The sequence below is a fragment of the Paludibacterium purpuratum genome, assembly GCF_004363805.1.
GTDB classification, from domain to species: Bacteria; Pseudomonadota; Gammaproteobacteria; order Burkholderiales; family Chromobacteriaceae; genus Paludibacterium; species Paludibacterium purpuratum.
On the sequence record NZ_SNZP01000002.1, the window covers coordinates 228,876 to 286,546 of the forward strand.

The 57,671-nt window shown below is 60.8% G+C and carries 48 protein-coding genes (2 of these 48 cut by a window edge); 15 read left to right on the forward strand and 33 right to left on the reverse strand.

The genetic code is table 11. The features are described 5' to 3' along the window. From DFP86_RS03025 to DFP86_RS03085, 12 genes are all read right to left on the reverse strand, one after another. Positions 1-48, reverse strand: partial view of a phosphoribosylanthranilate isomerase gene (locus tag DFP86_RS03025; protein ID WP_133678531.1) — the 5' end (the start) only. 570 nt of this gene lie to the left of the window's left edge; 48 of the gene's 618 nt are visible here — the first part of the coding sequence; the start codon lies at positions 46-48; the stop codon falls past the left edge of the window. A 4-nt stretch (positions 49-52) separates the two neighbouring features. Continuing rightward, complete coding sequence (gene truA, locus DFP86_RS03030; RefSeq protein ID WP_133678532.1) at positions 53-841, reverse strand: tRNA pseudouridine(38-40) synthase TruA; 789 nt, start codon at positions 839-841, stop codon at positions 53-55. Positions 842-1,039: 198 nt separating this feature from the next. Next, positions 1,040-2,887, reverse strand: a complete 1,848-nt coding sequence (locus DFP86_RS03035) for a FimV/HubP-related protein (protein WP_133678533.1) — start codon at positions 2,885-2,887, stop codon at positions 1,040-1,042. Between the two features lie 79 nt (positions 2,888-2,966). Beyond that, entirely contained in the window at positions 2,967-5,135 is a 2,169-nt protein-coding gene (locus DFP86_RS03040) for a motility hub landmark protein FimV (protein WP_133678534.1), read from the reverse strand. 251 nt (positions 5,136-5,386) lie between these two features. Beyond that, positions 5,387-6,400, reverse strand: a complete 1,014-nt coding sequence (locus tag DFP86_RS03045; protein WP_133678535.1) for an aspartate-semialdehyde dehydrogenase — start codon at positions 6,398-6,400, stop codon at positions 5,387-5,389. Between the two features lie 139 nt (positions 6,401-6,539). Further along, entirely contained in the window at positions 6,540-7,652 is a 1,113-nt protein-coding gene (gene asd, locus DFP86_RS03050; RefSeq protein ID WP_133678536.1) for an aspartate-semialdehyde dehydrogenase, read from the reverse strand. Between the two features lie 39 nt (positions 7,653-7,691). Then, positions 7,692-8,756 carry a 3-isopropylmalate dehydrogenase gene (gene leuB / locus DFP86_RS03055; RefSeq protein ID WP_133678537.1) on the reverse strand — a complete coding sequence of 355 codons (1,065 nt, stop codon included), beginning with the start codon at positions 8,754-8,756 and terminating at the stop codon, positions 7,692-7,694. An 11-nt stretch (positions 8,757-8,767) separates the two neighbouring features. Next, a complete protein-coding gene (leuD, locus tag DFP86_RS03060; protein WP_133678538.1) occupies positions 8,768-9,403 on the reverse strand; it encodes a 3-isopropylmalate dehydratase small subunit in 636 nt (211 codons plus the stop codon). Positions 9,404-9,412: 9 nt separating this feature from the next. Next, on the reverse strand, positions 9,413-10,819 hold the full coding sequence (leuC, locus tag DFP86_RS03065; RefSeq protein ID WP_133678539.1) for a 3-isopropylmalate dehydratase large subunit: 1,407 nt from the start codon (positions 10,817-10,819) through the stop codon (positions 9,413-9,415). A gap of 219 nt (positions 10,820-11,038) precedes the next feature. After that, complete coding sequence (locus tag DFP86_RS03075) at positions 11,039-12,196, reverse strand: MFS transporter (RefSeq protein ID WP_133678541.1); 1,158 nt, start codon at positions 12,194-12,196, stop codon at positions 11,039-11,041. After that, positions 12,193-12,609 (reverse strand): RNA-binding S4 domain-containing protein, encoded by a 417-nt coding sequence (locus tag DFP86_RS03080; RefSeq protein WP_133678542.1) that lies wholly within the window; start codon positions 12,607-12,609, stop codon positions 12,193-12,195. Before DFP86_RS03080 ends, DFP86_RS03075 begins: the two co-directional genes overlap by 4 nt. Next, the gene (locus DFP86_RS03085) at positions 12,606-13,259 is read right to left on the reverse strand and encodes a fumarylacetoacetate hydrolase family protein (RefSeq protein WP_133678543.1); all 654 of its coding nucleotides are present in this window, start codon (positions 13,257-13,259) and stop codon (positions 12,606-12,608) included. The genes DFP86_RS03080 and DFP86_RS03085 overlap by 4 nt, the downstream gene beginning before the upstream one ends. A 228-nt stretch (positions 13,260-13,487) precedes the next feature. Here DFP86_RS03085 and DFP86_RS03090 point away from each other — a divergent pair, with 228 nt between their 5' ends. The 5 genes from DFP86_RS03090 to DFP86_RS03110 all read left to right on the forward strand — a co-directional run bounded on the left by DFP86_RS03090 (position 13,488) and on the right by DFP86_RS03110 (position 18,019). After that, positions 13,488-15,236 (forward strand): PHA/PHB synthase family protein, encoded by a 1,749-nt coding sequence (locus DFP86_RS03090; RefSeq protein WP_133678544.1) that lies wholly within the window; start codon positions 13,488-13,490, stop codon positions 15,234-15,236. 54 nt (positions 15,237-15,290) lie between these two features. After that, complete coding sequence (locus tag DFP86_RS03095; RefSeq protein WP_133678545.1) at positions 15,291-16,469, forward strand: acetyl-CoA C-acetyltransferase; 1,179 nt, start codon at positions 15,291-15,293, stop codon at positions 16,467-16,469. Between the two features lie 52 nt (positions 16,470-16,521). Continuing rightward, the gene (locus DFP86_RS03100; protein WP_133678546.1) at positions 16,522-17,322 is read left to right on the forward strand and encodes a type 2 periplasmic-binding domain-containing protein; all 801 of its coding nucleotides are present in this window, start codon (positions 16,522-16,524) and stop codon (positions 17,320-17,322) included. A 101-nt stretch (positions 17,323-17,423) separates the two neighbouring features. Further along, positions 17,424-17,696: a type II toxin-antitoxin system Phd/YefM family antitoxin gene (locus DFP86_RS03105; RefSeq protein WP_133678547.1), complete on the forward strand. Its 273-nt coding sequence runs from the start codon at positions 17,424-17,426 to the stop codon at positions 17,694-17,696. Next, positions 17,693-18,019, forward strand: coding sequence for a type II toxin-antitoxin system RelE/ParE family toxin (locus DFP86_RS03110; protein WP_133678548.1), 327 nt, complete (start codon positions 17,693-17,695; stop codon positions 18,017-18,019). Before DFP86_RS03105 ends, DFP86_RS03110 begins: the two co-directional genes overlap by 4 nt. Before the next feature lie 79 nt (positions 18,020-18,098). Here the strand turns inward: DFP86_RS03110 and argS are convergent, their stop codons facing one another. From argS to DFP86_RS03150, 8 genes are all read right to left on the reverse strand, one after another. Then, positions 18,099-19,817 carry an arginine--tRNA ligase gene (gene argS, locus DFP86_RS03115; RefSeq protein WP_133678549.1) on the reverse strand — a complete coding sequence of 573 codons (1,719 nt, stop codon included), beginning with the start codon at positions 19,815-19,817 and terminating at the stop codon, positions 18,099-18,101. A gap of 201 nt (positions 19,818-20,018) precedes the next feature. Further along, a complete protein-coding gene (locus DFP86_RS03120) occupies positions 20,019-20,864 on the reverse strand; it encodes an ABC transporter permease subunit (RefSeq protein ID WP_133678550.1) in 846 nt (281 codons plus the stop codon). Between the two features lies 1 nt (position 20,865). Further along, positions 20,866-21,777: an ABC transporter permease subunit gene (locus DFP86_RS03125; RefSeq protein WP_133678551.1), complete on the reverse strand. Its 912-nt coding sequence runs from the start codon at positions 21,775-21,777 to the stop codon at positions 20,866-20,868. Further along, positions 21,774-22,913 (reverse strand): ABC transporter ATP-binding protein, encoded by a 1,140-nt coding sequence (locus tag DFP86_RS03130; RefSeq protein ID WP_424991619.1) that lies wholly within the window; start codon positions 22,911-22,913, stop codon positions 21,774-21,776. Before DFP86_RS03130 ends, DFP86_RS03125 begins: the two co-directional genes overlap by 4 nt. 73 nt (positions 22,914-22,986) lie before the next feature. Then, complete coding sequence (locus DFP86_RS03135; RefSeq protein ID WP_243729290.1) at positions 22,987-24,087, reverse strand: polyamine ABC transporter substrate-binding protein; 1,101 nt, start codon at positions 24,085-24,087, stop codon at positions 22,987-22,989. A 762-nt stretch (positions 24,088-24,849) separates the two neighbouring features. After that, positions 24,850-26,193, reverse strand: a complete 1,344-nt coding sequence (trhP, locus tag DFP86_RS03140; protein ID WP_133678552.1) for a prephenate-dependent tRNA uridine(34) hydroxylase TrhP — start codon at positions 26,191-26,193, stop codon at positions 24,850-24,852. Positions 26,194-26,315: 122 nt separating this feature from the next. Next, positions 26,316-29,063, reverse strand: coding sequence for a M16 family metallopeptidase (locus tag DFP86_RS03145; RefSeq protein WP_133678553.1), 2,748 nt, complete (start codon positions 29,061-29,063; stop codon positions 26,316-26,318). A 105-nt stretch (positions 29,064-29,168) separates the two neighbouring features. Continuing rightward, complete coding sequence (locus DFP86_RS03150; RefSeq protein ID WP_166642126.1) at positions 29,169-30,548, reverse strand: TolC family protein; 1,380 nt, start codon at positions 30,546-30,548, stop codon at positions 29,169-29,171. 156 nt (positions 30,549-30,704) lie between these two features. Here DFP86_RS03150 and DFP86_RS03155 point away from each other — a divergent pair, with 156 nt between their 5' ends. After that, entirely contained in the window at positions 30,705-31,271 is a 567-nt protein-coding gene (locus DFP86_RS03155) for a transglutaminase-like cysteine peptidase (RefSeq protein WP_166642127.1), read from the forward strand. A 20-nt stretch (positions 31,272-31,291) separates the two neighbouring features. On the opposite strand, the gene DFP86_RS03160 is transcribed toward DFP86_RS03155, so the two are convergent. From DFP86_RS03160 to selD, 8 genes are all read right to left on the reverse strand, one after another. Further along, positions 31,292-33,886: a VWA domain-containing protein gene (locus DFP86_RS03160; protein ID WP_133678556.1), complete on the reverse strand. Its 2,595-nt coding sequence runs from the start codon at positions 33,884-33,886 to the stop codon at positions 31,292-31,294. A 163-nt stretch (positions 33,887-34,049) separates the two neighbouring features. Then, positions 34,050-34,814 carry a hypothetical protein gene (locus tag DFP86_RS03165; RefSeq protein WP_133678557.1) on the reverse strand — a complete coding sequence of 255 codons (765 nt, stop codon included), beginning with the start codon at positions 34,812-34,814 and terminating at the stop codon, positions 34,050-34,052. A gap of 162 nt (positions 34,815-34,976) precedes the next feature. Then, positions 34,977-35,654: a hypothetical protein gene (locus tag DFP86_RS03170; protein WP_133678558.1), complete on the reverse strand. Its 678-nt coding sequence runs from the start codon at positions 35,652-35,654 to the stop codon at positions 34,977-34,979. A gap of 35 nt (positions 35,655-35,689) precedes the next feature. Next, positions 35,690-37,099: an HlyD family type I secretion periplasmic adaptor subunit gene (locus tag DFP86_RS03175; protein ID WP_133678559.1), complete on the reverse strand. Its 1,410-nt coding sequence runs from the start codon at positions 37,097-37,099 to the stop codon at positions 35,690-35,692. Beyond that, on the reverse strand, positions 37,096-39,261 hold the full coding sequence (locus DFP86_RS03180; RefSeq protein WP_243729291.1) for a type I secretion system permease/ATPase: 2,166 nt from the start codon (positions 39,259-39,261) through the stop codon (positions 37,096-37,098). The genes DFP86_RS03175 and DFP86_RS03180 overlap by 4 nt, the downstream gene beginning before the upstream one ends. A 188-nt stretch (positions 39,262-39,449) precedes the next feature. Continuing rightward, positions 39,450-42,029, reverse strand: coding sequence for an ATP-dependent chaperone ClpB (clpB, locus tag DFP86_RS03185; RefSeq protein ID WP_133678560.1), 2,580 nt, complete (start codon positions 42,027-42,029; stop codon positions 39,450-39,452). A 91-nt stretch (positions 42,030-42,120) separates the two neighbouring features. After that, complete coding sequence (locus DFP86_RS03190; RefSeq protein WP_133678561.1) at positions 42,121-43,773, reverse strand: methyl-accepting chemotaxis protein; 1,653 nt, start codon at positions 43,771-43,773, stop codon at positions 42,121-42,123. Between the two features lie 84 nt (positions 43,774-43,857). Beyond that, positions 43,858-44,898, reverse strand: a complete 1,041-nt coding sequence (gene selD / locus DFP86_RS03195) for a selenide, water dikinase SelD (protein ID WP_133678562.1) — start codon at positions 44,896-44,898, stop codon at positions 43,858-43,860. On the opposite strand from selD, the gene mnmH reads away from it, so the two are divergent. The 3 genes from mnmH (at position 44,897) to DFP86_RS03210 (ending at position 48,745) form a co-directional block, all read left to right on the forward strand. After that, positions 44,897-45,949 carry a tRNA 2-selenouridine(34) synthase MnmH gene (mnmH, locus tag DFP86_RS03200; RefSeq protein ID WP_243729292.1) on the forward strand — a complete coding sequence of 351 codons (1,053 nt, stop codon included), beginning with the start codon at positions 44,897-44,899 and terminating at the stop codon, positions 45,947-45,949. The genes selD and mnmH overlap by 2 nt on opposite strands. A 46-nt stretch (positions 45,950-45,995) precedes the next feature. Then, on the forward strand, positions 45,996-47,993 hold the full coding sequence (mnmC, locus tag DFP86_RS03205; protein ID WP_133678563.1) for a bifunctional tRNA (5-methylaminomethyl-2-thiouridine)(34)-methyltransferase MnmC2/FAD-dependent 5-carboxymethylaminomethyl-2-thiouridine(34) oxidoreductase MnmC1: 1,998 nt from the start codon (positions 45,996-45,998) through the stop codon (positions 47,991-47,993). Positions 47,994-48,094: 101 nt separating this feature from the next. Beyond that, positions 48,095-48,745: an FMN-binding negative transcriptional regulator gene (locus DFP86_RS03210; protein WP_133678564.1), complete on the forward strand. Its 651-nt coding sequence runs from the start codon at positions 48,095-48,097 to the stop codon at positions 48,743-48,745. A 36-nt stretch (positions 48,746-48,781) separates the two neighbouring features. Here the strand turns inward: DFP86_RS03210 and DFP86_RS03215 are convergent, their stop codons facing one another. From DFP86_RS03215 to DFP86_RS03225, 3 genes are all read right to left on the reverse strand, one after another. Next, entirely contained in the window at positions 48,782-50,641 is a 1,860-nt protein-coding gene (locus tag DFP86_RS03215; protein ID WP_133678565.1) for an ABC transporter ATP-binding protein, read from the reverse strand. A gap of 116 nt (positions 50,642-50,757) precedes the next feature. Next, positions 50,758-51,204, reverse strand: coding sequence for an acyl-CoA thioesterase (locus tag DFP86_RS03220; protein ID WP_133678566.1), 447 nt, complete (start codon positions 51,202-51,204; stop codon positions 50,758-50,760). Positions 51,205-51,631: 427 nt separating this feature from the next. Then, positions 51,632-52,027, reverse strand: a complete 396-nt coding sequence (locus DFP86_RS03225; RefSeq protein WP_133678567.1) for a hypothetical protein — start codon at positions 52,025-52,027, stop codon at positions 51,632-51,634. Between the two features lie 208 nt (positions 52,028-52,235). Between DFP86_RS03225 and DFP86_RS19415 the strand changes: the two genes are divergently transcribed. Then, entirely contained in the window at positions 52,236-52,607 is a 372-nt protein-coding gene (locus DFP86_RS19415) for a helix-turn-helix domain-containing protein (RefSeq protein WP_208108217.1), read from the forward strand. A gap of 129 nt (positions 52,608-52,736) precedes the next feature. Further along, positions 52,737-53,063 carry a hypothetical protein gene (locus DFP86_RS03235; protein ID WP_133678568.1) on the forward strand — a complete coding sequence of 109 codons (327 nt, stop codon included), beginning with the start codon at positions 52,737-52,739 and terminating at the stop codon, positions 53,061-53,063. A gap of 93 nt (positions 53,064-53,156) precedes the next feature. Here the strand turns inward: DFP86_RS03235 and DFP86_RS03240 are convergent, their stop codons facing one another. Both DFP86_RS03240 and DFP86_RS03245 read right to left on the reverse strand, forming a co-directional pair. Continuing rightward, positions 53,157-53,351: a hypothetical protein gene (locus DFP86_RS03240; RefSeq protein WP_133678569.1), complete on the reverse strand. Its 195-nt coding sequence runs from the start codon at positions 53,349-53,351 to the stop codon at positions 53,157-53,159. Between the two features lie 101 nt (positions 53,352-53,452). Further along, entirely contained in the window at positions 53,453-53,992 is a 540-nt protein-coding gene (locus DFP86_RS03245; protein WP_133678570.1) for a phospholipase D family nuclease, read from the reverse strand. A gap of 180 nt (positions 53,993-54,172) precedes the next feature. Between DFP86_RS03245 and DFP86_RS03250 the strand changes: the two genes are divergently transcribed. From DFP86_RS03250 to DFP86_RS03265, 4 genes are all read left to right on the forward strand, one after another. Then, entirely contained in the window at positions 54,173-54,376 is a 204-nt protein-coding gene (locus tag DFP86_RS03250) for a hypothetical protein (protein ID WP_133678571.1), read from the forward strand. A 91-nt stretch (positions 54,377-54,467) separates the two neighbouring features. Further along, entirely contained in the window at positions 54,468-55,841 is a 1,374-nt protein-coding gene (locus DFP86_RS03255) for a tyrosine phenol-lyase (RefSeq protein WP_133678572.1), read from the forward strand. 403 nt (positions 55,842-56,244) lie between these two features. Beyond that, positions 56,245-56,985 (forward strand): helix-turn-helix transcriptional regulator, encoded by a 741-nt coding sequence (locus DFP86_RS03260; RefSeq protein WP_166642128.1) that lies wholly within the window; start codon positions 56,245-56,247, stop codon positions 56,983-56,985. 1 nt (position 56,986) lies between these two features. Next, positions 56,987-57,671, forward strand: the 5' portion of a protein-coding gene (locus DFP86_RS03265) for a DMT family transporter (RefSeq protein ID WP_133678574.1). 209 nt of this gene lie beyond the right edge of the window; the window shows 685 of its 894 coding nt (coding positions 1-685); the start codon lies at positions 56,987-56,989; its stop codon lies off the right edge, out of view.

Here is a 57,671-nt window from a genome sequence, read left to right on the forward strand (position 1 = left end):
CTCGGCACCGTCCGCGGGGCGCGTGATGCCGCAAATTTTCACCCGCATCGTCTCATCTCCACAATGTCAGCCGCGCCATGTCGGCCACGGCGGGCAAATTGAATTCTTCCGGATAACCGACACCGGTCAGGTACAAGCCATCGGGCATGAAGGTCGGCGGTGCTTCGGTACGATCGCGCGCAGCTAGCAGACGCTGCATATCCGCCGTCGTCATGGCCCCCTTGCCGACATACACCAGTGCGCCGACGATATTGCGCACCATGTGGTGCAAAAAAGCATCCGCGCGCAGATCGAAACGGATCAAGCCCTGGTACGCGCTCAGTTCGAGCTGCTGCAGATCCTTGACCGGGCTTTTCGCTTGGCATTCGGACGCGCGAAAACTAGAAAAATCGTGGCGTCCGAGCAGACTGGCCGCCGCATCCCGCATCGCCTCGACGTCCAATGGCTGGTGAAACCAGCCGACCTTGCCGGCCAACAGAGATGGACGAACAGGATACGACAACAGGTAATAACTGTAACTACGACAAAAGGCCGAGAAGCGGGCGTGAAAATCGTCGCCGACCCGCCGCGCCCACAGAACCGACACCGAGGGCGGCAGATGGCTGTTCACGCCGCGGACCCAAGCGCTGTCCGGCCGCGACACCTCGCAATCGAAATGCACCACCTGCTGCGATGCGTGCACACCGGCATCGGTGCGCCCGGCGGCCACCGTGCTCACCGCCCGGCCTGCAATCGCCGCCAGCGCTCGGTTGAGTTCATCCTGTACCGTATTGCCGTGTGGTTGCGTCTGCCAGCCCGCGAACGCCCGACCGTCATACTCCACGCCGAGCGCGATTCTCATCGATTCACCATCCTAAATCCAACCGCCATATCCATACCTAAACCCCCACTCTACCTCATGCCACCGTTCTCTGGCCACGGGATGCCTTCCAAATGCCGCATAGGAGCCGCGAGAAAGAGGACGGGGGATGATGCTTTTTTTGGGGAGGGTATCGCGGTTCAAGCCGCTACGGGCGCGCTTACGGCGTTCGTTCGAGTTTCAGGCGCCCGGATGATGTCGCAGATTCTGCGCCGACTGGCGGTCGCCCATCTCCATGAACAATTGGGCCAATGCCTGCTGATCGATCTGCTCAGGCAGTTCAGGCGCCGCCTCGGTGGGGTCGGCCTGCGTATCGCGGAAGGCCACCTGTTCGGCGGCCAGGTCGTCCAACCCGCCAAGCTCCAGCAACGGGCGCTCCGGCATCGCCTCCGGCATTGGCGCATTTCTGGGCTCGGGCTCAGCGGGCCGTCCCTCCCAATCATGCTCCGGCGCCAATTCGCGTCCCATCCTCAACACGCCCTGCCACATCTCGCTATCCGGTTCGAAGCGTTCGCGTGCCGCCTCCGCCTGGTCGATGAATCCCGCCAGGTCGTTTTGGCTCGCCAGCAGCAACAATAGCCGATAACGTAGATCGTCGCGCGTCGGGTCATAGCGCAACCACTGCCGCAAACCCTCGACGGTCGGCGTGCCCGTTGCCGCGCCATCCGACGAAGCACCCGGCACCCGCAGGCGACGCCGACGCAGGGCCAACGCGGTCACGGCCGCGGCCACCAATGCCGCACCACCGCCCGCCATCGCCAATGTTGGCGGCAGCCTGGCCTCGCCAGCAGCCGGCGCTGGCTGGACAGGGGCGGGCACAGGGGTATGGTGGCGCTTGAGATCGGCCAACTTCTGTTCCAGCGCCTGTGAAACCTCGTGGGCACTGGACAGTAACCGCTCCTGCTGCGCGAGCTTGCCGCGCAACGCCGAGAGCCGCACGGCCTCGGCGTCGCCGCTCGCCGGCGTCGCGGCAACCGGCGGCGCAAGCGGCGCCGAAGCCGGCGCCCACTGCGCCGGATAACGCAGCAAAGCGCCGGCCAACAGCAGATCCATATCGCCATCGATGAAGGCACGCGGATTTTCCCGATACAGCCGTCGCATCGCCTCGCCGGGCGAAACCCCCTCATGCCGCAGCCGGCGCACCACGGCGGACAGCGTATCGCCGGGCAGCACGCGCACAACACGGAAGGCGGCCTTGGGCGAGATCGCACCGAACTCCGCCACGTGAACCGTCTGCCCGCGCAACGTCAGGCGATAACGACGCGCAGCGCGCGCGTCCCCCAGGCTGACATCCAATCGGAAATCCAATTGCGGTAGATCCAGCGGCAGTTGGGAGTGCAATTGCAGCAAGCGACCGCCATCCGGCCCCGGCGCCAAGGCATATTTCAGCGAGGACAACAGTGCAAGCATCTCGGGCGACGGTGTGCCTGCGCCGGCGGGCGACACCCGGACGCGCAAACGCGCAGGATCGATCGGTGCGCGGCCAAGCCAAGCGGCTTCGGCCACCAGCGGTGCGCCCGGCGCCGAATGCACCTTGAGCGCCCCGAGCGCGATATTGTCGACGCCGCCATGGGCGGCCGGCGAGATCTGCGGCTTCTTATCGTCGTCGCGCACCGGCGCGGGCGACTTATGCGCTGCGCGGCGTGCATCGAGTTGATACTCGCGTACCGCGCCGCCCGCATCCCACTGGACCGCCACGGCGAAATCCAGCTCATTCTCGGGCAGGCGTGCCGGTCCGGCCACCAGCACGCCAGTGGGTTTGCCGTCGGCCGCGCGCTGCAGCGTGAAATGCAACCGGTCGGCCGATGCGCTGAACGGCGACAGCATGGGATAGCGATGACGGTCGGCCAACGCGACGGTCGTATCGCCAGTCGGCATATCGTCGACAAAGGGAATGATGGCCGAGAAGGCCTCACCAGGCGCGGACAGCACCTCGATCCGACCGAGTCCCGCCAAGGCGCAATGCGGCCAAACGAACAGCCCGGACACTGCGGCGGCCAGCAGATGGCGCCGGAGAGGACAGGTCACAACGCGACTCCAGCGGCGCGATGCCAGCCCATCGCGCGAGAAGAACGAGAAAGCCTCCGGATCCGTTTCATGCGATGGCTCACCCCATGACCTGCGCCAGCATGTCTTCGGCCTGCTTCTTCAGTTTGCCCTTGGCCTCGCGGATCAGTTCTTGCAACACCTCGCGCGCGCCTTCGTTATCGCCCATATCGAGATAGACTCGGGCGAGATCCAGCTTGGTGGCCAACGCCTCGTCATCCTGCGCGAACGGCGAGTCCACATCCTCCACCGTCACCTCGGCCTCCGGCATAGCCTCGGGCTCGGCGGCCGCCTCGGACGCGAGCGCCAGCGCCTCCTCGAACGGATCGGGCGCCGACACGTCACCGGATGCCGACTGAGGCGCCGGTTCGGCGGCACGCTCGACGGCGGGCTCGGTCGGCATGTCGGGCCAATCCAGATTGTCGGCCGGCATGGCCTGCGGCGCCGGAGCGGCCAGGGCCGGATCGTCGAGCATCGATAGATCGGGTTCGCCGAGCAACGCCGCCTCGGCCGCGGGCGACTGAATCTTGTTTTCCAGCGAGAAATCGAAATCCAGCAAACTGTGGTCGTCGGCCTTGTTCTCGGCCGGCGGCACAATCGCCGGTTCGTCCATCGAGAAGTCCAACGCGCCATCGGGCAGCGACAGCGCAGCCTGCTCTGTCTCCGCGGCCGGCGTCTCCAATGCCGAAAAATCCATCATCGGCGTTGCGGCGGCAGGCATCGCAACCTCCTCGGGGCGATACAGCGGATTTTCCGGATCGATGCTCGAGCCCATCGCCCGCGCGCGCTCCCAGTGCGCACCGCGACCGTCATAGGCGTCATGCACCTCGCGCGCCAGTACTTCGAACTTGGCTGGATCGGGCCGCGCAGCATAGATTTCGAGCAATTTGGCACGCACATCCTGGCGGCCAGGATGCAGATCGAGCGCCTTTCTCAATATCTCCTCCGCCTGCTCGTCATGTCCATAGGCCAAATACACCTCGGCCTCGGCCAGCGCATCGCCCTTGCCGCCGGCTTCTGCCGCGGTCGGATCGGGCTGGGCCACGCCAGTGCTGGCCAGAGGATTCTTCTTGCTGGGCTTGGGCACTTTCTTCCTACCGTTGCCCGGGCCGCCGCGACGCCCCAGGAAGAAGAACAGTAAAGCGATCGCCAGTACGGAAACGCCGCCGATGGTCAGTACGCGCGGGCTCTTATAGTTGATGCCGTTGGCGACCAGCTTGGCAACAGCCGCTTCCGAGGCTTGCAGGGACTGAATGCGTCGATTGAGATCCGAAATGTGCTGATTGGCTTTTTGCAAATCCTGGGCGCGCGTCTTCACTTGCTGCGACAGCGTGTCGATTTGTGCTCGCGCCGCCGCGTCCGACGCGGCGTAGGCGGCGATCTGCGATGCAGCCAGTGGCGGAGGGGGCGGGGGCACTGCCGGTGCACTCTTGGCAGACTCCGGTGTCTTGGCGGGGGCAACTGCGGCAGCCGCCGCCGGCGGCGTCGCCTGCGGAGCGGAAGCGGACAATGGCGCCAGACGTGCGACGGCGGGATGCAAGATCGTTTGGGCTCGCGCTTCGCTCAACGCGCTCATCGTGGCACGGCTGGGAATACTCAGCTTTGCGCCGGCGCGCGGCTGCGGCGGATCGCCGGCACTGAACTTAGCGCGATTGGCCAGATACAGCGCGGCCATTGCCTGACTTGGACGGATACCCGCCGGGCGAATCTTGGCCGCCAGCGAGGCGAGTGTGTCCTGCTTGCCGACCGACAACGTGTTACCGGCAGACTTGGCGCCCGCCGGCGAGGAATGCACGGCGCGCGGCGTCGGCACGGCCGCTTCGGGCGGCACATCGATCACATCGCCCTCGCCGCGCGTCTCCAGCTGCACCTCAAACCCCTTCACCCAACGTGTGCCCGAAGAGCGCAACTGCAGCACGAACTGCAGATAGGGGGTACGGATCGGCTTTTGCGAACGGATCGACACCATCGGACCATTGGGGCCGGCGTGCAGAGAGAAGCGCAGTTCGGACAGCTCCGGGGCGTAGACGAAATTGAGGTCGTCGAAAGCAGCCCGATCGGCTAGGCCAATCCGCCAGTGGGAAGTATCCAGCGACTCGGTATCGTTAAGCGCCACCTCGGCGCGCAACGGTTCGCCAAGGCGCGAATAAACTCGGATGGGTCCGAAATCGGCCCAGGCACAGACGGAAAACAGAGCGATCGCCAATGCGGCAGTGAATCGTCTCAACACATCGTCTCCTCCCGCCACGGTTTGTCATCCGCGACGTCGATCAGGACACAACATATGGCGAATAAACGCCAAATCTCGCTAAATACTGCAATATTAGGATGTGCTGACAGAATTAGCCAGCAGATACGCCCGGCGCGTCCCTTATTTGGCTCGACTTTGACCAAAAAGGGGCCGAATGTCGGCCAGCAGACACGACCGCTCCTGCGGCCGTCGTCAATCATGGCCATCCGACGGGGCGCGCTCCGCCATCGTCAGCGCAGTTTGCCGGCCGCGAGCAGCGCCTCGGCTACCTCGACGCAATTGAGCGCCGCGCCGACGCGTACGTTATCGGCGGTCAGCCAAAACGCCAGGCCGGCCTCGGTCGCGCGCACCCGGCTGACCCAGATGCGGTCGGACCCGGCCACCTCCATCGGCGTGGCATAGCCATCCTCGCGCTGCGAGTCGTCCACCACATGGATGCCGTTGGCGGCCAAGAGCTTGCGCGCGCGCTCGACCTCGAGCGGCTGCGACAGCGCCACATTCACCGACCAGGCGTGGCCGAAGAACACCGGCACCCGCACACAAGTCACCTCGACCGGCAGCGCCGGCTGGCCGAGCAGGCGACGCACTTCGTCGATCACCGACTGCTCTTCGCTGGTGCCGCCGTCGCCCTGTACCTCGCCGATACGCGGCAGCAGGTTGAAGGCAATGCGCTTGGGGTAAACCGTGGTTTCGACCTCGCGCTGGCCGAACAATGCCGTGGTTTGATCCGCCAGCACCTCCAGCGCCTCCTGTCCGGTGCCCGAAACCGACTGATAGGTCGATACGGTGACCCGGGAGAGGCCGTTTGCGGCCAGTGCATTGAGTGCCACCGCCAGCGGCGTGACGGTGCAGTTCGGCACCGACACCAACGACACGTCCTCTTGTGCAAGCAGGCCCGCGCCATTGATGCGCGGCACTACGAACGGCACCTGCTCATCGAGACGGAACGCCGAACTGAAGTCGATCACCGTGGCGCCGGCCGCCCGCGCTTGCGGTGCCAACTGGCGCGACACCTCGCTACCGGCGACGAAAAAGGCCAGGTCGATGTTATCGAACGACACCTCGTCGAGCGGCTGCACATCGAGCTCCAGATTGCCGTAAGCCACGACCTCGCCTTCATGCTCCGTCCCATCGACGGCGCACACCCGCTTCGCAGGAAACTGGCGTTCGGCCAAAAGATCGAGAATGGCGCGGCCGATCAGGCCGGTGGCGCCGACAACGGCAACTTGCAGAGCTTGCGACATGGTGGAAGTCCTTTTGGAGCCAAAGCAACAGGGGCGCTCGCGCGCCCCTTGGGGATGGCGCAATGCGGCACCGCACGCCGCGATTGCACCCTACGAAACGGGCGCTATTCTACCGCCCTATCCGCTACGTTTACAGCATTTACCTTTCGAGCAGGATACGCAGCATGCGGCGCAACGGTTCGGCCGCGCCCCACAGCAGCTGGTCGCCAACGGTAAAGGCCGACAGATAGTCGCCGCCCATGCCCAGTTTGCGCAAACGGCCCACCGGCGTGCGCAGCGTACCGCTGACCGCCGCCGGGCTCAATTCGCGCATCGAAGCCTCGCGCTCGTTCGGCACCACCTGCGCCCAGGCATGCGCCGAGGCCAGCATGTCGTCGATTTCATCCAGCGGTACGTCATGCTTGAGCTTCACGGTCAGTGCCTGGCTGTGACAACGCATGGCACCGATACGCACGCACAGACCGTCGACCACGATCGGCGCATCGCCGCGGCCGAGAATCTTATTGGCCTCGGCCTGCCCCTTCCACTCTTCCTTCGACTGGCCGTTCCCCAGGTCCTTGTCGATCCACGGAATCAGGCTACCGGCCAACGGCACGCCGAACTGCTTGGTCGGAAAGGCGTCGTCGCGCAAGGTGGCGGTCACCGCGCGATCGATATCGAGAATCGCGCTGCCCGGATCGGCCAATTGCGGAGCCACCGCGGCATGGAGCGCCCCCATGCCGGACAAGAGCTCGCGCATATGCTGCGCGCCGCCGCCCGAAGCCGCCTGGTAGGTCATGGCACTCACCCACTCCACCAGATCGCGCTGAAACAGCCCGGATAGCGCCATCAACATCAGCGATACCGTGCAATTGCCGCCGATGTAGTTCTTGACGCCGCCGGCGAGCGCCCGGTCGATCACCTGACGGTTGACCGGATCGAGCACGATAATGGCGTCGTCGACCATGCGCAAACTCGATGCGGCATCGATCCAATAGCCCTTCCAGCCTGCTGCCCGCAGTTTCGGATACACCTCGTTGGTGTAGTCGCCGCCTTGGCAAGTGACCACCACGTCCATGGACGACAATGCATCGACCGAATAGGCATCCTTGAGCGGCGGCACATCGCGGCCGATCTCCGGCGCCTTGCCGCCGACATTGGAAGTGGTGAAAAACACCGGCTCGTCGATATGGACAAAGTCCCGTTCTTCGTTCATGCGCTGCATCAGCACCGAGCCGACCATGCCGCGCCAACCTACAAATCCCACTCGCATCTGTCTATTTCCTTTCAACGTCTATTCTGTTCGCGCAGCTTACAGCGCGGCCACGACGGCATCGCCCATCGCGGCGCAGCCGACCTTTTCGCAACCCGGTTGATAAATGTCGGCCGTACGCAAGCCGGCGGCCAGCACCTTCTTGACCGCGCCTTCCACGCGCAGGGCGGCATCGTCGCGATTGAAGGTGTAGCGCAGCATCATCGCCAACGACAAGATGGTCGCCAGCGGATTGGCCAGATCGCGCCCGGCGATGTCCGGCGCCGAGCCGTGGCTCGGCTCGTACAAGCCCTTGTTGTTCTCGTCGAGCGAGGCCGAGGGCAACATGCCGATCGAGCCGGTCAGCATCGACGCTTCATCGCTCAGGATGTCGCCGAAGATATTGCCGGTCACCATGACGTCGAACTGCTTGGGGTTGCGTACCAGTTGCATCGCCGCGTTATCGACATACATATGGCTGAGTTCGACCTCGGGGTATTCGCGCCCGACATCGATCATGATTTCCTTCCAGAACTCGGTGGTCTCCAGCACATTGGCCTTGTCCACCGAGCACAACCGGCGCGAACGTTTCATGGCGATGTCGAACGCCACATGGGCAATGCGGCGCACCTCGCTCTCGCTGTAGCGCATGGTGTTATAGGCCTCGCGCTCGCCCAGTTCATTGATCGAAATGCCGCGCGGCTGGCCGAAATAGATATCGCCGGTCAGCTCGCGCACGATCATGATGTCGAGCCCGGCAACCACCTCGGGTTTGAGCGTCGAGGCAGAGGCCAGCTCGGGATAGAGCAACGCCGGGCGTAGATTGGCGAACAGTCCCAGGTCTTTGCGGATCGCCAACAGGCCGCGCTCGGGCCGCAACGGTCGTTCGAGCTTGTCGTACTGCGGCCCGCCGACCGCGCCAAGCAGCACCGCGTCGGCGGCGTGCACCAGTTGGCGCGTCGCTTCCGGGTAGGGATCGCCATGGCGGTCGTAGGCGGCGCCGCCCAACACGCCCATCTCGGTCTCCACCGGCAGGCCGTCGGTTTTGAGTACGTCGAGCACGCGGCAGGCCTGGGTCACGATTTCCGGGCCAATCCCGTCGCCGGGCAAAACGGCAATTTTCATATAACGCTCCTTTACAGCAACCAGGGCTTGTCGGCGGCAATATGCGCCTCGAAGGCGCGAATCTTGTCGGCGTGGCGCAAAGTCAGGCCGATTTCGTCCAGACCGTTGAGCAGACAATGCTTGCGATGCTCGGTAATGTCGAAACGGTAGCTGCGTCCGGACGGCGTATCTACCGTCTGGCGTGCCAGGTCGATCGACAGCCGATAGCCGGGATGCGTCGCGCACTCGACGAACAGTCGGTCGACCGCATCGGCCGACAACACGATCGGCAACACGCCGTTCTTGTAGCAGTTATTGAAAAAGATGTCGGCGAAACTCGGCGCGATAATGGCGCGGAAACCATAATCCTCCAATGCCCACGGCGCATGCTCGCGGCTGGAACCGCATCCGAAATTCTCGCGCGCGAGCAGGATTTCCGCCCCCTGGAAGCGCGGCATGTTGAGCACGAAATCGCCGTTCAGCGGGCGCCGGCTATTGTCCATGCCCGGTTCGCCATGATCCAGGTAGCGCCATTCGTCGAACAGATTGGGGCCGAAGCCGGCGCGCTTGATCGACTTGAGAAACTGCTTGGGGATGATCGCATCGGTATCGACATTGGCGCGATCGAGCGGGCACACCAGCCCATCGAGTGTGGTAAAGGCTCTCATGGCGCCTCCTCAAAAGGTTCGAATGTCGACGAAATGACCGGTCACCGCTGCGGCGGCGGCCATGGCCGGGCTCACCAGGTGCGTGCGCCCGCCCTGCCCCTGCCGTCCCTCGAAGTTGCGGTTCGAGGTTGCGGCGCAACGCTCGCCGGGCTCCAGTCGGTCGGCGTTCATCGCCAGGCACATCGAGCAGCCCGGCTCGCGCCATTCGAAACCGGCATCGAGAAACACCTGGTGCAGGCCCTCGGCCTCGGCCTGCGCCTTGACCAGCCCCGACCCCGGCACCACCAGAACCTGGCGCACCGACTCGGCCTTCTTGCGGCCGCGCACCACGGCGGCGGCGGCGCGTAGATCCTCGATGCGCGAGTTGGTACAGGAACCGATGAACACTTTATCCAGTTTGATATCGCAAATCGGGGTATACGGTGCCAACCCCATGTAGTGCAACGCGCGCATCAAGCCCTCGCGTCGAATCGGATCGTGCTCGTTCGCGGGATCCGGCACTTGGCCATCGACGCCGCAGACCATTTCCGGCGAAGTCCCCCAGGTCACCTGGGGCACCATCTCGGCGGCATCCAGTTCGACCGTGGCGTCGAAGGCGGCATCCGGATCCGACGTCAGCGTGCGCCAATCTTCGACTGCGCGCTCCCAGTCGGCCGCAGCGGGCGCCAGCGGGCGGCCGCGCAAAAAGTCGATCGTCGTCTGATCCACCGCCACCAGCCCCGAACGGGCGCCGGCCTCGATGGCCATATTGCAGAGCGTCATACGCCCTTCCATCGACAACGCACGCACCGCCGAGCCGCCGAACTCGATGGCGTAGCCGGTGCCGCCGGCGGTGCCGATATGGCCGATGATCGCCAGCGCCATGTCCTTGGCGGTAACGCCGACAGGCAGTTCGCCGTCGACGCGCACCAGCATGTTCTTGGATTTCTTGGCCACCAGACACTGGGTCGCCAGCACATGCTCGACTTCGGAAGTGCCGATGCCGTGCGCCAGCGCACCGAAGGCGCCGTGGGTCGAAGTATGGCTGTCGCCGCAAACCACGGTCATGCCCGGCAACGTCGCGCCCTGCTCCGGCCCGATGACGTGCACGATGCCTTGGCGACTGTCGCGGAACGGGAAATAGGCCCGGGCGCCGAATTCCTGGATATTGGCATCCAGCGTCTCGACCTGCAGCCGGGAAATCGGATCCTGGATACCCAGTTCCCAATGGTCGGTCGGGGTATTGTGGTCGGCGGTGGCAACCACCGAGCCGATACGCCAGGGCGTGCGGCCGGCGAGTTTCAACCCCTCGAATGCCTGCGGACTGGTCACTTCGTGCACCAAGTGACGGTCGATGTACAGCAACACCGTCCCGTCAGCCTCCTCGTGCACGACATGACGTGCCCACAGCTTGTCATACAATGTTTGTCCGCTCATCTGTGATTTCTCTTTTGTCCAAAATACGAATACGGCATTGCCTCCGTGTCGATCGCTACTCGCCGTACTGCGAGAAAGTCGCCGACAGGTTTAGTTTTGACCATTCTTGCATAGCAACATCGCCGCGGACAAGCAGCAAAAAGCCCGGTTTTTGTCGAAAAAACCGGGCGTTGGACAAGGTGTCGGATAGATTGGACATTTCGTCCGGAAAACGATTTTTTAGCTCGTGGCCAAGACCTGCCGCGACGGTCGCAAACAGCGCCAGCACACCCCGACGCCAATCAGTGCCGCGCAGGCGGAGAGGCTGAACACCAGCGGCACGCCGCCATGGGTCCACAGTACGCCGGACAGCAGGCCGCCCAGGCTACCGCCGATGCCGAACGAGAAGATGATGTACAAACCCTGGCCCTTGGCATGGTGCTGCTCGGCGAAATGGCGATGGATCAAGCCGATGGATGCGGCGTGGTGGATGGCGAAGGTCGGCGCATGCAGCGCTTGCGACAACACCGCCAAGAGCGGATTGCCGATCGCCAGCGCCATCAGCGAGAAGCGCAGCACCGCCGCCACCAGCGACAACAGCATTAGCCGTTCCAGCGCAATGGCGCCCATGATGCGCGGCATGAACCAGAACACACCGATTTCCGCCATGACGCCCACCGCCCATAGCCAGCCGATGGCGCTCTTGTCGAAGCCGGCCTGCCTCAGGCCGATGGAATAAAAGGTGTAATACGGCCCGAAGGCGAAGGCCATCAGGAAGCAGCATGCGAACAGTGCCGCCACCGGCGGTTGGCGCAGCGTCCCCCAGAGCGAGGTCTGGCCGCGCGCGCGCGCCGGCGCCGCCACTTCGGGCAGCCGCCAGGCCGACCACAACACGGCGCACAGCAAGCCAAAGGCCAGCCACGGCAGGCTGGACAAGTGCAGCCAGTCGAGGGCATAGCCGCCCGCCACCGCCAAAATCAGATAACCGATCGAGCCCCATACCCGTACCCGGCTATAGCGCCCGGGCTCGCTACGCGTCAGGTGTGCCGTACTGGCCTCCACCAGAGGCAGCGACGCCGCCCAGAAGAAATGCACCAGTGCCAGGCAGAAAAACACCCAGACGAAGGTTTTGGCGTGCAGGCAGATCAACAAGAAGCCCAGCGCGGCCATCAACGAAGTGGCGACCACGATCGGCCGGCGCTGACGCCGTCGATCTGCCAGCCAGCCCCAGAAGCCCGGCGCGACGATACGCGCCATGGTCGACAAGGCGATCAAGAGCGAGATCTGCCAGGGGCTAAAGGACAGCGACTCGAGATACAAGCCCCAAAAGGGGTTGAACAGACCGTTGTAGGCGAAATAGCAAAAGTAGTAGGTGGCAAACGGTAGCAGCGAGATCACTGGAAGGTATCCTTGAAACGCAGCATGTCGCGCCGTGCACGCTTGGTGGGCCGCCCCTCGCCATGCGGGAAGCTGGCGCGCTCGGCACGGATGAGCGCCGCGCGCTCCTCGCGCGCCGCCTGGGACTCGGCGCTTTCGCTATACAACGACTGGGCGTCTTTGGCCGACTTGCGCTGCGTCGACAGGCCGATCACGGTCACATGGTATTCCAACTGGTTGATGCGCAGATGCAGCGTGTCGCCGACATTGACCGTGCGCGACGGTTTGACGCGCTCGCTACCGACCAGGACGCGCCCCAGCTCGATGGCTTCGTGCGCCAGTTGCCTGGTTTTGAAAAAGCGCGCGGCCCACAGCCACTTGTCGAGCCGTATCTTGCCGTCCTCGTCCTCGCCGACCTGGGGCTTACGGCTCATCGCACCACATCCCACTGCGCCGAGACCAGACCGTCGAGCTCGGCCACCAAATGCGCGCCGGCATGAATCGGCCCCACCCCCTCCGGCGTGCCGGTATAGATCAAGTCGCCGGCTTGCAAGCCATATTCGGCGGACAACCAAGACACCAGTTCGGCCACACCGTGCAGCATCATGGCGCTATCGCCCCGCTGGCGCACATCGTCGCCCACGGAGAGCGAGAAACGCAGTCGCGCGGGATCCGGCACCCGACTGGCGGCGACGAAATCCGATACGCAGGCCGAGCCGCGAAACCCCTTGGCACGCGTCCAGGGATGGCCCTTGGCCTTGAGTTCGCCTTGGATGTCGCGCGCGGTCAAATCCAGGCCGACGCCATACCCCGCCACGGCATCGAGAGCCTGCTCCACCGGCAGGTGGTCGGCATCGCGACCGATCAACAGTACGAGTTCGCACTCATGATGCACATCGTGCGAATACTTCGGCAGGGTCAAACGACCGCCTGGCCCGAGTAGCGCGCTTTGCGGCTTGAGAAACACCAGCGGCAAGTCGTCGCGCACATTGTTGAGTTCGGCGATATGCGCGGCATAGTTACGGCCCACGCAGAAAATCGTGGCGACCGCGACCGGGCGGCCCTCGAGTTTCACCTGCTTCATGACATCTCCTTAAATTCCCTGTGCCCTATTATCCCACCAGCCACCCACCTTTCAACATTAAGAAAATGGTGCAATGCGCAACACCCCCGCCCGATTGACCAAGATTTTTGCGTAAATGCACGAAGGGCCGAGTGTAAACGTCATAAATTCTTGTTACAGTCGGAACAAGCCCGGCCCTCTACCCGCCGCAGAGGTCCAAGACCGAACACCTTGCTTGAGGAGTGGATTTTGAGTCAGGACACGACCGTTTCTCTGGATCAGTTCTTCGAGAATCTTTCCGCCGCCAACCAACAATGGCTGCAGCAGTTCACCGCATCGCTCTCCGGTGCGGACGACGCTTCCCCCTTCACGGCCTGGCAACAGGCAATCGGCAGCGCTAATCCGTTTTTCGCGCTGCAGAACAATCTGTACCAGCAGCAGATGAATCTGTGGTTGCAGTTCCTCGGCCAGGGACAAGCGGCACCCGATAGCCCGCCCGCCAAGGATCGCCGCTTCGCCGCGCCGGAATGGAACGAACACCCGTTCTACAACTACATCAAGCAGAGCTATCTGAGCACGGCGCAATGGATGACCCAATTGGTGGATCAAGCGCAATTGGAGGGAGAGAACAAGGACCGGCTGTCCTTCATCACCCGCCAATATCTGGACGCCATGTCGCCCAGCAACTTCCTCCTGACCAACCCGGAAGTCATCAAGCATGCCATCGAGACCAAGGGAGAAAGCCTGGTCGAGGGGATGAAGAACATGATGGCCGACATCGAGAAGGGGCATATCTCGATGTCGGACGAAAGCCGCTTCGAAATCGGCGACAACATTGCCGCCACGCCGGGCCAGGTGGTGTTCCGCAATGAGCTGATCGAACTGTTGCAGTACACGCCGACCACGTCGCAGGTGTACGAAATGCCGCTGTTGATCGTACCGCCCTGCATCAACAAGTACTACCTGATGGATCTGCAGCCGGAAAACTCCATGGTGCGTCATTTCGTCGCCCAGGGTTACCGCGTGTTCCTAGTCAGCTGGCGCTCGGCCGTGCCGCCGATGAAGCACTTCACCTGGGACAATTACATCGAGTCGGGCGTACTCGCCGCCGCCGAGGTGGTGCAGAAGATCACCCGCCAGCCGAAGATGAACCTGTTGGGCTTCTGCATCGGCGGCGTGATCCTGGCCACCGCACTGGCGGTGATGAAGGCGCGCGGCCAGGATTGGGCCAACAGCGCCACCTTCATGACCTCGCTGATCGACCATACCGACCCGGGCGAAATCAAGGTCTATATCGACGAACACATGATCGAGCAGCGCGAGGCCAAAATGGCGGCCGGCGGCATCATCAGCGGCAAGGAGATCGGCCGTACTTTCGCCTCGCTGCGCGCCAACGATCTGGTGTGGAACTATGTGGTCAACAACTACCTGCTGGGCAAAACGCCGGCGCCGTTCGACCTGCTCTACTGGAACAACGACGCGGTCGACCTGCCCTTGCCGATGCACACCTTCTTCTTGCGGCAGTTCTACCTGAACAACGCGCTGATCCAACCCGGCGGCGTCACGCTCTGCGGCACGCCGATCGATCTGTCGACCATCGACATTCCGATCTACATGTTTGCCGCACGCGAGGATCACATCGTGCTGTGGAGCTCTGCCAGCTCGGGCCTCAAGTACTTCACCGGCGCACCGTCGCGCCGCTTCGTGCTGGGCGCCTCGGGCCATATCGCCGGCTCGATCAATCCGGTCACCAAGGACAAGCGCAATTACTGGGTCAACGACGAATTGCCGCTCGATGCGGAAGCCTGGCTCGACAACGCCGAGAGCCGCCCCGGCAGCTGGTGGAAAGATTGGGATGCTTGGCTCGCACCGCAATCCGGCAAGCAGGTGGCCGCGCCCAAGAGCATGGGCAACAAGGCCTACCCGCCGCTGGAAGCCGCGCCGGGCAGCTATGTCCGCGCCAAGGCGATGCCGACGGCGCTGGCCAATGTGCAGTGATTACCGTCCATAACAGAGATAAGTAGAAGCCTCATCCATCCTTAGGAGAAGCAAATGCAAGACGTCGTGATCGTCGCGGCAGGTCGCACCGCACTGGGTAATTTTGGCGGCTCGCTGGCCAAGATCCCCGCCCACGAACTGGGCGCCACCGTGATCAAGGCCCTGCTGGAAAAAACCGGCATCCGTCCGGACCAGATCTCCGAAGTCATCCTGGGCCAGGTTCTGACCGCCGGCTGCGGTCAGAATCCGGCGCGCCAAGCGCTGATCAAGGCCGGCATCCCGGTCGAGGTACCGGCCATGACCATCAACCAGGTGTGCGGTTCGGGTCTGAAGACCACTCACCTCGCCGCCCAGGCAATCGCCTGCGGCGACGCCGACATCGTCATCGCCGGCGGCCAGGAAAACATGAGCCTGGCGCCGCATCTGCTGCCCGGCTCGCGCGACGGTTTCCGCATGGGGCCGGCTCAGCTTGTCGACAGCATGGTGTACGACGGCCTGACCGACGTATACAACCAGTACCACATGGGTATCACGGCCGAGAACATTGCCGAGAAATACGGTATCAGCCGCGAAGAGCAGGATGCCTTCTCCGCCAGCTCGCAGAATAAGGCCGAAGCGGCGCAGAAAGCCGGCCGCTTCGCCGCCGAGATCGTTCCGGTGCTGATCCCGCAGCGCAAGGGCGATCCGCTGGTGTTCGACCAAGACGAATTCATCAAGCTCGGCGCCACCGCGGAGGGGCTGGGCAAGCTGCGCCCGGCCTTCAAGAAGGACGGCACGGTCACCGCCGGCAACGCCTCGGGCATCAACGACGGCGCCGCCGCGGTGATCATGATGAGCGCCGCACGCGCCGACCAGCTGGGCCTCAAGCCGCTGGCCCGCATCAAGGCCTATGCCTCGGCCGGCGTCGAACCGTCGATCATGGGCATGGGCCCGGTACCGGCCACCCAACGCGTGCTGGCCCGCGCCGGTTGGAGCGTGCAAGACCTCGATCTGATCGAAGGTAACGAAGCCTTCGCCTCTCAGGCCATCGGCGTCGGCCGCGAGCTGAAGTGGGACAACGACAAGCTCAACGTCAACGGCGGCGCCATCGCGCTCGGCCACCCGATCGGTGCTTCCGGCTGCCGCATTCTGGTGACCCTGTTGCACGAGATGCAGCGTCGCGACGCCAAGAAGGGCCTGGCAACGCTGTGCATCGGCGGCGGCATGGGTGTGGCGCTGGCATTGGAGCGCTGATCGGCATCTGACTGACCGGCCTCCCTCGTCCTACGCGGAAGGGGGAGGCAGGATGACGCGAACACTGTCCTTCCCGTGGAGCAACACCATGCGCCCACTCAACGTTCTAAGTCTGTTCATCCTGCTCTTTCCATGGCTTTTCATCCGGGTTGGCGGCGCGGCCGAACCCGTGACGCCGGCGCCAACGCGGATCGCGGTCTATTACAACGTGCGCGCGCCCTATGTAGTGAGCAAACCCGATGGAACGATATCGGGGCTGACCGGCACACCGACAACCCAGGCCTTTCATGCCGCCCATATACCGGTCGCCTGGGTCCAGATGCCCAGCAACCGGCAACTGATGGCCATCGAGGAAAATCTATCTCCAGCCTGCTCGGTGGGTTGGTTTAAAAACGCCGAACGCGTACGCTTCGCCAAATTCACCAAACCCATCTACCGCGATCGACCGACCATCGGACTGATCAACACCGCGAGCACCATTCCCCGCCCCCCTATCGCGTTGGCTGCGCTATTGCAGAACACGCAACTGCGCGTCCTCATCAAAGAGGGCTATTCGTATGGGCCGTACGTCGACCGTTTGCTGCAAAAGAGCAAGGCCGTGCCCGTCCCGACCTCGATGGACAACCTCGTCATGGTGCGCATGGTCGCGCTACGCCATGCCGACATGATGTTCGCCGCCGAAGAGGAAGCCGCGGTGCTACTGCAACAATCCGGCATCGACGCCGCCCGCTTCCGGATCTTGCACTTCACCGACATGCCGGATGGCGAACAGCGCTATCTGCTTTGCAGCCGCGCCGTGCCAGATCAAGTGATACGCAGCTTGAACGCCGTCATCCCGCCGCTGGCGCCATAGCGCATGAGATACGTGGGCGTACCCGGAGCAGGCTCTCGCACCAATAAGACCAAATTCGGACTATAATCAGTCCACCCAACTCGCCGGCGTCAGGTGCAATCATGAAACTCTCCACTCAAATTAAACCCATCAGCTATCTCAAAAGCCACACGGCGGAAATTGTCAAAGAGATCACTGAGAGCCGCGAGCCCTTACTGATCACCCAAAACGGCGAAGCCAAGCTGGTGGTCATGGATGTGCGCTCTTACGAGGAACAGGAACAAACCCTCGCCCTATTGAAGACTCTCGCCATTGGCAACCATGAGATCATGCAAGGCGAGTTCCGTAGCACAGAGGAAGTATTTGCCGAGATGGATATGGATGAGCAGCCATGACCGCCCAAACCGTCTTCCTGCGGTCGGCGGAAATCGATCTTAAAGCATTGAAACGCTATATTTTGCAAAACTTTGGCCAGGAGGCATGGCTCGCGACCTACGGCCAAATCAAGTCGTCCGTTGCCATCATCCAATCCTATCCCGAACAAGGATGGATTCCCGACGAGCTGCAAAGCCTGAACCTTACGCAGTATCGCCAAGTCATCAGCGGAATGAACCGCATCGTTTACGAGATTCGTGGCGATATGGCCTACATCCATATCATCTGCGACAGCAGAAAAGACTTGAAAGCACTTCTCATCAGAAGGCTATTACAGGCTTGAACCGCGCGGAACACGCCGAGCCGTAAAGTAAAAAGCCCGCCGGGCGTCTCCACGCGGCGGGCCGTCGATTTCCAATCGATTACATCGTTTCCAGCACTTCGATACCCAGTAGGCCCAGGCCGGTGGACAAGGTGCGTGCGGTCCAATCGGCCAGACGCAAGCGGCTGTCGCGGACCGCGCCCTCGCTCTTGAGGATCGGGCAGGCTTCGTAGAAGCGCGAGAACAGCGTGGCGATCTGATACAGGTAGCTGCTCAGGTGGTGCGGGTAGCAGCCCTCGCCCACCGTCACCAGCACGTCCTCGAACTGCGCCAACGCAACGGCCAACTGCTTCTCGGCCGGTTCGACCACATCGATCTTGGCCTGATGGTTCCAGTCGCCGGCCTTGCGGAAGACGCTCTTCACCCGGGTATAAGCGTATTGCAGATACGGCGCGGTGTTGCCTTCGAAGGACAACATGCTTTCCCAGTTGAAGATGTAATCGCTCATGCGGCTCTTGGACAGGTCGGCGTACTTGACGGCGCCGATGCCCACGGCGCGTGCGATGCGCTGCTTGTCGGCTTCCGATAGCTCGGGATTCTTACTGCTCACCATCGCATTGGCGCGCTCGATGGCTTCGTCCAGCAGCTCGACCAGCTTGACCGTGCCGCCGGAACGGGTTTTGAACGGCTTGCCGTCCTGCCCCATCATGGTACCGAAGGCGACATGCTCAAGGCGCACGTCGGCCGGCGCGAAACCGGATTTGCGGCTGGTGGCGAACAATTGCGAGAAGTGCAGGCTTTGGCGCGCGTCGACCACGTAGATCAGGCGGTTACCGTGCAGGTTGCGCACGCGATAGCGAATGGCGCCCAGGTCGGTGGTGGCGTACAGATAGCCGCCATCCTTCTTCTGCACGATGAACGGGTACGGGTTGCCGTCGGCGTCCTGGAACTCGTCGAGGAATACGCATTTGGCACCGTCGTCTTCCTTCAGCACGCCGGCGGCCTCTAGGTCCTCCACCACGCGCGGCAGGTCGTCGTTATAGGCCGATTCGCCCATGACGTCGTCCGGCGTGAGCTTCAGGCCCAGCTTGTCGTAGACCGACTGACAGTGTTCCAGCGACACCGCGACGAATTTCTTCCACAGTTCCAGCACCTGCGGATCGCCGCCTTGGAGCTTGACCACGTATTCGCGCGCCTGGTTGGCGAAATCCTCGCTCTCGTCGAAACGAATCTTGGCCTTGCGGTAGAACTCTTCCAGGTCGTGCAGCTCGTTGGCGGCCGTGCCTTCGTTATGGGTTTCCACCAGGTAGGCGGTCAGCATGCCGAACTGGGTGCCCCAGTCGCCGACGTGGTTCTGGCGGATCACGGTGTGGCCGAGGAACTCCAGCACGCGGGTCAACGTGTCGCCGATGATCGACGAGCGCAGGTGGCCGACGTGCATTTCCTTGGCCAGGTTCGGCGACGAGTAGTCGATGACCACGGTCTGCGGTGCTTGGCGCACGACGCCCAGATGATCGTCGCCCAAGGCACGCTCGGCTTCGGCCGCGATGAATTCGGCGCTCAAGTGGATATTGATGAAGCCGGGGCCGGCAATTTCGACGCGATCCGCAATTCGTCGCAAGTCCAGAGCGTCGACCACTTTTTGGGCCAGTTCGCGCGGGTTGACGCGCATTTGCTTGGCGGCGGCCATCACGCCATTGGCCTGATAATCGCCGAACTCTGGTTTGGATGCGGGCTGCACGGTCGCCGGGGCATCCGGTGCGCCCACCGCGGCCAGCGCGGCCTGAACCCGCTCGCTGATCAATTGCTGAATCGTCATAGATAGTTTTCCAATCACACAAATCCAAAATGATTTTCGCTTGCGAACGAAAATGCTGAGTTGATTGTAAGCCCGTGCCGCGGCAGCCGGCAACGCGGCTTTTGCCTTGGGGGCACAAAATCGCCACACTCCGCAGGCGATTCGCAAACGAAAACGCACGCCCCGCGGGGCGTGCGTTTCTACCGATGGCGACGACGCGACTCAGGCGGCCTCGGCGGCGAAGGCCATCCGCATTTCGCGTGCCAGCTTGCGCTCGGCGGCGCGCATATACCAATTGACCGCCACCACACCGATGGTTACCGAGGAGATGAACAGCGTTGCCAGTGCGTTCATTTCCGGGTTCAGGCCCAGGCGCACACGCGAGAACACCACCAGCGGCAACGTGGTCGAGCCCGGCCCCGACAAGAAGGCGGTCAACACCAGATCGTCGAGCGACAGGGTGAAGGACAGCAGCCAGCCCGATACCAGCGCCTGCGAGATTAGCGGCAGCGTAATGGCGAAGAAGATCTTACCCGGCGTTGCGCCGAGATCCATGGCAGCCTCTTCCAGCGACATATCCAGTTCGCGCACCCGCGACTGCACGATGATGGCGACGTAGGACACGCATAAGGTGGTATGGCCGATCCAAATGGTCATCAGACCGCGCCCTTGCGGCCAACCCAGGAGCTGCCCCATCTGCACGAACAACAGCAGCATGGAGATACCGATGATCACTTCCGGCATCACCAGCGGCGCGTTGATCATGGCCGAGAACAGTGTGAACAAGCGGAAGCGGCCGAAGCGCGCCAGCACGAAGCCGGCCACGGTACCGACCACCACTGAGGCGGTGGCGGTCAACAACGCGATGCGAATGCTCAACCAGGCGGCGGAGATCAGTTCATCGTCTTCCAACAACGCTGCATACCACTTGGTGGAAAAGCCGGACCACAAGGTCACCAACTTCGATTCGTTGAACGAATAGATCACCAGCAGCACGATCGGCAGGTACAAGAACAGATAACCTGCGCCGAGCACGGTGACGGAGAGGGTCTTGTTGGGCTTGATCATTTCAGGACTCCTCCATTTCCTTAGTCTGATAGTGCTGGAACAGCGCCATCGGCACCAGCAGCAGGATCACCATGGCGCAGGTCACGGCGGAGGCCATCGGCCAGTCGTTATTCTCGAAGAACTCGCTCCACATCTGACGACCGATCATCAATGTCTCCGAACCGCCGAGCAACTCCGGAATCACGTACTCGCCGACCGCCGGGATGAAGACCAACAAACTGCCGGCGATGATACCGTTCTTGGATAGTGGCAGGGTCACCTGAAAGAACGCCCGCCACGGTTTAGCGCCCAAATCGTAGGCGGCCTCTAGCAAGGACAGATCCATTTTCACCAGGTGGGCATAAAGCGGCATGATCATGAACGGCAGATAGGAATACACCATGCCGATATAGACGCCCCAGTTGGTGTGATAGAGCCGTAGCGGCTCATGGATCAGCCCGAGCCAGATCAGGAAGTTGTTCAGAAGACCATCGTTCTTCAGGATCGCCACCCAGGCATAAACCCGGATCAGGAACGAGGTCCAGAATGGCAGCATCACCAGCATCATCAGCGTGTTGCGTGTGGACGGCTCCGCACGCGCGATGTAGTACGCGATCGGGTAGCCGATTAACAGGCACAGAAAGGTGGAGATCAGCGCCATCTTCAACGAGCTGAGATAGGTGGCGATATACAGATCGTCATTCCACAGGAACTGGTAGTGGCTCAAGTTCAAGGCAATGTTGAGCACTCCCTCCTTGAGCTCGGCCAGCGGCGTATAGGGTGGAATGCCCATCTGCTGCTGCGAGAAGCTGATGCCGATGACCAGGATGAAAGGCACAAAGAAAAACAGGAACAGGAAGGCGAACGGAAAGGCGATCACCCCTGTCCGCCCCGACGGCACGGCGCGTGCCAGCATTTTGCGCAGTTTCTTCATGACGTCAGCACCACTTGGCTGGACGCACCCCAGCTCACATAGACTTCATCGTCGTAGCTGGGCGCATCGTCGCTGGCCAGCACTAGGCTCGACAAATTGGCCAGGAAGATCTTGCCGTTGGCCAACTGCACGTGATAGAGCGTGTAGCTGCCCATATAGGCCAGATCCTTGACCACCCCGTGCGCATAGTTGTACTTCTGCTCCGGCTTCTCGCGCGTCACGCGTACGCGTTCCGGACGGATCGATACCGACACTTCCATGCCCAGCGGCCCGGTAATGCCGTGATTGATGTGCAGGCGTTGGTCTAGTCCGGGACATTCGACGAATACGTGATCCGGTTCGTCCTCGACCACCACACCGTCGAGCAGGTTGGTGGAGCCGATGAACTCGGCGGTAAAGCGACAGTTCGGGTATTCGTACACCTGATTGGGCGTGCCGACCTGGATCACCTCGCCGTCGCTCATTACCGCCAGACGGGTCGCCATGGTCATCGCCTCTTCCTGGTCGTGGGTCACCATGATGCAGGTCACGTCGACCTTCTCGATGATGTTGACCAGTTCCAGCTGGGTCTTTTGACGGATTTTCTTGTCCAGCGCCGACATCGGCTCGTCGAGCAGCAACAGCTTCGGCCGCTTGACCAGGCTGCGCGCCAGCGCCACACGCTGCTGCTGACCGCCGGAGAGCTGGTGTGGTTTGCGGCGGGCGAATTTTTTCATCTGCACCAATTCGAGCACATCGGCGACGCGCTCCTTGATTTCGTTCTTCGGTACCCCTTCCTGCTTGAGGCCGAAAGCCACGTTGTCCTCTACGGTCATGTGCGGAAACAGCGCATAGGACTGGAACATCATGTTGACCGGGCGGCGATACGGCGGGATGCGGCTCAGGTCTTCGCCATCCACCAGAATCTTGCCCGAGGTCGCGGTTTCAAAGCCGGCAAGAATGCGCAGCAGGGTCGACTTGCCGCAGCCGGAACTGCCCAACAGAGCAAACAGCTCGTTTTTCTTGATGGTCAGGCTGACCGAGTTCAGGGCCACATGCTCGCCAAAGTTCTTGACGACATCGATGACCTGGACAAAATCAGCGCGCTCGTTCTGTGTTGCCGCGAGGGCCTGGCTATTCATGCGTTCGTTCATCATGATTTTTACTTTGTATCCGCAGCTTGAGGGACCTACAAAAAAGCCCGGGGGGAGGCCCCCCGGGCCCCTAGACTCAGTGCCCCGTCTTCAACTGAGTCCACAGCCGGTTCTGCAGACGCAGGACATCCGGCGGAATCGGTTTCAGCAGGAACAAGGTCTTGATCACCGCCGGCGACGGATAGATCGTCGGGTCGTTGGCGATCGCCGGATTGACGTACTTGCGCGCTTCCTTATTGGCGGTCGGATAGAACACCTCGTTGGTGATCTGCGCATTCACCTTCGGATCTTCGATGTAGTTGATCCACTGGTGGGCGGCGGCGACGTTCGGCGCATCTTTCGGGATAACCATCACGTCGAACCACACCGGCGCGCCGGCCTTCGGAATGAAGTATTGGATCTTGTAAGGCTTATTGGCTTCGGCAGCACGACGCTTAGCGATATTCACGTCGCCGGACCACCCGAACGCCATGCAAATGTCGCCATTGGCCAGGTCGTTGATATATCCGGACGAGTTGAACTGGGTGATGTACGGACGGATCTTTTTCAGCAATTGGAAGGCAGCCTGCTGGTCGGCCGGATTATGGCTGTTCGGATCTTTGTGCAGGTAGAACAGCGCGGCGGCGAAGACGTCGTTGGCCTGATCCAGCACCGACACGCCGCAGCTCTTGAGCTTGGAGACGTTCTTCGGATCGAACAACATATCCCAGCTGTCGAGCGGGGCGTTCTTGCCCAGAATCGCTTGCACCTTGGTCACGTTATAGCCCAGGCCATCGGTCCCCCAGGCCCAGGGTACGCCGTGGGCGTTGCCCGGGTCGGCCTGCGCCACTTGCGCCATGAGCGAAGGATCGAGGTTCTTCAGGTTGGGCAGCTTGGATTTGTCGAGTTTTTGATAGATGCCGGCCTGGATCTGCTTGGCCATGTAGTTCGAGGTCGGGGCGACCACGTCGTAGCCGGAGCTGCCGGTGAGCATCTTGGCCTGCAAGGTGTCGTCACTGTCGTAGACGTCGTACTTGACCTTGTCGCCGCTCTGCTTTTCGAAGCCGGGAATCGTGCTCTTGGCGATATAGTCCGACCAGTTGTAAACGTTGAGCGTGCCGCCCGCCAATGCCACACTGGCCGGCAACAGCATCAGCAGGGAAGAGAGAACCTTCTTGGAACATTTCATTTTCATCATGGTTTCCTAAGTATCACGATCAGTACGCGTCCCTTACGGCCTGAGCCGGTCGGGCCCCTGATTTGCGCCAAAGGCGCAGTGCCTGCCAAGTCCTGCCATGGCGCCCTTGCAAAATGCATACAACATGAGCATTAAAGCAAAAAACATGCACATGCAGTCATCCACTAATAAAAAAAACGCCATGCAACCGACATTGCCCCAAATCGGGGCAGATACATTTGAAGCCAGGTCACGTCAGTCGATCCGACAACGATCGTCTGCACGTCTCCTTACAATCCCATCATTGCTATTTTTTCCGGCGGTGCGGGCCAAGTGTTTAACGAAGCCACACAAAAACGCCGTTCTGTCATTACTTTTTAATCATAATTTATTATGTAGGCAACAATAATTCATACCGCAACGCAACAAATTATGGAAAGTGACCAAGGTGGTAGTTGATGCTTCACCGCAACATAGGGTTTCTTGCGGCATGCACCGTTTTTGTTCATGGAAAGGAAAATTGGCGACCAAGGCAGCCATCTCACGGGCGCTAGTGAAATATAAATCAATATTATATTATTTTAATATTTCATCCGGGATCGACGCCAAGCAAAAAATGCCATCGTCAACAAGAAATACTCGTCTGGCTCAGGGTGGAAATCGCGCAACAGTCGCACAACGCCTCGGTTGGCGCGGAAGGGGACAAAAAAATGGCGCATGATCTTTCGACCATGCACCGTTTTAGGGCGTACCGACAGGGGGAATAACTTGTTCCGCGTCGCTTTACAGAAAACGAGCGATCAGCGCCTTATCCTTGCCGGCCATGCCGGGGATTCGCACCAACACGCCATTGCCCGGCGCCACCTGACACGGTTCGCCGTCTCGGGTCATGACGGTCAGTGCGACGACGTGGTTACCGCTCGGGTGAATAATTTCCAGGCGGTCGCCCACGGAGAAGCGATTCTTGACGTCGACCAGCGCCCAACCGTCGGTATCCACTTCCAGCACCTCGCCGACATACTGGCTGCGGTGCGCCTGCGAATGGCCGGTCAGGTAGTTCTGGTATTCGTGCGTGTGATGGCGTTCTAGGAAGCCGTCGGTATAGCCGCGATTCGCCAGACCTTCGAGTTCGGACAGCAACGCCGGGTCGAACGGCTGGCCGGCGACCGCATTGTCGATGGCTTGACGGTAGACTTGCGCGACGCGCGCCACGTAGTACAACGACTTGGTACGGCCCTCGATCTTCAGCGAATCGACGCCGATTTGCACCAGGCGCTCGATATGCTCGACGGCACGCAGGTCGCGCGAATTCATGATGTAGGTGCCGTGCTCGTCCTCGACGATCGGCATCAACTCGCCCGGTCGGCTCGACTCCTCGATCAGATAGGTCTTGTCGGCCAGCGGATGGCGCTCCGCGCCACCGCAGGCGGCAAAGCGCTTGTCGGCATCTTCCTGTTCGCGTCGGAAATCGAATTGGATACGCTCGACGTCGCCCGCTTCGTCCTGACGGGTATCGTGCACCTGATAGTCCCAGCGACAGGCGTTGGTACAAGTCCCCTGGTTCGGATCGCGACGGTTGAAATAGCCCGACAACAGGCAGCGACCGGAGTAGGCGATGCACAACGCGCCATGCACGAACACCTCGATTTCCATGTCCGGACATTCCTGGCGAATCTCGGCGATTTCGTCCAGCGACAGTTCGCGCGACAGAATGATGCGGGAGAGCCCCAGCTTCTGCCAGAACTTCACCCCCATGTAATTGACGGTATTGGCTTGCACCGACAGATGTACCGGCACCTCGGGCCAGCGCTCGCGCACCATCATGATCAGGCCCGGGTCGGCCATGATCAACGCATCGGGCCGCATGGCGATCACCGGCTCCATGTCCGCCAAATAGGTCTTGATCTTGGCGTTGTGCGGCAGGATGTTCGAGGCGACATAGAACTGCTTGCCGCGCGCGTGCGCTTCCTCGATGCCTTGGCGCAGCTCTTCCAACTTGAAATCGTTGTTGCGCGCGCGTAGCGAATAGCGCGGCTGGCCGGCATACACGGCGTCGGCGCCGTAATCGTAGGCGGCGCGCATTTTGTCCAGGGTGCCCGCGGGCAGAAGCAGTTCGGGTGATTTCATGGCGTTTCGGTCGGTAGGAGGCGGCGCATTATGCGCGCCCCCGCCCCCTCGCGTCAAGGGCCAACCAGGGCCAAATCAGCAGTAACACACTGTTTTTTAAAACCATTTATCCTCCATGGTTTTCACCTTAGGGCCCCCGTGGATGCACGTATTTGAAACGCCCCCGCGTAAGCCTGGCTAAGCTTGGCCGGGTCGATATATTTGCGCAGCGCGGCGTTGACGTCGGCCACGGTCAGTTTGGCGATGTCGTCCAACCGCTTTGCGGTGAAGGCCATGCTGCGACCGGTTTCAAGCTGCCGATCCAACCATGTGGCCAGCACATTGTCCTGGGCCAATGCGACTTGTACCCCCTGGCTAAGCGCGTGCTTGGCGGCGTCCAGTTCCTGCTCGCTCACACCGTCCTTGAGGAGCCGCGCGAGCTCCTCGGCCAGCCCTTGCTGGAAACGCGGCAGATTGCCCGGTGCGAAAATGCCGTCGATGACGAACTGGCCGACGCTCTCGAAGCTGGAGGCGACGACGCGGCTGCCCACGCCATAGCTCAGGCCGTCCTGCTGACGCAACCGCAGTATCAGCCGCGAATTGCCACCGACACCCAGAATATGGTTGGCCGCCAGCAACGCCGGGTAATCGGCAGCATTGTCGCGCACCGCCAACGGCAACTGCGCGAGATAGCTAGCGTTAGCCTTGTCCGGGGTTTTGATTTCGATAGAGGCCGGGTGCGGTGCGGTCGGCAGGCTGGGGAGCCGCTGGTAGCGCGCCTGACTGTTCCAGCGGCCGAACAATTGCGCCAACTGCTGCTTGACCGAGGTGGCGTCAAAGTCGCCAACCAGCGCCAGTTGGGCATGATCGGCGCCGTAAAACGTCTGCTGGAAGCGTTTAAGGTCTTGCAGCCGCGCCGACTTGATGCGCCGAGCGCTTTCTTCCTGCGTCGGCGCATAGCGGAAATCGTCCTTGGCGTAGCGGTTCAGCAGTTGTGACAGCGCCTGGCTGGCCAGCGCTAGCGGTTCGCTGCGCTGGTTGTCCAACGAGGTCAGCATTTCCTTCTTCAACTGTTCGAACTCCGACACCGGATTGGCGGGGTGTTGCAGCAGTTCTCCAATCAGCGCCAGTAGCAGTGCCAGATTGCCGCGCACGGTTTTGAAGCTGACATTGATGCTTTGCCCATCGGGTTCAATGCTCAGGCTGGCCTTGAGCGCATCGAGCTTATCCGCAATCTGAGCACGGCTGTGCATGCGGCTACCGCGCAGGAGCATCTGGCCGGCCAACTTGGCGGCGGTCTCCTGGCCGCGCAGGTTTTGCTCATCGCCAAAGGAGAAACTGAAACTACCGTGTACCGTTTCGCCACGCGTCTTCTTGGGCAATAGCGCCAGCTGTGCGCCGTTGCCAAGCTGGCTCTTGTGCGTGCGCGCGCCGATATTGGCCGGGCGGCTGTCGAAAGCCTCGCCTTGGGCCACGGGGGCCCTGCCCTGGTAGCCCGCCGTCAGTTTGGCCACGTCCGGCGGCGCCGGGATCACGACGCGGCTCGGCTTGGCCGCGGGCAGGAATTGCCCAAAGCTTCGGTTGGCGGGCTTGAGATAGCTTTCCGCCACCCGCATCAGATCCGCCGAGCTTAGTTTTTCGATGCGGTCGCGGGTGATGAAGTACAGGCGCCAATCGCCCTGAGCGATGGCTTCGGACATCTGCACGGCCAGTTCTTGCGGGTCGTTCAGAGTCTGCTCGAAGCTTTTGAGCAGTGCCACCTTGGCGCGCGTGAGCTCCTGCTCGGTCACCGGATGGCGGCGCAGGTTTTCCAGTACCTGCAGCAGCACCTCACGCGCCGGGACGACGGGCTGATTCTTGGAGAGCTCGGCGCCGAACATCATATAGCCCGGCTCGGCCAGTCCGAGAGGCATATAGGAGATGCCCACCGCCTTTTTGCCCTGCACCAACGCACGGTACAAGCGGCCATTCGGCGTGTCTGCCAACACCAGGCTCAGCGCCACCAGCGCCGGATAATCGGCATGGCTGCCGGCACTGATGTGGTACAGCGCGGCAATCAACTTGCTGTCGCCGACACGGCGTACTGTGACTTCGCGCTCGCCGTCGCGCGGCGGTTCTTCGGTCCAAGTAGGCGCCAGCGCGCGCGCCGGACGCGGAATCTGGCCGAACTGCCGTTCGATCAGCGTTAACGTGGAGGCAGGGTCGAACTTGCCGCTGACAATCAGCACCGCGTTGTCCGGCTGGTAATACTTGCGATAGAAGGCTTGCAAGTTTTCTATACGCACTTTTTCCACGTCGGAGCGCGCGCCTATCGTCTGGCGGCCATAGTTGTGCCAATCGAAGCTGATGGCGGACAACTGAGTCCACAGCACTTGGTATGGATTGTTCTCGCCCATTTCCATTTCATTGCGCACCACGGAAAACTCTGTGTCCAGATCGCTCTTGGCGATCTTGCTGTGCACCATGCGATCCGCTTCCATGGCGATGGCCCAGTGCAGGCTGTCCGCGTTGGCGGGGAAGGTTTCGTAATAGTTGGTCCGGTCGAAGAAGGTGGAGCCGTTGAACTGCATGCCGCGACGGGACAGCTCGGTCGCCAGGTTGTCGCTAGTGGGCGTGCCCTTGAACAACATGTGTTCCAAAAGATGCGCCATGCCGGCTTCGCCATAGCCCTCATGCCGGCTGCCGACCAGGTAAGTGACGTTGACCGTGGTAGTGGGTTTGCTGTCGTCCGGGGCCAGCAGCACGCGCAGCCCGTTGGCCAGCCGGTATTCGCTGATGCCTTCCACCGAGGAGTAAGGCGTCCCGATAGCGGGCGACACGGCATCGGCAAAAGCGGGCAAGGAAGGGGCAAAGCTCAGGGCCAGCAGCAGGCCTAGGGTTTTCAGGCGCATCGTTAGTCTTTCGCTCGAACAAATTTTTCACTCGACACGCTAGAAAGCGTGCACCGCGGACTTCAGGACTGGGGAACGGCATGTCCCTAAACGAACAGTATCGTCTTAGGTTCCGATATCGCTCGGCTCGCCGCATCCCGTCGCCAACCGGTCGACGGCGGCGGGCTCGGGGGCCGACGGCAAAGCCGGCGCGATACGCAAGGCATTGAGCAGTTGGCCGCGCACAGCCAACAGCTGCAACCTCGCCTGCGTCAGGTCGGCCTCGCCATCGATCAGCGCACGCTTGGCGTTGTAGAACTCGTTTTCACTATCGAGCACATCCAACAGCGAGCGCCGACTCAGCGTGAACTGCGCCAAATAGGCCGTGCGGACTTTCTCGCTCGACAGCGCATGTTGATGCAAAGAGTCCATTTTGCGTTTTTGCTTGTCGAATTCGTTCTGCGCCATCCGCAGATTCTGGCGTGTCTCGCGGCAGACTTTCTCTCGGTGCGCGAGCGCGGCGTTCAAATCCTCGCTCGCGCGCGCAAGCCGTGCCTTGTCGGCGCCACCGCGCGACAGATTCATCACCACGCCCAATTCCATCGTTGCGCGCGATCGCGCGGATCCCATTGTGTCGCGCGCCAGCCGCCCCCAATCTTGCTTCGCGCGGGCATCGAGCCGCGGCAGAAACGCGCCGCGGCGGACTTGCACCCATTGCCGCGCGGCGCTGACCGAGGCGCTCGCCGCGCGCGTGGCCGGCACCGCATCGACCGGCACGGCATCGAACTGGACTGACGGTTCGAATTGGTAACGCATGGGTGCCGCCTCCGGCGCCATGCCGACGACACGGGTGTAGCGAGCGGACACATCGGCCAGATTGGCCTCGGCAGTCAGCAGGTTGGCCTCGGCCAAGGCCACACGTCCCTCCGATTGTTCGAGATCCACCGCGGCGGCCACCGCCACGCCACTCTCCGGAAGCACCTTATTACGGATTTTCTGGTGAATGCTCAGGTGGCTTTGATGGTTGGCGCGAGCCGCGGCCACTAAGTCGCGCTGGCGCGCGACATCGATAAACGCTTTTGCCGCCGCAAAGGCTTCCTGTTCACTGACATCGAGCAGTTGAAAGTACTGGGCGCTTTTGGCGTGATCTTGCTGTCGCGACTCATGGATTGTCTGAAAGCCATTGAACAGATTCTGCGTCAAACTCAAAGACCACAACGAATGATTCGCGGCGCGGCTCGAACCGCTCCCCCCCTCGGTCTGGACCTCCGTGCGGCCATGGGTATGCGCGAGCTCCACTTCCGGGAAAAACTTGGCGCGCGCCAGCATCTGATCCGCTTCGGCGCCCAGGTATTGGTGCATCTTGACATGCAAGGCCGGGCTGTGGCCCACGGCATAGGCAACCACCTCCGGCAACGACGCGTCGGCGGCCCATACCGACGACGAGCCGAGCAACACCCAACAGGCCAGAAAGTGAGGAGAAGGCGTGAAACGAATGATCGACATAATTTCCCCTATGATTCGCATTTATATAGAAGCGTGAAATCGTTTTTAACGATAAAAATCAACGGCGCCCGTGCAACTTGCCGACCCCCGCCTCCCCGGTGCCGCGGCCTGGCCGCGGCCATGCCCGGACTGCGATGGTTTGGCCGGTTATTGATCATGACGACGCTGAGCCTTTGCCAACCTTGTCTGGCCGAGCCGGTGCCGCCCGACCCCACCGCCCGTTGGCACCAGATGCTTCAACAACTGGCGCCCTGCACCGAGATGGAACAGGTGGAACAGGTCAACCTCCGGGTCAATCAGCTCGTGCGCTTTGCCTATGATCTCCATCAGTGGCAACGGCAGGATCACTGGTCGACGCCGCACGAAACCTTGCGCACCGGCCTTGGCGATTGCGAGGATTACGCCATTCTCAAATATTTCACCTTGCGCGCCTTGGGCGTGGCACCCGAACGGCTGTGGCTCATCCTGGCCCGGCTGCGTGTCGGCGGGGCGCAAAGCGTCATGACGGTCGGGCATATGGTGCTGGCTTACCAGCCAAGCCCCGGCGCGGATCTGCTGATTCTCGACAACCTGGTGGGCAGCCTGTACCCGGCGTCGTACCGGACGGACCTGGAACAAGTACTGCGTTTCAACCACGACGCGGTGCACTTTGAGGATCGGCGCTATCCCCCCGCGTGGCTGCCGCAGTGGGATGCCGTGCTGTCGAGAATGGCGAGCCGCTAACCGGCTGGGTGATCGGCGTCTCATGGCACCGGCGCCGCAGCCCTGACGATGACGCCATCATCAATCAGTCGCGCCAGCATTTCTTGGCCGGAGGCGGCGGAAGACATGGACAAACCTTCAACCTCGACCTGGATCAGGCGCTCCCCGCCATTTATCCGCGAGATTTCGATCCGCGTTCCCGGCGTCTGCCCAGTCAATGGCGTGAACGACCACGCATATACATCCAGGCGATTGAGGAGTGGCGGTGCGAAGTCGAGACGATCCTCGCCTCGGGTGAAGTCGAGCACGCGATCCCGCCCGCCGTAATCCTCCTCATACCATTTGAAGACATCCCGCCCCGGCCCGCCGGTTAAGGTATCGTTGCCGGGACCGCCGACCAATACATCGTCTCCGGCGCCGCCAACGAGCACATCGTCACCTTCGCCGCCGAACAGCCAATCGTTGCCTAGGCCGCCGTAGAGATGGTCGTTGCCGTCCATGCCGAATAGCTTATCGTTGCCGCCGCGGCCATCGAGCCAGTCCGCACCGATCCCGCCCAGCAATGTATCCGCCCCCTCGCCGCCATGAATCCTTACGCCCTCGGGCGACTTCCCCCGGATGAACTGGCCCGCGTCGCTGGTGGCGACGAGCATCGTCGCCTTGTCGTCGATGAGATCGGGACCATACCCGGCGGCGTCGGAGGGCAAATCGGCCACGGTCGACAGCTTAAGCTGCAACGAGCCGTCCGACGTCTGGCCTTGACGGTTCATCATGGTAAAAGACAGCGAATAGTCGTGTGGCGCCGACGGGTCGGGCAGTTGCCCGAGGCGCTGCGCGACGCGATAGTCTCCGCTCCCCAGGTCGACGGCAATCAGCACGGCGCCGGCCTCGATGGTCAAGCGTTGCCCATCGACATGGCTGCGTAGCGCGGTCGAGGACGGGGAAGACGTCACTTGCCGGCCATCGAAGTGCCAACTGTGCCCCCACAAACTGATACGCCCAACGTAACCGCCTGGGCCCGGCATCCCGAGCGAACCACTGTGCGAATAGACCGGACTGTGCGTTTGCAACGCCGGCGACAGCCAGCTCCAGGATCCGACCTCCTGGGCCCGTCCAGAGGAGCTCACGTTATCCAGCTTCGAAGAGGCGTCGGATCCGATTTTGATCGCATGGCTCGCAATGTCCTGCTTGGCCAGGAAGGCTCGCCATTGCCCTAACGCCTCCGCGCTCAGCTCGGGGTCGTCCCCATCGGAGATGAAGTACGCCGCCTTGTGCGCCTCTGCGCGGCCGGGATCCTGGGCCCATTGGTTACGGGCGAAATCCAGCGCCTTGCCGTAATCGGTTCCGCCGTTGTAATAAACGTTCAGCTCCATATTGCCGCCATCCAACAAGCCATCGCGCAACGCTTGCGGCGTCACCCACCCGCGCGGCGAAGTATCGGCATGCTGCGCGTCGCCCCAAGTCGAATAGGCCTCGCCGCTAAACATCACCACGTTCACCCGCACATCGCCCATCGACTGGTATCGCGCAACCAATTCGTCCACGGCCTGTTTGAGCCAATGCACAGCCAATTTCTGCCCGTCGTCGGATCTCATGCTGCCCGACATGTCGAGCACCAGCATCAAATCCACCGGTTGCTGCTTGGGCGCCGCGATCGTGATCATCTGGTCGTTGGCGCGCGGACGCGGGTCGATGTCATGGTCGAGGACGACCTGCACCCGCGCCGCGCCGCCGTCTTCCGTCTGCACCGGTAGCTCGAATTGCCGTGTCGAACGATCGGCGGCTGGCTGCGCGCTGAGTTCAACCCGTAGATTGCCGGCGTCGTCGACGCTATAGCGCAGCGGCCCGACTTCGGCCAGCTCTTGCTGCCGTAGTTTGTTTTCGCCCGGGTCGCTATCGGACACGGTCGGCCTGTGCGTTTGCACCTGATCGCGCCCATCGTGCTTGAATTGGAGGGTAAGCGGATCCATTCGGCCCGGATCGTTCTGGCCTTGGAGCTTCACATGCACTTGGCGCTCGACGCTGCCGTCGAAGCTTTCTACCTTGACCACGCCCACGGCTTGGTCGCTGGCGGTCATCGGTGCCACTTGGCGGGTATCGAATACCTGGCGGCCATCTTCATCGACTCGCCAGAACACCGTGCCCGCGTTCCGCCCCACGCCACCGTGCCATTCCAAATCCAGCCGCTGCCAATTAGTCTCCTTCAAGCGCGCTTGGCCCGGATCGGCATCCGTCACGATCGGTGGGTTAGCCGGTGCCACGTCAGCCTGGCGCATGGTTTCGTCCAATACGATGGTCGAAGAGGAGATCGTCGCCGGATTATTTCCACTTTTATAAATCAAAGGGTAACTGCGGGTAGCCGAGCCGTCGTGGCTCGAGAGCTGAAGATGCGTCTGCGCCACCCGCCCCGCGCCCAAATGGGGCATTTCGTCGAACACCACTTCAACCTCTCCGGCCGAGTTCACCCAATAGTGCCCCTTGATGCCATCATCCGAGGTCAGCGCTTGCTTATCTTGTTGTTTCAAGCGATTTTCGCCCGGATCGGCGTCGGTCACCGGCGGTGCCTCGAAGACGAAGGCGGTTTTACCATCCGCCCCTTGATAGCGACGCAATAGTTTGAATTGTCTGTCACTCATATCGATACCTTCATCAAAGCTCGTGTCATCGCCTAGCCGCACAGGTGTGCGCCACCTCGGGTAACACCCCGGCAACGCCCACCCGCAAAAAGCAGCGCCCCCGGCGCAAGGGATCTACGCTAGGACATGCATCGGTTCACACTAGACGCTGCATGGCGTGCGCTTAAGGATTCACCGACGGGGCGGTCACCACGTGCGGCTTATACTCGTTTTCCCCAAAAATGAATGCGCCCTCCGTCAACGCGGCCAGGTTGTTGGCATCGGCGGCGATGTGCACCTCGATATGGCCGGCCGCGGTGCCGTCGAAGCTTTTTACCGCCAGGGTGCCTTTCGCCACGGTATCGTGGACCAGATCGCCGAGGCTCGTCCCATCCGTGTACGCCTTGCCGTCGTCGTCGACCATGTAACGGATCGTCCGGATTTCCCCCGTATCAGCCCCGTTCGCGTCATACAGCTTCATCTCGGCGTCGGTCCACGCCTGCGCCTGCAACTTGTCCTCCCCCCGATCCAAGTCGTTCACAGTCGGCAAGAGGCTCTGGCTCAGTTCGAACTGACCGTTGGCCGCATCGCTCTCGGATAGAACGATGGCAGTGGCGGGGATGATCGTCGCCAGATCGTTCACACCGCTATAGCCAAAGTCATAGGTTTTGGTCGCGGAGCCATCGAGGCTAGTCAATGAGAGCGACGCCGAGGCCTTGTCGCCCTGCCCCAGATTCGGCAGGGAGTCAAAGTGCATCTCGACCTTCAGCCCGGTCGAGTCGACCCAATACGTTCCCGCGATACCATCGCTGGACGTCAAGGTCTGTACGCCGTCATCTCTCAACCTGGACTCTCCCGTATCCTGATCGGTCACTTGCGGCGCTTCAAAGATATAAATGGTCTTGCCACCGTCGACACGGGTACCTAAAAATTTGAAAGCTGTACTCATGGTTTTTCCCTTTCAAAACGATTCAAAGAACTTCGTGATTGGTCGAACTAAACCTTTACTGCACGGCCTCTGCCCACCTCCTTTCGCGTTGACTTCCATTCGTGTCTCGCGCTTACCGCATGGTCAGGCAGCGGCCTCAAGCGCAGATCGGGCGGCGGTTCCTTAAGTCACGGGCACATAATTCGCCAACTGGCACAACTCGGATCCGGACGAGAACTGGGGGCATTCGATCAGAACGAACTCGCCATCCTCCAGCTTCGCCGGGTGATGGATCTCGACCAGCTCGAATCCGCCGTCTGCCATCGTCGCAAGGTGATTGATCGGCGCGGCGAGCAGACCCGGCACTGATCGCTGGCTCCGAGAAACCTCTGGACCGGGATCGACATCGGGGAGAGCGGCCTCGTTGCGCACTTCGTCGTATGCCGGACGCGTGGGCTCGAAATAGCCTCCCGGCACGGTTTCATGCACGCGTTCGATTTGTACAAACGAATGACCGCCCCCTGCCGGTTCGGCGTCGTTCGTCGGCCAGCCGGCCTCCGTTTGGAAACGTTTTACCCGCAACACCCTGGCGACTTGCTCGTTACGCACGGGCCAGACGGGTTCCACCGCCGCCGGCGCCACATCGGGCACGGCCGTTTCATCGGGCAAGCGCTGCACCTCGCCATCGAGCACGATCCGCTCGCCGTCGTCGCGCAACAACACGAGCCGAGCGCCATCGGCCAATTCGACCCGCTCGTGCGCGGCGATGCGATCGTGGACGCGCAACGCGCGCCGGCGCCCCTGCTTGTCCACGGCAAACGCCTCGCCCTGAAGGCTCAACACTTGGCTGGCTAACTTCATGTCTTGCATGCTCCATGATGAAAATCGAACGGGATTTAGCGTTCGGTCAAAGACTCGGTCTTGGCGCGCAGGATGGGCTTCGTCAAATAGGACAAAATGCTTTTATGTCCGGTGACAATATCGACCTCCACCACCATGCCCGGGATGATGCGCCAGGCCTTGCGCTTATCGCCGGCCGGCGTCCGGGTGCGGACCTTGACCAAGTAATACGGCAGGCCTTTTTCATCGCTCAGACTATCGGCACTGATCTCTCGTACCTCGCCATCGAGCGCGCCGTAAACGGTATGGTCGTAGGCGGTGAAACGTAGCCGGGCCGCCTGCCCCGGGTGGATAAAGGCGATGTCGCGCGGCGAGACGCGCGCCTCCACCAACAAGGCGTCCTCGGCGGGCACCAGTTCGACAATGTCTTTGCCCGGTTGCACCACGCTGCCGACGGTATTCAGATACAAGCGTTTGATTTCGCCGGCCACCGGCGCGCGCACCTCGGTCACCCGAACCTTGTCTTGCAAGGCGATGTGGCCGGCCGACAGGCTATCGAGGCGTGCCATCACTTCCGACAACTCGCTGCTGGCGGCATTGCGGAAGCTCAACTCCACTTCCTCGATCTTGCGTGCCGCTTCGCCAATGCTCGCCTGCAAACGGGCAGTCTGTGCGCGGGCGGCGTCGCGCTCGCCGCGGGCACGGGCCACATCGCGCTCCAGGCGCATCAAATCGACTTCGGATACCGCGCCGGAGGCCTTGAGCGGCACGGTGACCTCCCATTCCTGTTGAACCAGGCGGAAGTGCTGCTCGGCCTGCTCCAGTCTCGCCCGCACCTCCGTCAACTCCTGCTGGCGCTGCCCACGCTGGGCGCGGGCAATCGATAGCGAGGCGTTGAGCTCGGTTTGCCGAGAATGAAACAGCGCCGTTTCCTGCCTGGCCGCTTCGGGCGCGTCACGCAGTACGACCTCGGGCATCTCGAAAGCCTGTGCGTTGGCCAGTGCGCGCAGGCGCGCGGCCTTGGCCTGCAAGGCCAGGTACTGAGCGCGGTTTTCCTGTAGCGACGACTCGGCCCGCGTACTGTCGATGCGCAACAGCAATTGGTTCTGCGCGACTTTTTGCCCCTCGCGCACCAGGATCTGTTCGACGATGCCGCCATCCAGGCTCTGGATGTGCTGGTTCTGGAAAGAGGGCACGACCTTGCCCTCGCCGCGCGCCACTTCGTCGATCTCGGCCAAGGCGGCCCAAGCCAGCGCAGAGAACAGCAAACCGAGGCTGCTGAGAATGAACAGACGCGGGCGTGCCGGATGTTGCTGCAACCGGGCCCACTCGGCATCCGCCGCGAAATCGATGCGATCCGCCAGTTCGCGTCCCGATGCCCATTGCATTAATTTGTCGAGCCAAGGGGCGACGCGCAGACGCACAGACTGCATGGATTGGCCAACACTTCTCAACAAGCGGTTCATGCCTGCGCCTCCTTCTGCATGGCCGGGGGCGTCAGCGCGTCGAGCACCTGCTTCTTCGGACCGTCGGCAACCACCCTGCCGCCCTCGATCACGATGATGCGATCGACCAACTCGAGCACATCGGCCTGATGCGTCACGACCAGCAGCGTCTTACCGGCCATCACGCCGGACAATGCCTGGATCATGCGCCGGGCCTGCCCCGGGTCCATATTGCTGGTGGGTTCATCCATGAGCAGGATCGTGGGCTCGGCGACCCAGGCGCGGGCGACGCATAGCGCGCGCCGTTGACCGCCGGACAAGGTGGCGCCGCGCTCGCCGATCGGCATGTCGAAGCCGTCGGGATGCTGGTTGACGAACCGGCCGAGGCCGGCGATGTTGAGCGCCCGTTGCAGACGCCCCACCGGTACCTCCGGCCGGCCCAACGTCAGGTTGTGTCGCAACGAGCCGGACAACAGCAGGCTTTCTTGCGGCACGTAACCAACCTCGCGCCGCAACTCGTCCGGGTCGATCTGACGCAGATCGATGCCGTCGATCAACACCGTGCCCGCGCTCGGTTGATACAACCCCATGATCAGCTTCTGGATGGTGCTCTTGCCGGAACCGATGCTGCCGAGAATCGCTACGCGCTCGCCGGGCACGATACGCAGCGATACGCCGGAGAGCGCCGACAATTTGGCGCCGGGATAACCGAATTCCACGTTTTTAAGTTCGATGCCGCCGGCGAAAGGTGCGCGTGGCGCATAAACCATGGCGCTATCGCGTTCGGTGGGCAGCCGCATCACCGACTCGACCGACGCGAGCGAGGCGCGCGCCTGGTGATATTGCGTCAGCAGGTTGACCAATTGAGAAAGCGGCACCGTTGCGCGCGAGGACAGCATGCCGGCGGCGATGATGCCCCCCGCACTCGTGCGGCCGTCGAGAATCAGGTAGACCCCGAGCACCAGCGTGGCGAGATAAGTCGTCTGCTGCACGAAGCCCGCAAAGTGGCTGGTCAGTGCCGACAGGATCTTCAAGCGCGCGCCGGTCTGCGCCAGATAATGCGTACTGCGCTCCCAACGCGCTTGCTGTACGCCCTGGGCGGACTGCGACTTGATGGTCTCAAGCCCGGTCAGGCTCTCGATCAACAAGGCATTGCGCTCGGCGGATGCGCGCAGCGTCGATTCGGACAGGGTGCGCATGCGGCTGGCGGCGAACCACGCTTGCAACAACATCAACCCGGCAGCCAGGATGACCGGCACCGCGAACCAAGGCGACAACCACAATAGAATCAGCACGAAAATCAGCGTGAACGGCAGATCGACCAGGGTCGCCACCGAACTCGAGGCGATGAAGTCGCGCACCGATTCGAAGGCACGCAAGTTGGCAGCGAAGGCCCCGACCGAAGGCGGCCGATGCTCGAGACGCAAGCCCAACACGCGCTCCATGATGCGCGCCGACAAGTCGATGTCGATACGCTTGCCGGCCAAGTCGAGCAAATGCGAGCGTGCGAGCTTGAGCAGAAAGTCGAACACCTGCACCAAACCCGCGCCGACGGCCAGCACCCACAGCGTGGAGAACGCCAGGTTCGGCACCACGCGGTCGTAGATGTTCATGGTGACGATCGGCACCGCGAGCGCGCACAGGTTGATCAAGAACGCGGCGAGGAATGCATCCCGATAAAGCGGCCAGCCTTTCCTCACAGCAAGCCAGAACCAATGGCCATCCGCTGCCGCCGCGGCGCGGCGCTCAGGCTGATAACGCGGCTTGACCAGAATGCACAGGCCACTATAGCGCTCGGCCAACTCCGACTGCAGCAGACGACTCGTGCCGTCGATGAGCGTGGGGGTGCGGATATGTGCGTAGCCCTGCTCGTCGCAGCGATCGAGCAGGCACGCCTGATCGTCCTGCAACAGCAACACGACCGGCAGCAGTTCCGGCCGCCAATCCGTCGCCGGCATACGCGCGATGCGCGCCGTCAGGCCTAGCCGGTCGGCAGCCCGCACGAACAACGAAGGGGTCAGTTTGCCCTCGGCTTCGGGCAGGCCATTGAAAACGGTTTCCGGCTGCGGCGGCAGGCCGTAGTGTTGCGCCAGGGCCAGCAGGCATGCACGCAACGGATCCTGTCCGGGTTCTTTCGGTCGCAGTACTTGTACTGGCTCGGCATGGGGGGGGAAATCGATCACAGTTATTCCGTCTTTTGTAAACGTTATCAAATACAGAGTTAACTTTCTGTACTCGATAATAAACAGACGCTTACAAGACTAGCAATAGAGCATGAAATCGTTTTCTGTATTTCCCGACAAGTCTGTCAGCACGACAAGAAAAAAGCCCACCGGCAAGCCGGTGGGCTGTCAAAAACAAACGGCAAGATTTAGTCGAAGACCAGCTGCTCGCCGCGCGCATCGATCAGCACGGTATCCTTGGGCGCATATTTGCCGCCGAGGATGGCGCGTGCCAGCGGGTTCTCGATCTCGTTCTGAATCGCCCGCTTGAGCGGTCGCGCGCCGTAGACCGGATCGAAGCCGGTATCGGCCAACAGCGCAAGCGCCTTGTCGCTGATTTGCAGATTGAGATCGAGCTTGGCCAGCCGCGCTTCCAAGGCCTTGAGCTGAATGCGGGCGATCGACTGGATATGCCGCTCGTCCAGGCCGTGGAACACCACCACGTCGTCGATACGGTTGACGAACTCCGGCCGGAAATAGCTCTTGACCTCCGCCATCACCGCCAGCTTGATCACCTGATAATCGTCGGTGGACATGGACTGGATCTGCTGGCTGCCGATATTGGAGGTCATCACCACCACGGTATTCTTGAAATCCACCGTGCGCCCCTGGCCGTCGGTCAGACGGCCATCGTCCAGCACTTGCAGCAGGATATTGAACACATCCGGATGCGCTTTCTCGACTTCGTCGAGCAGGATCACGCTATAGGGTTTGCGACGGACCTGCTCGGTCAGATAGCCGCCCTCCTCGTAACCGACATAGCCCGGCGGCGCGCCGATCAACCGTGCCACGGCATGCTTTTCCATATACTCGGACATGTCGATGCGGATCAGGTGATCCTCCGAATCGAACAGGAACCCGGCCAGCGCCTTGCAAAGTTCGGTCTTGCCGACACCGGTCGGCCCGAGGAACAAGAAGCTGCCGTAAGGCCGATTCGGGTCGCCCAACCCGGAGCGCGAGCGGCGGATGGCGTCCGACACCACCCGGACCGCCTCGTCCTGACCGATCACGCGCTGATGCAAAGCGTCTTCCATGTGCAGCAGCTTTTCGCGCTCGCCAGTCAGCATTTTGGAAACCGGGATACCCGTCATACGGCTCACGACCTCGGCGATTTCCTCGGTGCCGACTTGAGTGCGCAGCAGCCGATGTTGACGCGCATCCCGGCCATCGCCCGAAGCCTCCGCATCCTTGAGCTGGGCCTCCAGCTGCGGCAGTCGGCCGTATTGCATCTCCGCTAACTTCTGCCAATCGCCCTTGCGCTTAAGCTCTTCCATTTCGTTTTTCAGGCGGTCGATTTCCTCCTTGATGCTCTGACTGCCCTGCGCGCTGGCCTTCTCGGCTTTCCAGATTTCCTCCAGATCCGAGTACTCCTGGGTCAGACGCCCGATTTCTTCCTCGATCAGTCCCAAGCGCTTAACCGAAGCCTCATCGCTTTCCTTTCGAACCGCCTCGCGCTCGATCTTGAGTTGAATCATGCGACGGTCGAGCCGATCCATCTCTTCCGGCTTGGAATCGAGCTCCATTTTGATGCGACTGGCCGCTTCGTCGACCAAGTCGATCGCCTTGTCCGGCAGGAAACGGTCGGTAATGTAGCGCTGCGACAGCTCGGCCGCGGCGACGATGGCCGGGTCGGTAATGTCGACGCCATGGTGGATTTCGTATTTTTCCTTCAAGCCGCGCAAGATGGCGATGGTGTCTTCCACCGTCGGCTCGCCCACCAAGACTTTCTGGAAGCGGCGTTCCAACGCGGCGTCCTTTTCGATGTACTTACGGTACTCGTCAAGCGTGGTGGCGCCCAGGCAGTGCAATTCGCCGCGCGCCAGCGCCGGCTTGAGCATATTGCCGGCGTCGATCGCGCCCTCGGCCTTGCCCGCGCCGACCAAGGTATGGATCTCGTCGATGAAGATCAGGGTATTGCCCTCATCCTGGGCCAGGTCGCTAAGCACGGCCTTCAACCGTTCCTCGAACTCGCCGCGGTATTTGGCGCCGGCAAGCAAAGCGGCCAGATCGAGCACCAACAAGCGCTTGTGCTTGAGCCCTTCCGGCACTTCGCCGTTGACGATACGCTGGGCCAACCCCTCGACAATGGCGGTCTTGCCGACGCCGGGCTCGCCGATCAGCACGGGATTGTTTTTGGTACGGCGCTGCAACACTTGGATGGCGCGGCGGATTTCGTCGTCGCGACCGATGACGGGGTCGAGCTTGCCTTGCCGGGCGCGCTCGGTCAGATCGAGGGTGTATTTTTTCAGCGCTTCGCGCTGGCTTTCGGCATCGGCCGACGCCACGTTCTGACCGCCGCGCACCGCGTCGATGGCCGCTTCAATCGCGGCCGGGCTCGCGCCGTGCTCCTTGAACAAGCGGCCGAGCTCGCTTTTGTCCTGGGCTAACGCCAACAGAATCATTTCGCTGGCGACAAACTCGTCGCCGCGCTTCATGGCGGCCTTGTCGGCCAAGTTCAGTAGATTGGCCAAGTCGCGCGACACGGTGATCTCGCCGCCGATGCCCTGCACTTTCGGCAAGCGCTCGACTAGGCTCTTCACCGCAAGCTTGAGGCCTGGCACATTGACGCCAGCACGCGCCAACAGGCCGGCCATGCCGCTCTCGGCATCGTCCAGCATGCTAAGCAGCAGATGGGCCGGCTCGATAAATCCGCATTCGCGCGCAATCGCCAGGCTCTGAGCATCCCCCAGCGCCTGCTGTAGTTTGGTCGTCAGTTTGTCGTAGCGCATCGTGCACTCCTGTCATTCGTTGATACCCCCTAGTTTGGGCGGAGCTCAGCACATTTCAAGAGCGCGTTAAGGCATGCCGCATACTACATAGTCATACTGTGAATTTTCCGATTTCGGTCTGTAGATCCTTGGCCAACTGCGCCAGACGAACGGCCGCCTGCGAGGCTGAGTCCACCACCGTAGTGTTTTCCTGAGTGCTCTGAGCGATGCGCTCGATGCTGGACGATATCTCCTGGCTGGCGACGCTCTGCTCCGACAGCGCATGGGAGATGGAACTCACGCCGGCAATCATCTGCTCGGCACCGCCGTTGATGTCTTGTACCGACAACACCGCCTGTCCCGCGCGATCGGAACCGTCCTTGACCAGTTTCGCAGCGCCTTCCATGCCATGGATGGCGGCATCGGCACCGGATTGAATCTTTTCCGCCATTTGCGAGATTTCCACGGTCGAAGAAGCGGTACGCTCCGCGAGCTTACGCACCTCGTCGGCCACGACGGCAAAGCCGCGCCCCTGTTCACCGGCTCGTGCCGCCTCAATGGCGGCATTCAGTGCCAACAGATTGGTCTGGTCGGCGATATCGCGCACCACCAGCACGATGCTCTGAATCTGTTGCGACTGCGCGCCCAACTCGCGAATCATCTCCTGCGCCGACAACACCGAATTGGACAGCGATTGCATATCGGCCACCATGGTGCGCATGGCACCGCTCTCGCCCGATAGCGATTTCATGTTTTCGGAGATGACCTTCACCTCGCGCGCGCTATCGGAAACATGCTGGATACTGGCCGACATCTGCTCGATCGCCGCGGCGACGCTTGCCGCCGACTCGGACTGCTGGTGCGAGCTATGGGATACTTGAGACGAAACCCGCGCCTGCTGGTCCGCCGCGGTCGATAAGCCCTCCGACACCGCACGCATATTGCCGACGATCTGACGCAAGCCCTGGCGCATGGTCTCCATCGAGGCCATCAGGCTATCGCTGCCGCCCTGGCTGGCGATGGCAACCGCCAAGTTGCCCGAGGCCATGGCATGCGCGACCCGCGCGCCGTCGCTCGGTTCGCCGCCCAACTGGGCGAGAATCGTGCGCGTGGCGACCACGGCGATCGCCAGCACCGCGACCACCACCAATGCCAGCGCAATGCCGAACACAATCAACGCTTGGCCGAAAGTCGTACTCAGCACCGCGATCTCTTCGTCGGACGACTGCAGCGAGGCTTTCTCTATCTTCTGCGCGTAGGCACTCAAGGCATCGGTCATCGGCCGATCCATGCCGGCGACCAGCTTGTCGACCACATGTGCGGCATTCGGGTCGGCCTTATCGTAATGGCTCAACGCCTCGCGGTATTTCTGGCCAAAAGCCTGGTGCGTCGCCAACAGCCCGTCGATCTCGCCGGCCAGATCGGTACGCTCCAGCGACTTCAGGCCGTCCTGCGCTTTGTGCAAATGGTCGTCCATGGCGGCTTCGCGCGTCTGGAAATTACCGAAATACTTATCGAATTTAGCGGGATCGTTACCGCGCAGCAGCGTGTCTTTCCACTCCTGCACTTGCTTCTTGAACTCCAGATTGGCGGACTCGACCTCCAGCAGCACATGCATGCCTTGTCCTTCTCGGGCGAAAGCCGCCACCGCTCTAGCTTGTTGCGCCTTGAGCTGATAGGCGCCGAACCCCGCCACCAGCAACACGCCCACGATCCCCACCGCCGCAATCAACAACAATACCTGTCTCACCGTCAGGTTTTTCATAACAGAGCCCTCTCCCAAAGTATGCCCTCGCTACACCTTGTTCATAGCAGCCTTTCGCTGCACTTACGCTTTATTCCAGCGTTTTTAGCGAACAATGACCTGCGCCGTACCCGGTGCAAGCCATCCGATCACTGCGGCATCGCGAAAACCGCTGGCATGAAACCGTTGTAGCACTTCGTTGGCAAGCTCCGGCGCCACACTGACCAGCAAACCACCGCTGGTCTGCGGGTCGGCCAAGAGTCTGCGTTGCCAATCGGGTAAGTCCGGCGCGCAGTCCAAGTCGGCGGCAAAGCTCTGTAAATTGCGTTCGATGGCTCCCGGGCCGATGCCCTGTTCGGCAAATGGCCGTGCACTCGGCATGATCGGCAAGGTCGATAGGTCGAGTCGCGCACTGAGTCCGGCACCACGGCACAGCTCCAGCAAGTGCCCCAGCAACCCGAAGCCGGTGACGTCGGTCAGCGCGTGCACACCGTCGAGCGCGGCCAATTCGCTGCCGATCCGGTTGAGCTGCGTGGTGACCTCGATCAAAGCGCGGTAGCCCGCCCGGTCAAGCAATCCCTTCTTCATCGCCTGGGCCAGGATGCCGATGCCGAGCGGTTTGCCGAGAATCAGGACGTCGCCATCGCGCGCGGCACTGTTGCGCTTGAGCCGGTCTGGATGAACGACGCCGAGCGCCACCAGACCGTAGATCGGTTCCGGCGAGTCGATGGAGTGCCCGCCGGCGATGGGGATACCGGCCTCGGCGCAAACCGACTCGCCGCCGGCCAGGATGGCACGGATGGTGTCGAGCGGCAGCACGTTGACCGGCATGCCGACGATGGCCAACGCCATGATCGGGGTGGCGCCCATGGCATAGATATCGGATAGTGCGTTGGTGGCGGCGATGCGGCCGAAATCGCGCGCGTCGTCGACGATCGGCATGAAGAAATCGGTGGTGGCGACGATGGCCTGCTGGTCGTTGAGCCGATAGACCGCCGCGTCATCGCTGGTATCCAGGCCGACAAGCAGGTCGGGAAACGGCGTTTTGTCGCGCGCGTCGGCCAGAATCGATTGCAGAACGGCGGGAGCGATTTTGCACCCGCAACCGCCGCCATGCGACAATTGCGTCAATTTAATATCGGCCATGCCGTACACCTCCACTGAAGCCATGTTTTTCAAGGTCGCGACCCTAGCACAGCTCGGTGAATTTGACGAGATTATCGACGTACGCTCGCCAAGTGAATTTGCCGAAGATCATATTCCCGGCGCATCTTCATGCCCGGTACTCGACGACGACGAGCGTGCACGCGTCGGTACGCTGTACTGCCAGCAATCGCCGTTCGCTGCGCGCAGAGTTGGCGCCGCGCTGGTGGCGCGCAATATCGCACACCATATAGAGAGTCGCTTTCATGATCGTCCGAAATCCTGGCGCCCGCTGATCTATTGTTGGCGCGGCGGCCAGCGTTCCGCTGCGATGGCGCTGGTTCTCGGACAAGTCGGCTGGGCCGCGCACCAATTGGAAAAGGGCTACAAGGGCTACCGGCAGCAGGTATTGGCCGACCTCGACCGTCTACCGGCCGACATCGATTTCCGCGTATTGACCGGGCCGACCGGTTCCGGCAAAAGCCGCTTGCTGGACGCGCTCGCGTACCAAGGCCGACAGGTGCTGGATCTGGAACGGCTGGCGTGTCATCGAGGCTCGGTTTTGGGACAGGTGCCCGGCCAGACCCAGCCGAGCCAAAAAGCGTTTGAAACCGGGCTCTGCCAAGCGCTGGCCGCTTTCGATCCGGCTCAACCGGTCTACGTTGAAGCCGAAAGCCGCCATATCGGCCGACTGACCCTACCCAATGCCCTGTTGGCCGCGATGCACTGCGCGCCCTCGATCCGGCTCGTTGTGCCGTTACCGGAACGGGTGCGCTTCCTGCTGCAAGACTATGCCTTCCTGACCGAGAATCCCGCGCTACTGCAACAGCAGCTCGACCGCTTGAAGACGCTCTATCCGCGCGAGCAGTGGGAAACCTGGCACGCACTGATCCAGGCAGGACGCTATGCCGAGTTGGTGCAGGTCTTGCTCGAACGACACTACGATCCGCTCTACCTGCGCGCCACCGGCAAGCACTTCACTGTCGAGACGCGGACACTGAGCTTGGCCGATATCGGCGAATCGGCACTCGGACACGCGGCGTCTATGCTATAGACCAGAAGAGGCTGATGTTTTCCATTTCATTTTTTCGCAGACCCTCATGACGCAAACCGCACAACTCGACTGGCCTGACGGGCTGCCCTACTCCACGGCCTTTGGCGACGTGTACTTTTCTCGCGACAGCGGCCTGGAAGAAACCCGCCATGTTTTCGTCGACAACAATCGGCTGCCCGAACGCTTTGCCGCCTTGCAGGCAAACCAGGTGTTCACGATCGGCGAAACCGGCTTCGGCACTGGATTGAACTTCCTCTGCGCTTGGCAGAGCTTTCGTCGGCACGCACCGGCCGACGCCCGTCTGTCGTTCGTGACGGTGGAAAAATTTCCGCTCGCGGCGGCCGATTTGAAACGGGCATTGGCACTCTGGCCGGATCTGGCCCGCGAAGCCGACGAACTGTGTGCCCGCTACACAGCGCCCCCCTCGGGCTGGCACCGTTTCGTACTCGACCAGGGGCGTGTCTGCCTCACCCTGATCGTCGGCGATGCCGTTCAATGTCTGCCACAAATCGATGCCAGGATCGATGCCTGGTTTCTGGACGGCTTTGCGCCGGCCAAAAACCCCGACATGTGGTCCGACATGCTATTCGGGGCCATGGCACAACTGTCCGCGCCGGGCGCGAGCTTCGCCACCTTCACCAGTGCCGGTTTCGTGCGCCGAGGTCTGCAGCAGGCGGGATTCGCGGTGGAAAAGGTCGCCGGCTACGGCAGCAAACGCGAGATGAGCCGTGGTGTTTTCCAAGGCAACGGTACGCCGCCCGCCTGGCAGGCCCCCTGGTTTGCGTACCCGCGCCTGCCGGCCGACGCCGAACGGCGCGCCGTCGTCGTCGGCGGCGGCGTAGCCGGTGCGGCTAGCGCCAGGAGCTTGGCCAATCGCGGCTGGCAGGTCACCCTGATCGAACGGCATCCGACGCTGGCTCGCGAGGGATCGGGCAACGTTCAAGGTATCCTGTATGCGCGCTTATCGGCACACGGCACACCGCTGACCCAACTGGTGCTCGCCGGCTACCGCTATTCGCTGATGTTGTTGCAACAGTGGTTCGCCGACCAACCGCAGGCCTGGAGCCAAACCGGCGTCCTGCAACTGCCGGTGGACGACGACGAGCGCCAGAAGCAACAGGCGCTGCTCGCCAGCGGTCTGGCAGGCGACTGGATCGAATGGTTGAACCGCGAAGCCGCCAGCCAGCGCGCCGGTATCGAACTGCCGCAAGGCGGCCTGTTCTTCCCGCATGCCGGCTGGCTGCATCCGCCCGCCCTGGCGCGGGCGCTATGCGAGCACCCCAATATCGAGATCAGAACCGACACCTCGGTGCTTGAGCTGTCGCGCAGCGAATCGGAAGGCCAATGGATCGTTTGCGGCGAATCGGGCGCGATGGCGTTGGGCACCGTGGTGGTGCTGGCAGGCGCCGCCGACAGCGCCGCCTTCGATAGCACCAGTCATCTACCGCTCAAGCGTATCCGCGGCCAAGTCACCCATCTGCCGGCCACGGCCGATAGCCAAGTACTGCGCACCGTGCTGTGCCACGAAGGCTATATCGCACCGGCCCTGCAAGGCATGCACACCCTGGGGGCCAGTTTCAAGTTCAATGTCGATCATTTGCAGTTGACCGCCGAGGAGCATCAGGAAAATCTGGACATGCTACTCGCCATGGCACCCGCGCTGCATCACGCCACCCATGCCGACACACTGGACATCACCCGGCTAGGCGGGCGCGCCGCCTGGCGTTGCACCAGCCCCGACTACCTGCCGCTGATCGGTCCGGTGGTGCCGTTGCGCGATTTTGTCCGCACCTACGCCTCGCTGGCGCTCGACGCCTCGCACAAGCCGACCACCCCTGCCCCCTGGGCGCCGGGCCTATACGTCAACACCGCGCACGGTTCGCGCGGCATGATCACCGCACCGTTATCGGGCGAAATCCTCGCCGCGCAGATCGAAGGCGAGCCGGCCCCGCTGTCGAGTGCGCTGATGCAGGCCTTGCATCCGAATCGTTTTGCATGGCGTCGTCTTATCCGCGGCAAAATCGACCCGGCGGAATACTTGTGAGGCTGGCCTGCCGTAAAAAACATAAAGTGGCTCTATGACCGCCCCAGGCGCCGCAATATCATTTTCGGCAAAACGTCAATGAATGGGTGGATGGAGTCTTTATGTATATCCCGGAAGCATTTGAGGAGTCGCGCGAGCTGGAGCTGACGCGCGTCATCGAGCAGTTTCCTCTAGGCAGTCTGTCGTATTGTGTGAATGGCCGCATCGATGCGATTCACATTCCGTTCGAGTATGTGCCGTCGGCGCGTGGCGGCCTACTGCGTGCGCACGTCTCCCGCGCGAATCCGATCTGGAAGGCGCTGGCAAACGGTGCGGAGGTCCTGGTGGTGTTCCGCAGCGAGGATGCCTATGTGTCTCCGAACTGGTACCCAAGCAAGCACGAGTTCCATCGCCAAGTGCCGACTTGGAATTACCAGGTCGTGCATGTACGCGGCCACTTCCGCGCAATCGATGACGAGAAAGTGGTGCGTGGGATTGTGGCGCGGCTGACGCGCAGCAACGAAGCGCGGGTGCAGGAGACAAAGCCCTGGAAGATGTCGGACTCGGCCGCGGATTATATCGATGCGCTGCTGAAGGAGATTGTGGCGATCGAGATCGAGATCACCCAGACGATCGGCATCACCAAGGCGAGCCAGAACAAGGATGATCGCGACCGGCAGAGCGTCGCGGAGAATATGCAACGGGTCGGCAAATGCGAGATGTCGCGCATCGTCGCCCACGCAAAAAACGCGCAGGGCACACCACGTTCGTGATGTATAAGCGGCCGCAGGAGCGGCCGCTTATACCTATTACCCCATTTGCGTGGTAGCGAGTTCGTCCTCATCCTCGGCGCCGAGAAAACCGCCGCTCTGATGCGCCCAAAGCCGGGCATAGAGACCGCCGCGCGCCAGCAACTGCTGATGCGTCCCCTCCTCGACCACCTGGCCGCGATCGAGCACGATCAGTCGGTCCATGGCGGCGATGGTCGACAGCCGGTGAGCGATCGCCACCACGGTCTTGCCTTCCATCAGGCTGTACAGGCTGTCCTGAATCGCGGCTTCGACTTCAGAATCCAGCGCACTGGTCGCCTCGTCGAGCAACAAGATCGGCGCATCCTTCAGCATGACCCGTGCGATGGCAACACGTTGCCGTTGACCGCCGGACAGTTTCACCCCGCGTTCGCCGACGTGGGCATCATAGCCGGTACGCCCCTTCGGATCGGCCAGCGTCAGAATGAAGTCGTGCGCCTCGGCGCGGCGCGCTGCCGCCAGCATGGCTTCGTCATTGGCATCGGGACGGCCGTACAGCAGATTGTCGCGCACCGAGCGGTGCAACAACGACGTATCTTGCGTCACCATGCCCACCTGGGCCCGCAGGCTGTCTTGCTTCACCGCACGAATATCCTGGCCGTCGATCAGGATACGGCCGCCATCGGCATCGTAAAAGCGTAACAGCAGATTGACGATAGTCGACTTGCCGGCGCCGGAACGGCCGACCAGCCCGATTTTCTCTCCCGGGCGGATAGTCAGATTCAGGCCATCGATCACCATTTTGTCGCTGCCATAGCCGAAATCGACGTTCTCAAAACGGATTTCGCCGCTAGACACCCGCAATGGCTGCGCATCGGGACGATCGGTGATCGCCACCTGCCGCGACAGGGTGTGAATACCGTCCTGCACCGTGCCGATATTCTCGAACAGGCTGGACATTTCCCACATGATCCAATGCGAAATGCCATTGAGCCGCAGCGCCATGGCCGTGGCGGCAGCCACCGCGCCCACGCCGACCTGGCCATGCACCCACAACCAAAGCGTCAGACCCGAAGTCGCGGCGATCAACAGCACGCTGCTGATCTGATTGACGACTTCGAAACCGCTGACCAGGCGCATTTGGCGGTAGGCCGTGCTCATAAATTCCTGCATAGCGCTACGGGCGAAGCGCGCCTCGCGCTGGCCATGGGAGAACAGCTTGACTGTGGCGATATTGGCGTAGGCGTCGGTAATGCGCCCAGTCATCAGGCTGCGGGCGTCGGCCTGCAAGGTGGCCGCCTTGCCCAACCGCGGCACGAAATAGCCCAAGGTCAGCACGTAGACCAGCAGCCATGCCATAAATGGCCACAACAGCATGGTATCGAAATGTCCGACCACGCCGATCATGGTGAGGAAGTAGATCAGCACGAAGACCAGGATATCGGTCACGATCATCACGGTATCGCGCACGGCCAGCGCGGTCTGCATCACCTTGGCGGAAACCCGCCCGGCAAACTCGTCCTGGTAGAAACTCATGCTCTGGCCAAGCAGATGGCGGTGGAAATTCCAGCGCAAACGCATCGGAAAGTTGCTGAACAGCCCCTGGTATTTACACATTGCCTGCACGGCCACCACCAGCGGGCTAGCCAGTAAGATGGCCGCCAGCAGCAGCAGATTGCCGCGTTCATGCTGCCACAACATGTGCGGCGGCACCTTGGCCAACCAGTCGACCACCGAGCCTAGCATGGCGAACAGCAAGGCCTCGAAAGCGCCGATGCTCGCCGTCAACAATGTCATAGCGACGATCAGCCCGCGCATGCTACGGGTGCAGAACCAGATAAAAGAGAAGAAGCCGCGCGGAGGCTGCTCGGGTGGGGATTCCGGATAGGGATCTATCCGGCGTTCGAACCAGGAAAACATAAAAGATCGCTCCTGTCGCAGGCACCTTGTGAGCGCCAGACCTAGGGGTTAAAGGGACGATGACATTAGCCTATCCGCAAGGCGTGCGCAAGACGAAAGCTTAGCGCACGCTAGGTTTAATCTTTTTCCGACATTTTTTTCAATGCGGCAGCCTGCGGCGCCAGTAAGGCACGCAAGTCCTCTGGCAGCGCGACGGCTTGTCCGCTGCGATAGTCGACCCACACCAGGGTCACGTCGCCATAGGCATAGACCGTTTCCGGATCGTCTTGCAGGTAGAAATGATGGCGCAGCGTGATACTGCTGTGCCCCAGTCGCTCCAACTCCAACGTGATCTCCACTGTCGCCGGATAACTCAATTGGCGCCGAAAGGTACACGACGTCGCGGCGATCACCGGCCCGATCGCCCCCGGGCGGATGCCGTGACCGATACTGTCGAGCCATTCGACCCGCACTTGTTCGAGATAGCGGAAATAATAGGTATTGTTCAGATGGCCGATGGCGTCCATGTCGCCCCAACGCATGACGATACTGCGACGGCCGATTTCCGGATAACGTTTTTCCATGGTCCCTCTACGAAACATTTAATCACAATTAGTCAAGCAAACACCCATGAATCCATCTAGTACACCGACGTGCGCCAGCGCATACTCATATCAGGTCAAGCGGCGGTTTTCGCCGCTTTGATATGACTGGGAGTCATGCTCCCAGTCTCCTGAGCGAAGGTGCAATTCAGAGCCCCCACAAGGGGCTCCTTTTTTTTATCCGCAGATCGATTTGGCATCACGACGAAAGCCTGCTAACAGTTAAAAGTGTGCAGACCGGATGTTCAAATGCCCGCAGCGCCCCCTCAATTGTCATCGCACTGTCTTACAGCCAGACTATCATCAATCTATTGATCATGATATTGGAGTAAAGAGCGTCGCGGACACAACATTTGCCATTCGGACAGAAATTCCTGCTTTACAAACGAGAAAAAACGAGTCACTTTATCTATTGACGGATCGGCTTTTCATGACTGTAGCCTGTGCACAGTCGAATCGAGCCGCTCCCCGGCACGGGAGTGCCGGCGTTTTGGGGCTGTAGTTGGTAATCAACCGACAGTGAGGTACCAGGATGATTTCGCGTATCCCCCTCAGCGTGCGCCGCAAACAGGCGCGCGACCAACATGAAAGCTTTCTGTATGCTGTGGCCAAGCCACAGCTCAACGAAGCGGAAAGGTCCAGGCAGCAAAAGGTTCGACAGCGTGCCCACGACCGCGACGATGCCCGGTTTCTCGCCGAGCGCTGCGAAGACGAGTTCTGATCGATGTTCCCCTGGGGTGGCCGGCGAGGCCACTCCTTTGCATTTCTCCTCCAGCCATTCCAAAAGCATATCCAGCCATTCCAATTGATACCAAAGTCATTATCTCATCTAGATATTGCGCATTTGCAACATATGCAATGCAATATCCGTGAAACATAATTACCCATCGTATTAAGTCGATGTAGGATATGCGTCGAGCGAAACAACTGTCCCTGGGAGCCCGCCAAAAAAAAGAGCCCCGGCGGACAGATAAACATTAAAAAAGTTGTACATCCAGAATGAGGTCTACCCCATGAGTTCGGAAAATAACGTCTCTTTCGATCCGCGCGCCCTGCGCGTCCAATTGGATCTGAATCAACAAGAGTTTTGGAGCGCCATCGGCGTCACCCAATCGGGTGGCTCGCGCTACGAAAACGATCGTCGCATACCCAAACCGGTCATGGAGTTGCTCCGGTTGCGCTATCAGCTGGGCATAAAGTTGGATGGCATCACCACTGATAATGCACCGGTCGTCAAGGCCATCGCCAGCGGCGAACTGGACACCGAGTCGATGCGCAGCAATGTGGAGCGTATCCAGACGCTGCTACGCGCTAGCGAAAATCTGGCCCGCGAAGCCGCCAAACTATCCGCAGCCGCAGAAGCATTGTTGAATCAGCCAAACTAAACTATGATGCCCCGCGCCGGGTCAGCGATCCGGCGCGGGGCATCCGCTCCATTGAACAGAACACGGCAGCCCAAAGCGGTCGCAATCATTGCGCCCGCTTTGGCCACTTGTATTGGCATGATCGACTCAATGATTTCGACCGACCGATTCGACGCAGAAGCGTTATCCACCCTACGCTCACTGATTTCCGGCTTTCCATCCCTGAAACGAGCATACGAATCCACCGGCCGTTATGCGCTCGAGGCGCGAACGGAAGCACAGCTAGCCGCACTCACGCCTTGCACTCGCGCACGCGTCGCGCTGCTGGCGGCACTCCATCCACTGCTGGCGCAGCTTATGGCGCTAGGCATTCCGGCCACGACCTTGCTGCACGAGGTGCCGTTCTTGCTATACAGCATCAAACGCGCCGACGAGGACATCCGGAATGGGCACGAATTTCATGGATTCGAACGCTAAGCCCGCTGAATCGCCACTATTTCCCGATTGTCGATAGAAACCGGCCGCAAAGAACTCGATGGGAAGAACGCGTACAGACACGCCTTGGCGGTGTCAATGCCGGAAGTGAACGCCCTGTGCCAACATCACGGCATCGAAGGCTTCGTCGCTCAGACGCCAGCCATGCTGGCTGGCGACGAAGAAACAGCGGTAACAATCGGGAATGCAGATGTCCGGATCGGACCCCGCCTCTAACGACAGCCGAAGCAGATCCTGGGCAGTTTCCGGATTGATTTGCGACAATTGCATGACAGACTCCTGAAACGCTTCCGTCTCAGCTTATGCCTACCCAATCCTGCAGTTTCTGAGCCCGGTCAAACCGAATGCACAATGTTGTTCGGCGGCGCGGCTCAGTGCCCGATCTGCAACGGTTGACTCTCCTGCCATAGGCGCTTCCATTCGCGGGTATAGTCGCTGGCCAACGCCGGCACGTTCCACAACAGCAACACGTTCTCCGCATTGGCCTTTACCGCGGCCTGGCTGTAATTGAACGAGCCGGTTTCCACCGTCTTACCGTCGATCACCATGAATTTGTGGTGATGGATGGCGTACTCGCCGTTGAGCCGCACGGGAATGCCCTGCTGCGCCAAGTAGGACAGTGCGGTGAACTTGCCGTTTTGCGCCGGCTGATTGGCCTTGCGATCGGCCACGACGGCGACTTTCACACCGCGCCGCGCCGCCGCGACCAGCGACTGCGCAATCGGCTTGCTGGTAAAACCGTAAGCCGCGACCAGGACTTCCTGCTTGGCGCTGTCGATCCCTTTCTGCACCACGGTCAATGACGAGCCACCCGGCGAAAACCCCAGATCGTAGCTTGCCCCCGGCGGAATCGGCGTGGCGGCAAACGCGGCCTGGGCGAGAAAAGTCAACAACAGTAAGGTGCGTTTCATGGCGGCTCCATCGACAAAAGCCGTCATGATAGCCAGCAACCCGGCAGCGTTACCAGCGCTCGACGGCCACCGAGATAATCAATGCATGGGCCGCCAGGCCGACCATCAGCAAAACCCAGAACCCACCAATTCGCCTTCGACGTTTCATTTGTGCGCCTCCATCGCCATGAGCATGGTCTCATGCTAGATGGCGCGCCATTAAAAATGCATAAAAAAACAGCGGCACAATGGGGCGGACTAGCCTATCCGCGCAACGCCAAAAAGCAAGACATCCATATAAAACCAATTAATACCAAATTATTGGCATATCGTTTCATTGATTATCATCAACAAAGCAACGTTACACCCATTGAACTCCAATTGATTGACAGTATATGCTCATGAAAATCGAATTTCCGGCATCACCGGCGAATCGAGACCACTTGTCGAAAGCAGCGCAGCAGCAGAGAACTTCAACCCAACTCAGGAGTGGAACATGCGTTACCCGTCTGAACCGTACAAGATCAAAGTTGTTGAGCCTTTTGCCGTCACCACCCGCGAACAGCGGCAGACCTTCATCGAAGAGGCCGGCTACAACACCTTCCTGCTGAAATCCGAGCAAGTCGGCATCGATCTGCTGACCGACAGCGGTACGACCGCCATGAGCGACAATCAGTGGGCGGGGATGATGATGGGCGACGAGGCCTACTCCGGCAGCCGCAACTTCCTGCACTTGCAAGATATCGTGCGTAAGTACTACGGCTTTAAATACATCGTGCCGACCCACCAGGGGCGCGGCGCCGAAAACATCCTATCGACATTGATGATCGAAGATGGCGATTACGTGCCGGGCAATATGTACTTCACCACGACCCGCGCGCACCAGGAGCGTAATGGCGCCAGCTTCGTCGACATCATCATCGAAGAAGCGCACAACTCCCAATTCGACCACCCGTTCAAGGGCAACGTCGATCTAGCTAAGCTGCAAGACCTCATCAACCGCGTCGGCGCCGACAAGATCCCTTATGTTTGCGTGGCCGTCACCGTCAACCTCGCCGGCGGCCAACCGGTGAGCATGCAAAACCTGCGCGAAGTCAAAGCGCTGTGCAGCCGCCACAAAATTCCGGTCATGTTCGACGCCACCCGTTGCGTTGAAAACGCCTTTTTCATCAAGGAACGGGAAGAGGCCTATCGCGATGCCAGCATCGCCGACATTCTTCATGAAATGATGAGCTACGCCGACGGTTGTACCATGAGCGGCAAGAAGGACTGTCTGGTCAACATCGGCGGCTTCCTGTGCATGAACGATCACGATCTGTACCAGCGCGCCACGGAAATCGTGGTGTTGTTCGAGGGCATGCCCTCCTACGGCGGCATGGCGGGACGCGATATGGAAGCGATGGCGCGCGGGATCGAAGAGTCGGTGGATTACCACTACATACAGCACCGCGTTGCACAGTGCCGCTACCTGGGCGACAAGTTGACCGAGGCCGGCGTACCGATCGTACGCCCGGTCGGCGGCCATGCGGTCTTCCTGGATGCCCGAGCCTTCCTGCCGCATCTGGAACAAGAGAAGTTTCCCGCCCAAGTGCTGGCGGCCGAGCTCTATCTAGAGTCCGGCGTGCGCAGCATGGAGCGCGGCATCGTCTCGGCCGGCCGCAATAAGCAGACCGGCGAACACCACAAGCCGAAGCTTGAACTGGTGCGCCTGACCATCCCGCGCCGGGTATACACCTATGCACACCTGGACGACGTTGCAGAGGGCGTGATCAGCCTGTTCAAGCGCCGCGACCAGATCAAGGGGCTGAAGATGGTTTATGAGCCGAGGTTGTTGCGCTTCTTCACCGCGCGCTTCGAGCCGCTGAAGTAACCCCCTCTCCCAATGGCATGCGATTTGGCCCGCCACTTCGATGGCGGGCTTTTTTTGCGTGACAGCTGAAAAAACCATTCCACGGCACGGCATCGCTCGATAACTGATTTTCATTCAGAACCTGTACTAAATACCAGATCCACTGAAGAGCAGGTACATAGGACTGGCAAAAGGAACCGTACAACAGGTAGTCTCTCCGCCTAACAGCATGGAAAAACAAGGCTCTGCGGCCATTTTCCCTACGCTGACCATCCGTTTTAATGTGGGTGGAAACACCCTCCTCCGGTCGAAATGACGCCGCCGCGGCAAATTGCTATCGCAGGGATATTGTGGCAAATTTATATGCATAATGCATGATAACCAATTGTTTTCTTTGCATATATCATTGCCATTGGAGACCATAATGCACCCTCCCTACTCGTTCAAGTATTTTTCCGAGCTGGAGCACTTCATCGATCAGTTAGAAAGCGTCGGCCAGATGGCCGGCGCCAAGGATCTCCATCACAATTTCCTGTACGTCAACGCCAGTTATGCCGACTTTCATGGACTGGATCGCGAGGAAATTATCGGGAAAAAGTCAGGAGACATGCCGAATGGCATTTCCGTGCTGTCGCAAATGATGTACGAGCAGGATCAGATCGTACTGCAGCAGCGAAAGAAAATTATCATGGGCAGCATTCACCCACACCGCAGTGGCGATCCGCGCGCCTATAAATTCCGAAAATTCCCGGCCCTCATTAATGGAAAAGATCCAATCATTTTATTCACTGGGGAGGATTTGACCTGTGATACGACCTTCTGGAGCGAGATCCTATGGAGTATCGAGCCAACGGTAAAAATCGAAAAGTTGGTTGCCGCATCCTTCGATCATTTTCAAAGGTCAAAAGAGTTAAAAATCTCTCTCAATGAAAGCGAACTGTCTGTGCTAAGCCTTTTACTGCGTGGTGTTCCGGTGAAGCGCATAGCCAACATCTTCGATATCTCGACTCGCACGGTAGAAAATCGTGTCGAATCGCTAAAAGACAAGTTTGGCGCCCTCAACCAACAGAACTTGATGGATATAGCAAGAAAAATGGGGTATCAGTCCGTCATTTCGCGCGCAATATTTAAAGATCACATGACTTATAATTTATTGATTGAATAATATGAATCCAAGCAAAATCATTATCACGATCATTCTATCGACAGGCATTTTTGGTTTCAATTACGTTGCCGCGAAAATTAGTGCCATCAAAATAGACCCAGTTGAAATAGCCATGTTGCGAGTAACCTTTGCCGCGCTCCCCGCCTGTTTACTTTTAAAGATAAACAGGAAAGATTGGAAATACGTACTGCTCTACGGCATTGCATTTTCTTTTGGACTATTTCTATTTTTCAAGGGATTAAAAACAGGCATTGACGCCGGCATTTCATCGGTCATTATGCAAGCCGGGGCTCTTTTTACTGCAGTGGGTGGCATTCTGATTTTGAAAGAGAAATGGAATAAATTCAATATACTGGGTTGTTGCATTGCGATGGCGGGCATTTACGCTATTTCGAAAATACGAGATGGCGGGATCAATACCGCAGGTATCGCCTTTGTGCTGGGATCGGCTTTCAGTTGGACATTCGCAAACCTGTCGGTACGCATCTCAAAAACCGACCGCCCATTGGCTTTTGTCGCCTGGGGCAGCCTGGCCTCGGCCCTGCTGCTCTTCGCAATCAACTTGGCCAGCGGAAAACCGCTGCTGGCCACGCTGGTGCAGATCGATCGCCAGGCCTGGCTTGCCATCGCCTTCCAAGGCTATATCACAACGCTGGTTGGCTACGGTCTTTGGACCCAATTATTAA

What these genes read in the sequence shown, in the direction of transcription:
- truA (WP_133678532.1), bottom strand. Translation starts at nt 841, where the DNA reads ATGAGAATCGCGCTCGGCGTGGAGTATGACGGTCGGGCGTTCGCGGGC.
- DFP86_RS03045 (WP_133678535.1), bottom strand. Translation starts at nt 6,400, where the DNA reads ATGTCGCAAGCTCTGCAAGTTGCCGTTGTCGGCGCCACCGGCCTGATC.
- asd (WP_133678536.1), bottom strand. Translation starts at nt 7,652, where the DNA reads ATGCGAGTGGGATTTGTAGGTTGGCGCGGCATGGTCGGCTCGGTGCTG.
- leuB (WP_133678537.1), bottom strand. Translation starts at nt 8,756, where the DNA reads ATGAAAATTGCCGTTTTGCCCGGCGACGGGATTGGCCCGGAAATCGTG.
- leuD (WP_133678538.1), bottom strand. Translation starts at nt 9,403, where the DNA reads ATGAGAGCCTTTACCACACTCGATGGGCTGGTGTGCCCGCTCGATCGC.
- leuC (WP_133678539.1), bottom strand. Translation starts at nt 10,819, where the DNA reads ATGAGCGGACAAACATTGTATGACAAGCTGTGGGCACGTCATGTCGTG.
- DFP86_RS03080 (WP_133678542.1), bottom strand. Translation starts at nt 12,609, where the DNA reads ATGAGCCGTAAGCCCCAGGTCGGCGAGGACGAGGACGGCAAGATACGG.
- DFP86_RS03085 (WP_133678543.1), bottom strand. Translation starts at nt 13,259, where the DNA reads ATGAAGCAGGTGAAACTCGAGGGCCGCCCGGTCGCGGTCGCCACGATT.
- DFP86_RS03095 (WP_133678545.1), top strand. Translation starts at nt 15,291, where the DNA reads ATGCAAGACGTCGTGATCGTCGCGGCAGGTCGCACCGCACTGGGTAAT.
- DFP86_RS03100 (WP_133678546.1), top strand. Translation starts at nt 16,522, where the DNA reads ATGACGCGAACACTGTCCTTCCCGTGGAGCAACACCATGCGCCCACTC.
- DFP86_RS03105 (WP_133678547.1), top strand. Translation starts at nt 17,424, where the DNA reads ATGAAACTCTCCACTCAAATTAAACCCATCAGCTATCTCAAAAGCCAC.
- DFP86_RS03110 (WP_133678548.1), top strand. Translation starts at nt 17,693, where the DNA reads ATGACCGCCCAAACCGTCTTCCTGCGGTCGGCGGAAATCGATCTTAAA.
- argS (WP_133678549.1), bottom strand. Translation starts at nt 19,817, where the DNA reads ATGACGATTCAGCAATTGATCAGCGAGCGGGTTCAGGCCGCGCTGGCC.
- DFP86_RS03120 (WP_133678550.1), bottom strand. Translation starts at nt 20,864, where the DNA reads ATGATCAAGCCCAACAAGACCCTCTCCGTCACCGTGCTCGGCGCAGGT.
- DFP86_RS03125 (WP_133678551.1), bottom strand. Translation starts at nt 21,777, where the DNA reads ATGAAGAAACTGCGCAAAATGCTGGCACGCGCCGTGCCGTCGGGGCGG.
- DFP86_RS03130 (WP_424991619.1), bottom strand. Translation starts at nt 22,913, where the DNA reads ATGATGAACGAACGCATGAATAGCCAGGCCCTCGCGGCAACACAGAAC.
- DFP86_RS03135 (WP_243729290.1), bottom strand. Translation starts at nt 24,087, where the DNA reads ATGATGAAAATGAAATGTTCCAAGAAGGTTCTCTCTTCCCTGCTGATG.
- trhP (WP_133678552.1), bottom strand. Translation starts at nt 26,193, where the DNA reads ATGAAATCACCCGAACTGCTTCTGCCCGCGGGCACCCTGGACAAAATG.
- DFP86_RS03145 (WP_133678553.1), bottom strand. Translation starts at nt 29,063, where the DNA reads ATGCGCCTGAAAACCCTAGGCCTGCTGCTGGCCCTGAGCTTTGCCCCT.
- DFP86_RS03150 (WP_166642126.1), bottom strand. Translation starts at nt 30,548, where the DNA reads ATGTCGATCATTCGTTTCACGCCTTCTCCTCACTTTCTGGCCTGTTGG.
- DFP86_RS03155 (WP_166642127.1), top strand. Translation starts at nt 30,705, where the DNA reads ATGACGACGCTGAGCCTTTGCCAACCTTGTCTGGCCGAGCCGGTGCCG.
- DFP86_RS03160 (WP_133678556.1), bottom strand. Translation starts at nt 33,886, where the DNA reads ATGAGTGACAGACAATTCAAACTATTGCGTCGCTATCAAGGGGCGGAT.
- DFP86_RS03165 (WP_133678557.1), bottom strand. Translation starts at nt 34,814, where the DNA reads ATGAGTACAGCTTTCAAATTTTTAGGTACCCGTGTCGACGGTGGCAAG.
- DFP86_RS03170 (WP_133678558.1), bottom strand. Translation starts at nt 35,654, where the DNA reads ATGAAGTTAGCCAGCCAAGTGTTGAGCCTTCAGGGCGAGGCGTTTGCC.
- DFP86_RS03175 (WP_133678559.1), bottom strand. Translation starts at nt 37,099, where the DNA reads ATGAACCGCTTGTTGAGAAGTGTTGGCCAATCCATGCAGTCTGTGCGT.
- clpB (WP_133678560.1), bottom strand. Translation starts at nt 42,029, where the DNA reads ATGCGCTACGACAAACTGACGACCAAACTACAGCAGGCGCTGGGGGAT.
- DFP86_RS03190 (WP_133678561.1), bottom strand. Translation starts at nt 43,773, where the DNA reads ATGAAAAACCTGACGGTGAGACAGGTATTGTTGTTGATTGCGGCGGTG.
- mnmH (WP_243729292.1), top strand. Translation starts at nt 44,897, where the DNA reads ATGCCGTACACCTCCACTGAAGCCATGTTTTTCAAGGTCGCGACCCTA.
- selD (WP_133678562.1), bottom strand. Translation starts at nt 44,898, where the DNA reads ATGGCCGATATTAAATTGACGCAATTGTCGCATGGCGGCGGTTGCGGG.
- mnmC (WP_133678563.1), top strand. Translation starts at nt 45,996, where the DNA reads ATGACGCAAACCGCACAACTCGACTGGCCTGACGGGCTGCCCTACTCC.
- DFP86_RS03210 (WP_133678564.1), top strand. Translation starts at nt 48,095, where the DNA reads ATGTATATCCCGGAAGCATTTGAGGAGTCGCGCGAGCTGGAGCTGACG.
- DFP86_RS03215 (WP_133678565.1), bottom strand. Translation starts at nt 50,641, where the DNA reads ATGTTTTCCTGGTTCGAACGCCGGATAGATCCCTATCCGGAATCCCCA.
- DFP86_RS03220 (WP_133678566.1), bottom strand. Translation starts at nt 51,204, where the DNA reads ATGGAAAAACGTTATCCGGAAATCGGCCGTCGCAGTATCGTCATGCGT.
- DFP86_RS19415 (WP_208108217.1), top strand. Translation starts at nt 52,236, where the DNA reads ATGAGTTCGGAAAATAACGTCTCTTTCGATCCGCGCGCCCTGCGCGTC.
- DFP86_RS03235 (WP_133678568.1), top strand. Translation starts at nt 52,737, where the DNA reads ATGATTTCGACCGACCGATTCGACGCAGAAGCGTTATCCACCCTACGC.
- DFP86_RS03240 (WP_133678569.1), bottom strand. Translation starts at nt 53,351, where the DNA reads ATGCAATTGTCGCAAATCAATCCGGAAACTGCCCAGGATCTGCTTCGG.
- DFP86_RS03245 (WP_133678570.1), bottom strand. Translation starts at nt 53,992, where the DNA reads ATGAAACGCACCTTACTGTTGTTGACTTTTCTCGCCCAGGCCGCGTTT.
- DFP86_RS03250 (WP_133678571.1), top strand. Translation starts at nt 54,173, where the DNA reads ATGCTAGATGGCGCGCCATTAAAAATGCATAAAAAAACAGCGGCACAA.
- DFP86_RS03255 (WP_133678572.1), top strand. Translation starts at nt 54,468, where the DNA reads ATGCGTTACCCGTCTGAACCGTACAAGATCAAAGTTGTTGAGCCTTTT.
- DFP86_RS03260 (WP_166642128.1), top strand. Translation starts at nt 56,245, where the DNA reads ATGCACCCTCCCTACTCGTTCAAGTATTTTTCCGAGCTGGAGCACTTC.